Origin of the sequence: Caballeronia novacaledonica (assembly GCF_900258035.1) — a bacterium.
Taxonomy (GTDB): Bacteria; Pseudomonadota; Gammaproteobacteria; order Burkholderiales; family Burkholderiaceae; genus Caballeronia; species Caballeronia novacaledonica.
Window position 1 is genome coordinate 1 of sequence record NZ_OGTP01000026.1, and the last position, 55,484, is coordinate 55,484.

Annotated in this window: 56 protein-coding genes, 1 tRNA gene, 1 other RNA gene, 1 pseudogene and 1 riboswitch (1 of these 60 running past the window's edge); of the genes and pseudogenes, 28 read left to right on the plus strand and 31 right to left on the minus strand. The window is 63.7% G+C overall.

Annotated elements, in window-relative coordinates; genetic code table 11:
• A pseudogene (locus NOV72_RS32845) lies at positions 1-126 on the plus strand (IS30 family transposase); the annotation flags it as partial.
• A gap of 113 nt (positions 127-239) precedes the next feature.
• On the opposite strand, the gene cobC reads toward NOV72_RS32845, so the two are convergent.
• From cobC to NOV72_RS26610, 6 genes are read right to left on the minus strand one after another with little or no spacing between them, the layout of a single operon-like run.
• A complete protein-coding gene (gene cobC, locus NOV72_RS26585) occupies positions 240-809 on the minus strand; it encodes an alpha-ribazole phosphatase family protein (RefSeq protein WP_106857521.1) in 570 nt (189 codons plus the stop codon).
• Entirely contained in the window at positions 794-1,552 is a 759-nt protein-coding gene (locus NOV72_RS26590; protein WP_106857522.1) for an adenosylcobinamide-GDP ribazoletransferase, read from the minus strand. The genes cobC and NOV72_RS26590 overlap by 16 nt, the downstream gene beginning before the upstream one ends.
• Positions 1,552-2,604, minus strand: coding sequence for a nicotinate-nucleotide--dimethylbenzimidazole phosphoribosyltransferase (gene cobT, locus NOV72_RS26595; RefSeq protein ID WP_106857523.1), 1,053 nt, complete (start codon positions 2,602-2,604; stop codon positions 1,552-1,554). Before cobT ends, NOV72_RS26590 begins: the two co-directional genes overlap by 1 nt.
• A 10-nt stretch (positions 2,605-2,614) precedes the next feature.
• Entirely contained in the window at positions 2,615-3,391 is a 777-nt protein-coding gene (locus NOV72_RS26600) for an ABC transporter ATP-binding protein (RefSeq protein WP_106857524.1), read from the minus strand.
• Complete coding sequence (locus NOV72_RS26605; protein ID WP_106857600.1) at positions 3,388-4,386, minus strand: FecCD family ABC transporter permease; 999 nt, start codon at positions 4,384-4,386, stop codon at positions 3,388-3,390. The genes NOV72_RS26600 and NOV72_RS26605 overlap by 4 nt, the downstream gene beginning before the upstream one ends.
• A gap of 26 nt (positions 4,387-4,412) precedes the next feature.
• Positions 4,413-6,257, minus strand: coding sequence for a TonB-dependent receptor domain-containing protein (locus NOV72_RS26610; RefSeq protein ID WP_106857525.1), 1,845 nt, complete (start codon positions 6,255-6,257; stop codon positions 4,413-4,415).
• An 80-nt stretch (positions 6,258-6,337) separates the two neighbouring features.
• A riboswitch (cobalamin riboswitch) is annotated at positions 6,338-6,649 on the minus strand.
• Between the two features lie 256 nt (positions 6,650-6,905).
• Here NOV72_RS26610 and NOV72_RS26615 point away from each other — a divergent pair.
• The 5 genes from NOV72_RS26615 to NOV72_RS26635 all read left to right on the plus strand — a co-directional run bounded on the left by NOV72_RS26615 (position 6,906) and on the right by NOV72_RS26635 (position 9,210).
• Positions 6,906-7,274: an ATPase gene (locus NOV72_RS26615; RefSeq protein WP_106857526.1), complete on the plus strand. Its 369-nt coding sequence runs from the start codon at positions 6,906-6,908 to the stop codon at positions 7,272-7,274.
• Positions 7,271-7,585, plus strand: coding sequence for a cell division protein ZapA (locus NOV72_RS26620; protein ID WP_106857527.1), 315 nt, complete (start codon positions 7,271-7,273; stop codon positions 7,583-7,585). Before NOV72_RS26615 ends, NOV72_RS26620 begins: the two co-directional genes overlap by 4 nt.
• A 105-nt stretch (positions 7,586-7,690) precedes the next feature.
• A non-coding RNA gene (ssrS, locus tag NOV72_RS26625) (6S RNA) lies at positions 7,691-7,872 on the plus strand.
• A 71-nt stretch (positions 7,873-7,943) separates the two neighbouring features.
• On the plus strand, positions 7,944-8,402 hold the full coding sequence (locus NOV72_RS26630; RefSeq protein ID WP_106857528.1) for an EVE domain-containing protein: 459 nt from the start codon (positions 7,944-7,946) through the stop codon (positions 8,400-8,402).
• 76 nt (positions 8,403-8,478) lie between these two features.
• Entirely contained in the window at positions 8,479-9,210 is a 732-nt protein-coding gene (locus tag NOV72_RS26635) for an SIMPL domain-containing protein (protein WP_425428783.1), read from the plus strand.
• Here the strand turns inward: NOV72_RS26635 and lgt are convergent, their stop codons facing one another.
• Both lgt and NOV72_RS26645 read right to left on the minus strand, forming a co-directional pair.
• Positions 9,211-10,113 (minus strand): prolipoprotein diacylglyceryl transferase, encoded by a 903-nt coding sequence (gene lgt, locus NOV72_RS26640; protein WP_106857529.1) that lies wholly within the window; start codon positions 10,111-10,113, stop codon positions 9,211-9,213. It lies immediately after the preceding gene.
• Positions 10,114-10,149: 36 nt separating this feature from the next.
• Positions 10,150-11,076: a LysR family transcriptional regulator gene (locus tag NOV72_RS26645; RefSeq protein ID WP_106857530.1), complete on the minus strand. Its 927-nt coding sequence runs from the start codon at positions 11,074-11,076 to the stop codon at positions 10,150-10,152.
• Between the two features lie 108 nt (positions 11,077-11,184).
• On the opposite strand from NOV72_RS26645, the gene ilvD reads away from it, so the two are divergent.
• Positions 11,185-12,858: a dihydroxy-acid dehydratase gene (gene ilvD, locus NOV72_RS26650; RefSeq protein ID WP_106857531.1), complete on the plus strand. Its 1,674-nt coding sequence runs from the start codon at positions 11,185-11,187 to the stop codon at positions 12,856-12,858.
• 66 nt (positions 12,859-12,924) lie between these two features.
• On the opposite strand, the gene NOV72_RS26655 is transcribed toward ilvD, so the two are convergent.
• From NOV72_RS26655 to NOV72_RS26665, 3 genes are read right to left on the minus strand one after another with little or no spacing between them, the layout of a single operon-like run.
• Positions 12,925-13,266 (minus strand): DUF2486 family protein, encoded by a 342-nt coding sequence (locus NOV72_RS26655; protein WP_106857532.1) that lies wholly within the window; start codon positions 13,264-13,266, stop codon positions 12,925-12,927.
• 59 nt (positions 13,267-13,325) lie between these two features.
• The gene (locus tag NOV72_RS26660; RefSeq protein ID WP_106857533.1) at positions 13,326-13,742 is read right to left on the minus strand and encodes a DNA polymerase III subunit chi; all 417 of its coding nucleotides are present in this window, start codon (positions 13,740-13,742) and stop codon (positions 13,326-13,328) included.
• A gap of 7 nt (positions 13,743-13,749) precedes the next feature.
• Positions 13,750-15,273: a leucyl aminopeptidase gene (locus NOV72_RS26665; RefSeq protein WP_106857534.1), complete on the minus strand. Its 1,524-nt coding sequence runs from the start codon at positions 15,271-15,273 to the stop codon at positions 13,750-13,752.
• 170 nt (positions 15,274-15,443) lie between these two features.
• Between NOV72_RS26665 and lptF the strand changes: the two genes are divergently transcribed.
• From lptF to NOV72_RS26690, 5 genes are all read left to right on the plus strand, one after another.
• Positions 15,444-16,535: an LPS export ABC transporter permease LptF gene (lptF, locus tag NOV72_RS26670; protein WP_106857535.1), complete on the plus strand. Its 1,092-nt coding sequence runs from the start codon at positions 15,444-15,446 to the stop codon at positions 16,533-16,535.
• A 4-nt stretch (positions 16,536-16,539) separates the two neighbouring features.
• Positions 16,540-17,688 carry an LPS export ABC transporter permease LptG gene (gene lptG, locus NOV72_RS26675; RefSeq protein ID WP_106857536.1) on the plus strand — a complete coding sequence of 383 codons (1,149 nt, stop codon included), beginning with the start codon at positions 16,540-16,542 and terminating at the stop codon, positions 17,686-17,688.
• A 22-nt stretch (positions 17,689-17,710) separates the two neighbouring features.
• Positions 17,711-18,082, plus strand: coding sequence for a sirohydrochlorin chelatase (locus NOV72_RS26680; protein ID WP_106857537.1), 372 nt, complete (start codon positions 17,711-17,713; stop codon positions 18,080-18,082).
• A gap of 89 nt (positions 18,083-18,171) precedes the next feature.
• Entirely contained in the window at positions 18,172-18,417 is a 246-nt protein-coding gene (locus NOV72_RS26685; protein WP_106857602.1) for an AbrB/MazE/SpoVT family DNA-binding domain-containing protein, read from the plus strand.
• On the plus strand, positions 18,417-18,845 hold the full coding sequence (locus NOV72_RS26690) for a type II toxin-antitoxin system VapC family toxin (RefSeq protein WP_281261825.1): 429 nt from the start codon (positions 18,417-18,419) through the stop codon (positions 18,843-18,845). Before NOV72_RS26685 ends, NOV72_RS26690 begins: the two co-directional genes overlap by 1 nt.
• Positions 18,846-18,975: 130 nt before the next feature.
• Here the strand turns inward: NOV72_RS26690 and cobA are convergent, their stop codons facing one another.
• From cobA to NOV72_RS26720, 6 genes are all read right to left on the minus strand, one after another.
• Positions 18,976-19,731: a uroporphyrinogen-III C-methyltransferase gene (gene cobA / locus NOV72_RS26695; protein ID WP_106857539.1), complete on the minus strand. Its 756-nt coding sequence runs from the start codon at positions 19,729-19,731 to the stop codon at positions 18,976-18,978.
• Between the two features lie 17 nt (positions 19,732-19,748).
• Positions 19,749-21,062, minus strand: a complete 1,314-nt coding sequence (locus NOV72_RS26700; RefSeq protein WP_106857540.1) for a sulfate adenylyltransferase subunit 1 — start codon at positions 21,060-21,062, stop codon at positions 19,749-19,751.
• 25 nt (positions 21,063-21,087) lie between these two features.
• Positions 21,088-22,050, minus strand: coding sequence for a sulfate adenylyltransferase subunit CysD (cysD, locus tag NOV72_RS26705; protein WP_106857541.1), 963 nt, complete (start codon positions 22,048-22,050; stop codon positions 21,088-21,090).
• A 70-nt stretch (positions 22,051-22,120) separates the two neighbouring features.
• Positions 22,121-22,852 carry a phosphoadenylyl-sulfate reductase gene (locus NOV72_RS26710; protein WP_106857542.1) on the minus strand — a complete coding sequence of 244 codons (732 nt, stop codon included), beginning with the start codon at positions 22,850-22,852 and terminating at the stop codon, positions 22,121-22,123.
• Between the two features lie 3 nt (positions 22,853-22,855).
• Positions 22,856-23,395 carry a DUF934 domain-containing protein gene (locus tag NOV72_RS26715; RefSeq protein ID WP_106857543.1) on the minus strand — a complete coding sequence of 180 codons (540 nt, stop codon included), beginning with the start codon at positions 23,393-23,395 and terminating at the stop codon, positions 22,856-22,858.
• A 10-nt stretch (positions 23,396-23,405) separates the two neighbouring features.
• Positions 23,406-25,082, minus strand: coding sequence for a nitrite/sulfite reductase (locus NOV72_RS26720; protein ID WP_106857544.1), 1,677 nt, complete (start codon positions 25,080-25,082; stop codon positions 23,406-23,408).
• A 224-nt stretch (positions 25,083-25,306) separates the two neighbouring features.
• Here NOV72_RS26720 and NOV72_RS26725 point away from each other — a divergent pair, with 224 nt between their 5' ends.
• The 7 genes from NOV72_RS26725 to NOV72_RS32455 all read left to right on the plus strand — a co-directional run bounded on the left by NOV72_RS26725 (position 25,307) and on the right by NOV72_RS32455 (position 32,191).
• The gene (locus tag NOV72_RS26725; RefSeq protein ID WP_106857545.1) at positions 25,307-26,248 is read left to right on the plus strand and encodes a CysB family HTH-type transcriptional regulator; all 942 of its coding nucleotides are present in this window, start codon (positions 25,307-25,309) and stop codon (positions 26,246-26,248) included.
• A 56-nt stretch (positions 26,249-26,304) separates the two neighbouring features.
• Complete coding sequence (locus NOV72_RS26730; RefSeq protein ID WP_106857546.1) at positions 26,305-27,465, plus strand: ABC transporter substrate-binding protein; 1,161 nt, start codon at positions 26,305-26,307, stop codon at positions 27,463-27,465.
• Between the two features lie 104 nt (positions 27,466-27,569).
• Positions 27,570-27,654: transfer RNA gene (locus NOV72_RS26735), tRNA-Leu, on the plus strand.
• A 412-nt stretch (positions 27,655-28,066) separates the two neighbouring features.
• Entirely contained in the window at positions 28,067-29,758 is a 1,692-nt protein-coding gene (locus tag NOV72_RS26740; protein ID WP_106857547.1) for a hypothetical protein, read from the plus strand.
• Positions 29,759-29,866: 108 nt separating this feature from the next.
• The gene (locus NOV72_RS26745; RefSeq protein ID WP_106857548.1) at positions 29,867-30,961 is read left to right on the plus strand and encodes a TIGR03118 family protein; all 1,095 of its coding nucleotides are present in this window, start codon (positions 29,867-29,869) and stop codon (positions 30,959-30,961) included.
• Positions 30,962-31,138: 177 nt separating this feature from the next.
• A complete protein-coding gene (locus NOV72_RS26750; protein WP_106857549.1) occupies positions 31,139-31,849 on the plus strand; it encodes a pseudouridine synthase in 711 nt (236 codons plus the stop codon).
• Between the two features lie 165 nt (positions 31,850-32,014).
• Positions 32,015-32,191, plus strand: a complete 177-nt coding sequence (locus tag NOV72_RS32455) for a hypothetical protein (protein ID WP_181291161.1) — start codon at positions 32,015-32,017, stop codon at positions 32,189-32,191.
• Here the strand turns inward: NOV72_RS32455 and NOV72_RS26755 are convergent.
• The gene (locus NOV72_RS26755; RefSeq protein ID WP_106857550.1) at positions 32,188-33,201 is read right to left on the minus strand and encodes an NAD-dependent epimerase/dehydratase family protein; all 1,014 of its coding nucleotides are present in this window, start codon (positions 33,199-33,201) and stop codon (positions 32,188-32,190) included. The two genes, NOV72_RS32455 and NOV72_RS26755, sit on opposite strands and share 4 nt — an antisense overlap.
• A gap of 86 nt (positions 33,202-33,287) precedes the next feature.
• Here NOV72_RS26755 and NOV72_RS26760 point away from each other — a divergent pair, with 86 nt between their 5' ends.
• From NOV72_RS26760 to NOV72_RS26770, 3 genes are all read left to right on the plus strand, one after another.
• Positions 33,288-34,319, plus strand: a complete 1,032-nt coding sequence (locus tag NOV72_RS26760) for a CDP-6-deoxy-delta-3,4-glucoseen reductase (RefSeq protein ID WP_106857551.1) — start codon at positions 33,288-33,290, stop codon at positions 34,317-34,319.
• 266 nt (positions 34,320-34,585) lie between these two features.
• Positions 34,586-35,770: an acetylornithine transaminase gene (locus tag NOV72_RS26765; RefSeq protein ID WP_106857552.1), complete on the plus strand. Its 1,185-nt coding sequence runs from the start codon at positions 34,586-34,588 to the stop codon at positions 35,768-35,770.
• The gene (locus NOV72_RS26770; RefSeq protein ID WP_106857553.1) at positions 35,767-36,189 is read left to right on the plus strand and encodes a GNAT family acetyltransferase; all 423 of its coding nucleotides are present in this window, start codon (positions 35,767-35,769) and stop codon (positions 36,187-36,189) included. The genes NOV72_RS26765 and NOV72_RS26770 overlap by 4 nt, the downstream gene beginning before the upstream one ends.
• 781 nt (positions 36,190-36,970) lie before the next feature.
• Here the strand turns inward: NOV72_RS26770 and NOV72_RS26785 are convergent.
• From NOV72_RS26785 to NOV72_RS26815, 7 genes are all read right to left on the minus strand, one after another.
• Entirely contained in the window at positions 36,971-37,675 is a 705-nt protein-coding gene (locus tag NOV72_RS26785; protein WP_106857603.1) for an ABC transporter ATP-binding protein, read from the minus strand.
• 17 nt (positions 37,676-37,692) lie between these two features.
• Positions 37,693-38,469 carry an ABC transporter ATP-binding protein gene (locus NOV72_RS26790; RefSeq protein ID WP_035497906.1) on the minus strand — a complete coding sequence of 259 codons (777 nt, stop codon included), beginning with the start codon at positions 38,467-38,469 and terminating at the stop codon, positions 37,693-37,695.
• 16 nt (positions 38,470-38,485) lie between these two features.
• Positions 38,486-39,655, minus strand: a complete 1,170-nt coding sequence (locus tag NOV72_RS26795) for an ABC transporter permease subunit (RefSeq protein WP_106857556.1) — start codon at positions 39,653-39,655, stop codon at positions 38,486-38,488.
• A 24-nt stretch (positions 39,656-39,679) separates the two neighbouring features.
• Positions 39,680-40,630 (minus strand): branched-chain amino acid ABC transporter permease, encoded by a 951-nt coding sequence (locus NOV72_RS26800; RefSeq protein WP_106857557.1) that lies wholly within the window; start codon positions 40,628-40,630, stop codon positions 39,680-39,682.
• Between the two features lie 212 nt (positions 40,631-40,842).
• Positions 40,843-42,069 (minus strand): branched-chain amino acid ABC transporter substrate-binding protein, encoded by a 1,227-nt coding sequence (locus NOV72_RS26805; RefSeq protein WP_106857558.1) that lies wholly within the window; start codon positions 42,067-42,069, stop codon positions 40,843-40,845.
• A 429-nt stretch (positions 42,070-42,498) separates the two neighbouring features.
• Entirely contained in the window at positions 42,499-43,461 is a 963-nt protein-coding gene (ispH, locus tag NOV72_RS26810; RefSeq protein ID WP_106857559.1) for a 4-hydroxy-3-methylbut-2-enyl diphosphate reductase, read from the minus strand.
• A gap of 2 nt (positions 43,462-43,463) precedes the next feature.
• Positions 43,464-43,919, minus strand: coding sequence for an FKBP-type peptidyl-prolyl cis-trans isomerase (locus NOV72_RS26815; protein ID WP_106857560.1), 456 nt, complete (start codon positions 43,917-43,919; stop codon positions 43,464-43,466).
• Between the two features lie 204 nt (positions 43,920-44,123).
• On the opposite strand from NOV72_RS26815, the gene radC reads away from it, so the two are divergent.
• The 4 genes from radC (at position 44,124) to nadB (ending at position 47,311) form a co-directional block, all read left to right on the plus strand.
• Entirely contained in the window at positions 44,124-44,870 is a 747-nt protein-coding gene (gene radC / locus NOV72_RS26820) for a RadC family protein (protein WP_106857561.1), read from the plus strand.
• 244 nt (positions 44,871-45,114) lie between these two features.
• Positions 45,115-45,348, plus strand: a complete 234-nt coding sequence (rpmB, locus tag NOV72_RS26825) for a 50S ribosomal protein L28 (protein WP_008351171.1) — start codon at positions 45,115-45,117, stop codon at positions 45,346-45,348.
• 11 nt (positions 45,349-45,359) lie between these two features.
• A complete protein-coding gene (gene rpmG / locus NOV72_RS26830) occupies positions 45,360-45,527 on the plus strand; it encodes a 50S ribosomal protein L33 (RefSeq protein ID WP_006478046.1) in 168 nt (55 codons plus the stop codon).
• Positions 45,528-45,712: 185 nt separating this feature from the next.
• Positions 45,713-47,311, plus strand: coding sequence for an L-aspartate oxidase (nadB, locus tag NOV72_RS26835; RefSeq protein WP_106857562.1), 1,599 nt, complete (start codon positions 45,713-45,715; stop codon positions 47,309-47,311).
• On the opposite strand, the gene nadC is transcribed toward nadB, so the two are convergent.
• The 6 genes from nadC to purN form a co-directional block, all read right to left on the minus strand.
• Positions 47,308-48,174 carry a carboxylating nicotinate-nucleotide diphosphorylase gene (gene nadC, locus NOV72_RS26840; protein WP_106857563.1) on the minus strand — a complete coding sequence of 289 codons (867 nt, stop codon included), beginning with the start codon at positions 48,172-48,174 and terminating at the stop codon, positions 47,308-47,310. The two genes, nadB and nadC, sit on opposite strands and share 4 nt — an antisense overlap.
• Complete coding sequence (nadA, locus tag NOV72_RS26845) at positions 48,171-49,298, minus strand: quinolinate synthase NadA (RefSeq protein WP_106857564.1); 1,128 nt, start codon at positions 49,296-49,298, stop codon at positions 48,171-48,173. Before nadA ends, nadC begins: the two co-directional genes overlap by 4 nt.
• A gap of 118 nt (positions 49,299-49,416) precedes the next feature.
• The gene (locus tag NOV72_RS26850) at positions 49,417-50,613 is read right to left on the minus strand and encodes a DesA family fatty acid desaturase (RefSeq protein WP_106857565.1); all 1,197 of its coding nucleotides are present in this window, start codon (positions 50,611-50,613) and stop codon (positions 49,417-49,419) included.
• Between the two features lie 241 nt (positions 50,614-50,854).
• Positions 50,855-52,216, minus strand: a complete 1,362-nt coding sequence (locus NOV72_RS26855) for a mechanosensitive ion channel family protein (RefSeq protein ID WP_106857566.1) — start codon at positions 52,214-52,216, stop codon at positions 50,855-50,857.
• A 3-nt stretch (positions 52,217-52,219) separates the two neighbouring features.
• A complete protein-coding gene (locus NOV72_RS26860; protein ID WP_106857567.1) occupies positions 52,220-53,518 on the minus strand; it encodes an RsmB/NOP family class I SAM-dependent RNA methyltransferase in 1,299 nt (432 codons plus the stop codon).
• Positions 53,515-54,165 carry a phosphoribosylglycinamide formyltransferase gene (gene purN / locus NOV72_RS26865; protein ID WP_106857568.1) on the minus strand — a complete coding sequence of 217 codons (651 nt, stop codon included), beginning with the start codon at positions 54,163-54,165 and terminating at the stop codon, positions 53,515-53,517. Before purN ends, NOV72_RS26860 begins: the two co-directional genes overlap by 4 nt.
• Positions 54,166-54,315: 150 nt before the next feature.
• On the opposite strand from purN, the gene NOV72_RS26870 reads away from it, so the two are divergent.
• Together NOV72_RS26870 and ileS are read left to right on the plus strand one after the other, a co-directional pair.
• The gene (locus NOV72_RS26870) at positions 54,316-55,311 is read left to right on the plus strand and encodes a bifunctional riboflavin kinase/FAD synthetase (RefSeq protein WP_106857604.1); all 996 of its coding nucleotides are present in this window, start codon (positions 54,316-54,318) and stop codon (positions 55,309-55,311) included.
• Positions 55,312-55,403: 92 nt separating this feature from the next.
• Positions 55,404-55,484: the beginning of an isoleucine--tRNA ligase gene (gene ileS, locus NOV72_RS26875; RefSeq protein ID WP_106857569.1), read on the plus strand. Its footprint extends 2,751 nt past the window's final position; only the first 81 of its 2,832 coding nucleotides appear in the window; its start codon is at positions 55,404-55,406; its stop codon lies off the right edge, out of view.

A 55,484-nucleotide genomic window follows, 5' to 3' on the forward strand; every position in this document is an offset into this window, starting at 1 on the left:
CATTACTCACAGGCTGAATTGAACGCAATTGCCAAGCGACTCAATGAAAGGCCGCGGCAGACCTTGGGCTTTATGACCCCAGCGGAGAAATTGGCCGAGACGTTGGGGGTTGCGTTGACCGGTTGAATCCGCCGCTGCTTTCTTTGGTTACTTTCTTTGCAGCAGCAAAGAAAGTGACTGCCGCCCCGCACAGGGGCAACGCTTATAAACCAATAACAAACCGGGATCCGGCGAAAATCCTAAGCATTCCACCGAACAAGAAACCACTTCCCACGCACGCGCCTGAACCAGGCAATGCCACCAAAATCGAGCGCCCATTGCAGCGCGCTCTCCCGCGCGATACCGAGAAGATGCCCAGCAAGAACCCGCACGACGCCCGCATGCGCGATGACATGCACGGCTTCCCGATCGACGCACGTATCTTCGAACCACTTCAGCACGCGCTCCGCAAACTGCGCGAGACTTTCACCGCCGTGCGGACGCGCATGTTCGATATCGCCGGCCCATGCATCGATAAGCGCGCGATCGATCGTGTCCCACGCGCGGCCTTCCCACTCGCCGAAGTGCATTTCCATGAGGCGCGCGTCGATATGCGCATCGGCGGAAAAAACATGCGCCAGCGAAGCGCATCGCTGAAGCGGACTCGTGTGCCATCCATCGACGCATGCGGGCACGTTCAACGCTCGCATGCGCGCCGTCAACGCATCGGCGAGATCATGCACATCGTCGCGCAAGGGCACGTCGGTCTGGCCATAGCACACGCCCGCTTCGATGGCGACCGCCGGATGCCGAATCAGGACGAGATCCATGCGAGCCCGATGAGATAGATCGCGATTTCGAAGACTTGCTGCGCGAAGCCCAGGCAATCGCCCGTATAACCGCCGATGCGGCGCACGAAGTATCGGCCGATGAGAAAGCGCAACACGACCAGCGCGAGGATCGTGACGCACGCAAGTTTCCAGTCGATCACGAAGAGCCAAGGCACGCCGAACGCGAACGCCAGCGCGAACGACGCAACGCTCATGCGCTGCGCGACCGGTTTGGCCTTGCCTTCGGCGCGCACGTAATCGAGCGTGACGAGATAGCTGATCGCGAACGCGCGGCTCGCGGCGTGCGCGGCGATCATCGTCCACGCGACGCGCTGCGGCGGCAATGCAGCAAGCGTCTGCCACTTCAACGCGAGCGCGATCACCAGTGCAATCGCGCCGAATGCGCCGATGCGCGAGTCGTGCATGATGCGCAACGCATCCTCGCGCGTGTACGCGCCGCCGAACGCATCGACGCAATCGACGAGTCCGTCTTCATGGAATGCGCCGGTCATGACGAGCGTCGCGGTCATCGAAAGCAGCACCGCGACGCCCGCCGGAAACACGCGCAGCGCGACGAGATAGACGAGCGCCGCGACGCCGCCGATCATCGCGCCGACGAGAGGAAAGTAACGCGCTGCCGCGTTCAGGTACTCGCGCTCGAAGCCGACCCAGCGCGGCACCGGCACGCGCGTGAAATAGCCGAGCGCCGTGAAAAAGTAGCGCAGTTCGTCGAGCGGACGCATCAATCGGCTTTGTTCGACACGCCGGCCGACTCGAAGCTCGCCATCTCGTCGACGAACGCGACGGCCGCGCGCAGAATCGGCAATGCGAGCGCCGCGCCCGTGCCTTCGCCGAGCCGCAAATCGAGCTGCAACAGCGGCGCGGCACCAAAATGCGCGAGCATGCGCCGATGCCCCGCTTCGTTCGACGCATGCGCGAACACGCAGTAATCGAGCACCTCGGGCGCGAGCTTCGCGGCCACCAGCAACGCCGATGTCGCGATGAAGCCATCGACGAGAATCGTCATGCCTTCGCACGCGGCGGCGAGATACGCGCCCGCGATCATCGCGATTTCGAAGCCGCCGAAGGTCGCGAGCGTGTCGATCGCATCGCCTTCGTCGCGATGCAGCGCGAGCGCTTTCGACAAAACCTCGCGTTTATGCGCGAGGCCGCGATCGTCGAGACCCGTGCCGCGTCCGACACATTCGTCGATCGGCACATCGCACAGACGGCTCATCAGGCACGCCGCCGCCGACGTATTCGCGATGCCCATTTCGCCGAAGCCGATCACGTTCGTGCCGAGCGACGCGTGATGCCGCACGCGCGCCGCGCCGCGCGCGATGCCTTCGAGCGCGGTTTCGCGGGACATCGCCGCTTCCTGCGCGAAGTTGCGCGTGCCAAGGCCGAGCGACAGGCGTTCGTAGCCGTGATCGATGGGAATCGGCGTCGCGACGCCCGCATCGACGACTTCGAGCGACATGCCGACCGAGCGCGACAGCGCGTTGATCGCCGCGCCTCCGCCCAGAAAATTCGCGACCATCTGCGCCGTCACTTCCTGCGGAAACGAACTCACGCCTTCCTTCGCGATGCCGTGATCGCCCGCGAAGACGATCATCGCCGGACGCTCGATGCGCGGCTTCGTCGTGCGCTGGATCAGGCCCATTTGCAGCGCGAGCGATTCGAGCCGCCCGAGACTGCCCGGCGGCTTCGTCTTCATGTCGATGATGCGGCGCAGTTCGGCTTCGAGCGCGCGGTCGAGTGCGCGGGGCAGCGGGATGTCGTTGAGCGAGGACATCGAAATTCCTTCAAGGGCGATGAATGGAAGGCACGAGCGCTTCATGCTCGCCGTCGCGGATCAACGCGAGCGGATAGCCGAATGCCACGCTCGCGCGTTCGGGCGTGAGCACGTCGGCGACGAAGCCCGCGTGCGCACCGCCTTTGCCGTCGAGCAAAAGCGCGTGCGTCGCGAAACGGCGCGCGAGGTTCAGATCGTGGCACGAGAAGATTACGGTGCGCTTGTGTTCGCACGCGGCGTCGCGCAACGCATGCAGGCAATCGATCTGATGATGCAGGTCGAGATGCGACAATGGTTCATCGAGCAACAGGCATCGCACGTTCTGACACAGCACGGCGGCCAGCGCGACGCGCTGGCGTTCGCCGCCCGAAAGCGTCAGCACGTCGCGCGAAGCGAACGACGCGAGGCCGAGCGTGTCCAGCGCGGCGCGCGCGGCGATGCGGTCGTCTTGGTTCTCCCAGCCCCAGCCGGTGAGATACGGAAAACGGTTGAGCAAAACGGTGTCGAGCACGGTCGCGCTGAAGGCGTCGTGCGTGGCTTGCGGCATCAGCGCGCGAACGCGCGCGAGGTCCGCCGCGCGCCATGATGCGAGTGCGCGGCCGTCGAGCGACACGCGGCCCGACGCGGGTTTCGCGAGACCGGCGAGCACGTTGATGAGCGTCGTCTTGCCCGCACCGTTCGGCCCGGCGACGCACCACACTTCGCCCGCGCGAAACGTCTGCGTGAGACCGCCGATGAGCGTGCGCGCGCCCGCGCGAAGCGCGACGGCATCGAGATGCAGGGTCATCGCGGTCTCCGCAAGAGCATCCACAGGAACATCGGCACGCCGATCAATGCGGTGACGACGCCCACCGGCAATTGCGCGGGCGCGATCACGGTGCGCGCGGCGAGATCGGCGGCCATCACGGCGAGGCCGCCCGCGAGCGCGGCGGCGGGCACGAGCATGCGCTGATCGTTGCCGAACGCGAGACGCAGCAGATGCGGCACGACGAGCCCGACGAAGCCGATGGTCCCCGCCGTCGTCACCGCAGCCGCCGCCGCGATCGACGCAACGAGATACACGCGCAAACGCAAACGCTCGACCGGCACGCCGAGCGAACGCGCAGTGGCGTCGCCGCGCAAGAGCACGTTCAATTGCGGCGCGACAGGAACGATCGCTGCGAGCGCGACAGCGAGCGCGACCAGCGCGGGCCACGGCGCCGACGCGCCGTTGAGATCGCCCGTCAGCCAGAAAATCATGCCGCGCAGCCGGTTCTCGGGCGCGACGCTCAGGATCAGCGTAATCAGCGCGCCCCATCCCGATGCGATCACGACGCCCGTCAGCAAGAGTCTCGGCGACGCATCCTGTCCGCTTTGCCAAAGATCCTTGCGCGCGAGTCCGAGCACGAAGACGATCGACGCGAACGCGCCCGCGCACGCCGCGATATCGACGCCCCACCACGGCAGCGATGCGAGCATCGCGGCAAGCGCGAACGTCGCCGCACCGCCGGACACGCCGAGCACGTACGGTTCCGCGAGCGGATTCTTCAGCAGCACTTGCAGCAGCGCGCCGGCCATCGCGAGCAGCGCGCCCGTTGCGAAGCCCGCGAGCGCGCGCGGCAGACGCAATGTGAGCACGATGTCGTCGGCGATATCGGGCGTCGCGGCATGCGCGTGAAAAAGCGCGCCGAGCGCACGCGATACCGGCAGCGCGACGCTGCCCAGCGCGAGCGACGCGACGAGCACGACGAACGTCGCGATGCCGAGCGCGATCCAGATCGCGGCGGCGCGGCTCGCGTTCATCGCGCGCGGACGCTCAACGGCGCGGCTCACGACGGACGCCAGCCCAACGTGATGTACGCGCCGCGCCGTGGCGTGTTGTACGAGTACGCGAGTTCATAGTCCTTGTCGAACAGATTGTCGATGCGCGCCGCGACGTACCACGACTTCGAGATGTCGTAGCGCGCCGACAGATTCACGACGCCGTAGCCCGCGAGCGTCGAATCGTAATCGTGGCGCTCGCCGCTCACGAGCCACTCGCCGCCCACACGCCAGCGCCCGATCGTGCGATGCGCCGTGAGCGTCGCGAAATGCCGTGCGCGCCGCGTCAGATCCTCGTGATTCGTCTCATCGACGGGATTCTGGAACGTGACGCCCGCGCGCACGTCCGTTGCGCCGACATGCCCCGCCCACGATCCCTCGATGCCCTGCACCTTCGCGCGCCCGACGTTCTGCGCGACATAGTAGAAACCGCCGTCGGACACATAGTCGATCAGGTTCGAATAGCGCGTCTGAAACAGTGTGACCCGCGCGACGCCGAGCGCGTTCGATGCGTACTGCAACGCCGCCTCGACCGAATGGCTGCGCTCCGGCTGGATCGACGGATTGCCGCTGAACGGATAGTAGAGATCGTCGAAGCTCGGCGCGCGAAACGACGCCGCATAGCTCGCGCTCGCCTTCCAGTGCGCTTCGAAGTTGTACGCGTAGCCCAGATAGTAGCTGTTCGCGCCGCCGAAATCGGAATACTGATCGTGACGCAGATTCGCCTGCAATTCGCTCGCGCCGATATGCCCGACGTAGCCCGCGAACACCGAATTCACGTGACGATCCGGCGCGGCGAGCTGATCGGAATCGAGCGTCTGATCGAGATGCTCATAACCGAAGAGCAGCTTGTGCGCATCGGCGATCTTCACGTCGTTCTGCCACGTGTATTGACGATTCTCCGAGTTGAAGCGGCTCGTATAGACGCCGTTCTGCTCGATGTTCGCGCGGTCCTGTCCCTGCGCGATCGTGAAGTGCGTTGTCCAGTTGCCGGTGATTCTGCCGTTCGCGAACACGGACGCCGAGCGCACGCGGTCGTGCGATTCGTTGATGTCGGTCGGCAGGCCGTAGGCATCGTCGAAACTGCTGAGGCCGTTCGATTGCAGGAAGCGCACGCCCGCGTCCCATGTGTCGCTGAACCGGTGGCGCAGCGTCGCCGCGACGCTCTCGTTCAGATAGCCGTTCGCGTTCGGATTCGCGCCGGGCGCGATATTCGGATCGATCGACGAGAAGCCGTCGGTCTTCTCGCGCGAAACGTCGAGGCTGAAGGTCGTGCGGCCGTCCTTGTCGAGCGCGCCGTTCACGCCCGCCGATTGCCGCTGCGTGTGATAGCTGCCGTACTCGGCCTCGAAGTAAAAGCGCGGCGGATGCGGTTCGCCTTCCTTCGTGAAAATCTGCACGACGCCGCCGATCGCGTTCGAGCCATATAACGCCGATACATTGCCGTTCACGACTTCGACGCGCCCGATCTGATCGAGCATCAGTTGCGAGAGCTGCGCCGCGCCGAGCGACGCCGATTCGACGCGCACGCCATCGATCAGCACGAGCGATTGCGACGACGCCGCGCCGCGTATGTAGAGACCCGACGTCGCGCCCGGTCCGCCGTTGCGCGTGATCTGCACGCCGGGCGCGAGCGCGACGAGGCCGAGCGCGTCGTCGGCGTTGGCATCGGCGATATCTTGCTCGTCGAACACCGATGTCTGCGGGATCGATGCGGCGAGCGGTTGCGGTGTGCGCGCCGCGGTGACGACGACAGGAGCAAGCGTTTGCGAGGGGTCGTCGGCGGCGTGCGCGGCGCCGGCGAGCGACAAGGCGATGACCGCGGCGACGAGCGCGGCCTGGGGCAAAACCATGAGTGAAGTGTCCGTTTCGCGTGAGCGCGACCCCGCTCCCCGCGAGGACGTTGCGCGACGAACGCACCGCGCAATGAGCGCCGATGCGTCGAACTCTGGCCGGTATCCGGGCTGGCGACGAATCGTCTCGCCTTCCCGCGCATCATGCGCAGTGGCGTCGACACGTTTCTTGCAGTCACGTCCGTGCGATGAAATTCGACACGTTCGCGCCGCGAAACGCGCATGAGACGACTTGCAACTTGCGTTGCGGTCGCTTACCGTTGCGGGGGCAGCACAGGTTGGCTCGTCCCGGTTCGTCCCGAGTCGGACTTCGGAGACTTCGCTCCCTGTTTCCCGTTTGATTGCATCCGCGAGAATCGCGTATGCGAGCACCAAAAGTGCGGCAAGTGTAGGAGCGCGGGTTGGGGCCGTCAAGAAAACGGCTCGGGCAGTTTGGCGCGGCGCATGACGAATCAAACGAGAATCGGCCGGCCTGTCCTCATGGGCGATCACCGTCGCTCGCGTTTTCTGCACACGAATGCATGACGACATGCGCTTGATTCGAAGGATTAAGCGCGAGATCGCATGTTGTTACGTCTCGAAACGAGACATTTATCGGAAGCTCCGTTGAACCGCGCTAAAATGCGAGGTCTTTAGAGGACGCAGCACATGCTCAACGAACTCGAATCACTGTCAGGAAATATCGGCCGGCTGATCCAGATCAGCGAGCGCCACAATCAGGCGCGTCAGGCGCTGCAGGAACAACTCGAACAACTCCGCGCCGATTACGCGAACGTGCAGGCCGAACTCGAGCACGTGCGCGAAGAGCGTGACACGCTGCAATCCGAACGCGATTCACTGTCCGCGAAAATCGACGACGCGCAAGTGCGACTCAACGCGATTCTCGAAAAGCTGCCGCGCGCGAAGTCCGGGCAACATGCCGAGTCCGACAATCAACTCGATCTCCTCGAAGCCGATTCCCAGGAAGCACACGAAACGGAATTGCACGGCGAGCATCATCAAGGAGAGAAGGCATGACGACCACGCAGATCGAAGTTTCCATTCTCGGGCAGCCGTATCGCCTCGCGTGCTCGCCGGAAACGGAAGCCGCACTGCGCGAAGCGGTCGCGCGCGTCGACGCCGAAATGAACAAGGTGCGCAATGCAAGCAGCGTGCGCGGCACGGATCGCATCGCGGTAATGGCGGCGCTTTCGCTGGCGTCGGAATTGCTTAAGCTGCAGGACAGCGTGCGTCACGGCGAGGCCTTCCCCGCCGAGGAAATCCGCCGCACGATGCATTCGATGAACGACCAGCTCGGCGCCGTCATCGCGCAATACGAAGCGCAGTGAGTCGTCAGCGCGCCGAGTCAATCAGCGCGCAATGTCGATCGAAAAAAGAAACCGCCGAATCGTGGCGAAGAGGCTGCACAAGGCAAACGATTGGTGTAGAGTGACGGTTCCCTGCCTGGTACGCCAAGGTCATATATTCCTTGAACCAATGCTACATTGGCACGGTTGCGGAACCTTGCAGCACGGGCGCGCGCGTCGCTAGTCCGATGTACCCGAAGTGTTGCTTACCGCGACCAATCTTGAACCCAGGTTCAGGATGCCGGCCTAGCGGCCGTGGCGGGGACCCCATTCAAGAAACGGCATCGGTTTGACCGATGCCGTTTTCATTTGCATCGTCGAATCTGCATAGCGAACAATCATGCGCTACTGGCTGATGAAGTCCGAACCGGACGAAGCGAGCATCGATCATCTCGCGCACGCGCCAAAGAAAACCCTGCCGTGGACGGGCGTGCGCAACTATCAGGCGCGCAACTTCATGCGCGATCAGATGCAGGTCGGCGACGGCGTGCTCTTCTATCATTCGAGCTGTCCGGAGCCGGGCATCGCGGGCATCGCGAAAGTGTGCTCGACGGCGTATCCCGATCCCACGCAGTTCGATCCGAAGAGCGATTACTACGATCCGAAATCCACGCAGGAGACGCCGCGCTGGATGCTCGTCGACGTCAAGTTCGTGAAGAAGACGCCGCTCGTTCCGCTCGCCGCATTGCGCGAGCATGAAGCGCTCGCGGACATGCAGGTGCTCGCGCGCGGCAACCGGCTGTCGATCACGCCGGTGACCGAAGCGCAGTGGCGATATATTACCGAGCAACTCGTCTAACGAGGAACTTACGACACGAAGGCCGCGCCTAAATCCCGTCGCGAATCACGCGATATCCCGCGTTCGGAGTCCTTCGATGATCAACAAGAAAACCGCTGCCGCGCTCGCGCTTCTCGCGATGTCGGGCGCAGCGTTCACGCTCTCTCAAACGGCCGCCGCGCAAACGGTGATCGCCCAGCCGCAGCCTTCGGGCGTGCTGTCTCTTTCGGCGCAGGCGAGCGCGCAAGTGCCGCAGGATGTCGTCAACATCACGCTCTTCTACGAGCAGGAAGCGGCCGATCCTTCATCGCTCACGAGCACGCTCAATCAGCGCGCCGAGGCTGCGCTGCGCGAAGCCAAGGGCGTCGACGGCGTCACCGCGAAGAGCGGCTCGTTCACCGTGTATCCGTCGACGGATCGCGACGGCAAGATTTCCGCGTGGCGCGGCCGCACGGAAGTCGTGCTCGAATCGCACGACTTCGCGGCGGCGTCGAAGCTCGCGGGCAAGATGAGCTCGTCGATGCAAGTGGGCAGCGTCTCGTTTTCGCTCTCGCCCGAGGCGCAGCGCGCGGCCGAGCAGAAGCTCGTCACGCAGGCCATCGATTCGTTCCGCAAGCAGGCGCAAACCGCCGCGCAAGGCTTCGGCTACAGCAATTTCACGATTCGGGAAGTGAACGTCGGGCACAGCGGCGTGCAGCCGCGTCCGGTCATGATGATGCAATCGCGTGCAATAAGCGGCGATGCGAAGATAGCCGCGCCCATCGCGATGGAAGCCGGCACGACGACGGTGACCGTCGACGTGTCGGGTTCGGTGCAGATGGGGCGTTAATTACGTTCTTGCAGGCTCGGGCGGCAGGCGCAGATTGCGCTTGTACGCCCAGATCATCATGATGACGCCCGCGACGATCATCGGCAGCGAGAGCCATTGGCCCATCGAGAGGCCGAGCGCGAGCAGGCCGAGATAATCGTCCGGCTCACGCGCGAATTCCACGGTGAAGCGCGCGAGTCCATAACCGATGAGGAACAGCGCGGAGATCGCGCCCACAGGCCGCTGCTTGCGCGAGAACGTCCAGATCACGACGAACAGCACGAGCCCTTCGAGCGCGATCTCGTACAACTGCGACGGATGACGCGGCAGCATGTGATAGCGCTGGAAAATTTCCGTGAGATGGTACTGCGCGTCGAGTTGCGGATTCTTCGCGAGCCAGACGGCGTCGTCGTTGGTCGAGCTCTGGAAGAGCATCGCCCACGGCGCGTTCGGATCGGTCACGCGGCCCCACAGTTCGCCGTTGATGAAGTTGCCGAGACGCCCCGCCGCGAGACCGAGCGGCACCATCGGCGCGACGAAATCCGTCACCTGCAGCCACGTGCGCTTGCGGTGATACGCGAACAGCACCATCGCGAGCGTCACGCCGAGAAAGCCGCCGTGAAACGACATCCCGCCTTCCCAGACCTTGAAGATATCGAGCGGATGCGTCGCGTAATAGCTCGCCTTGTAGAAGACCACGTAGCCGATGCGCCCGCCGAGAATCGTGCCGAGCACGCCGTAGAACAGCATGTCGTCGATGTCCTTCACGGTCCAGCCTTGCGCCGACACGTAAGGCAGGCGCAGCCGCAGCCGGCCGATGACGATGGCCGAGACGAACGCCACCAGATACATGAGGCCGTACCAGCGCACGGCGAGCGGTCCGAGATGAATCGCGACGGGATCGAAATTGGGATGTATGAGCATTCTGATGTGGGAGCTTGAGCGAACTACAAGGGCGAATCATACAGAACCGGCGCTTTCGGCCCGCAACAGGACGATCTCGATGAAACCGGCGAGCACCGGACTCACTTCCGCCGCGCGCCATACGAGACCGGTTTCGACAAGCATTTCCGGCGCGTTCAGCGGGCGCAGCGGACGATACACCACGCCCGTGCGCCGCAAATGACGCAGCGATTGCGGCACGAGCGCGACGCCCATTCCGGCGGACACTAGGCTCACGATGGTCTGCATCTGAATGGCCTCCTGCCCGATGCGCGGCGTGAGGCCGGCCGCGCCGTAGCAGCCCATGATGATGTCATACAAACCCGGCGCGAGACGCCTCGGAAAGACGACGAGCGGCGCGGCGGCGAGCGCGTGCAGATCGACGGGCGTGTCCTCGCCCGAATCCAGTTCTTCGGACTGTTTCTCCGACATCGCGATCATCAGCGGCTCGCGCGCGATCGGCACATACTCGAGCGATGTCGCGTAACGCGGCGGAAGCGGCGGGATCACGAGACCGGCATCGATGCGTCCGGCGACGAGTTCCTCGATCTGCACGTCGCTCGTCGCTTCGGTCAGTTGCAGCCGCACGCCCGGATAGCGCGCGCCGAAATCGCGCAACAGCGCCGGCAGGAGACCGTAATCGGCGGTGGAGACGAACGCGAGCGACAGCACGCCCGCCTCGCCGCGCGCGAGCGATTGCGCGAGCGGACGCAGCGCATCGGCGGATGCGAGCAGGCGGCGTACTTCCGGCAGCAGATCCTTGCCGACGGGCGTCAGTTCGACGGTCCGTTTCGTGCGCACGAAGAGCGCGACGCCGAGCGCGTCTTCCAGCGCGCGGATCGCCTGCGAGAGCGGCGGCTGCGTCATCGCGAGACGCGCGGCGGCGCGGCCGAAGTGCATCTCCTCGGCGACCGTCACGAAATAGCGCAACAGGCGTAAGTCCATCGATATGTTTTGCGACCTAATAAGCCTTGAATAATATATTGGACAGAGACATCGACGAAGTTGCATTCTCTCCGGACTAGACCAAAAAGTCCCCATCAGGAGCCCATCATGGCCTTCAATCGCCGCTCGAAGCACATCACCCAGGGCGTCGCGCGCTCGCCCAATCGTTCGATGTATTACGCGCTCGGCTACAAGGAAGCAGACTTCGACAAGCCGATGATCGGCGTCGCGAACGGGCACTCGACCATCACGCCGTGCAACGCGGGCCTGCAGCGCCTCGCGGATGCCGCCGTCGAATCGATCAGGAAATCCGACGCGAACCCGCAGATTTTCGGCACGCCGACGATCTCCGACGGCATGTCGATGGGCACGGAAGGCATGAAGTACTCGCTCGTGTCGCGCGAGGTGATCGCGGACTGCGTCGAGACCGCCGTGCAGGGCCAGTGGATGGACGGCGTCGTCGTGATCGGCGGCTGCGACAAGAACATGCCGGGCGGCATGATCGGCATGGCGCGCATGAACGTGCCGTCGATCTACGTGTACGGCGGCACGATCCGCCCCGGCAACTGGAAGGGCAAGGACTTGACGATCGTGTCGTCGTTCGAGGCGGTCGGCGAATTCACGGCGGGCCGCATGTCGGAAGAGGATTTCAAGGGCGTCGAAAAGAACGCGTGCCCGACGACCGGCTCGTGCGGCGGCATGTACACGGCGAACACGATGAGTTCGTCGTTCGAGGCGCTCGGCATGTCGCTGATGTATTCGTCGACGATGGCGAATCCGGATCAGGAAAAGGTCGACTCCGCCGCGGAATCGGCGCGCGTGCTCGTCGAGGCGGTGAAGAAGGATTTGAAGCCGCGCGACATCATCACCAAGAAGTCGATCGAAAACGCGGTCGCGCTCATCATGGCGACGGGCGGCTCGACCAACGCCGTGCTGCACTATCTGGCGATCGCGCACGCAGCGGAAGTCGAATGGAGCATCGACGACTTCGAGCGCATGCGCAAGAAAGTGCCCGTCATCTGCGATCTGAAGCCGTCGGGACAGTACGTTGCCACCGATTTGCACAAGGCCGGCGGCATCCCGCAAGTGCTGAAGATTCTGCTCGACGCGGGCCTTCTTCATGGCGACTGCATGACGATCACCGGGCGCACCATCGCGGAAGAACTGAAGGACGTGCCGGGCAAGCCGCGCGCGGATCAGAAGGTGATCTTTCCGATCGAGCAGGCGCTCTACAAGGAAGGGCATCTGGCGATCCTGCGCGGCAATCTCGCGGAGGACGGCGCGGTCGCGAAGATCACCGGCCTGAAGAATCCGGTCATCACCGGCCCCGCGCGCGTGTTCGACGACGAGCAAAGCGCGATGGACGCCATTCTCGCCGACAAGATCAAGGCCGGCGACATTCTCGTGCTGCGCTATCTCGGCCCGGTCGGCGGGCCGGGCATGCCGGAGATGCTCGCGCCGACATCGGCGATCATCGGCAAGGGGCTGGGAGAATCGGTCGGCTTCATCACCGACGGGCGCTTCTCGGGCGGCACGTGGGGCATGGTGGTCGGCCATGTCGCGCCGGAAGCGTACGCGGGCGGCACGATCGCGCTCGTGCAGGAAGGCGATTCGATCACCATCGACGCTCACAAGCTGCTCCTGCAACTGAACGTGGACGATGCGGAACTCGCGCGCCGCCGCGCCGCGTGGAAACAGCCCGCGCCGAAGTACACGCGCGGCGTGCTGGCGAAGTTCGCGGCGCTTGCGCAGCCGGCGAACAAGGGCGCGGTGACGGGGTGACTTCGCGGTGAAAAAAGGGGCGCACATGCGCCCCTTTTGCGTGCCTGTCCCTGCGCTACTACGCGCTCATTCGCCCCGCTGGCGACGCAACTCGTCCTCCACCGCGTCGCGCACCCACTCGCTCATCCGGCCTTCGAGCGCCATCGCGACTTCGCGCGTGATCGCGGAAACAAGTTGCGTCGATTGCTCGCGCAGCACTTCGCGGCAGCGGTCTTCGATCAGCGCGCGGGCATCGCCCGTCAGGAAGCTCGTGAAGCGGCCGCGCAGCCGCTCGGCGATGCGCTCCGCGTCGTATTCGATCGCGGCTTCATCGTCGGACGGCGCGCGCGCGTATTCCGGCCTGCCGGGCACGACGACATCGGTCAGAACGGGGATGGACGAATCGAACGATTCGGGCTTGTCGGTCATATGGGTGGTCTCCTCTATTACTGCGAGCGTAGCGCGCGAAACCCGCGCCCTCTGTGCGCTCAACCGCCCTGATTGTGCGTCTCGATGACATACCCGCGATCGCGATAGAAGCGATATCGCTCGCGCCCCGCGGCGAGTTCATCGCCCTCGCTGCCGACGATCTCCACGAGCCGCTCGAAGCGCGCGAACTGCGCGGGCATCGGCGCGCCGAGATTCACGAGCACCCGATGATGCGGCGCGTCGTCCAGATCCGACGTGAGCACGACGGGCGTGTCGTTCGCGAGCGGACTCTTCGCCATGCAATGCGGCACGAATTCGAGCGGCTGGAAGGTCCACAACTGCTCGTCGAAGGCGGCGAGGCGCTGCGGTTCGGCGAGCACGACGAGCGGCGTGCCGCTCAGATACGCCTTGCGCGCGAGGCGGCAGGCGTACGCGAGCGGATCGCCGACGTTCGTATGAAAATCGATGCGCGTCATGCCTGCTTCAGGCGCCCGCGCGATCGATCAGGAACTGCGAGAGCAGCGGCACGGGACGGCCCGTCGCGCCCTTCGCGGCGCCGCTCTTCCACGCAGTTCCGGCGATGTCGAGGTGCGCCCACGGATAAGCCGTCGCGAAGCGCGACAGGAAGCACGCCGCCGTCACGCTGCCCGCCGGACGTCCGCCGATGTTCGCGACATCCGCGAAATTCGACTTGAGCTGATCCTGATATTCGTCGTCGAGAGGCAGGCGCCACGCCGGATCGACCGCCTCGCGCGATGCGTCGAGCAGTTCGCCCGCGAGCGCATCGTCCTTCGAGAAAAGACCCGTGTTGTGATGGCCCAGCGCGATGATGCACGCGCCCGTCAACGTCGCGATATCGACCACGGCGGCGGGCTTGAAGCGCTCCGCATAGGTCAGCGCGTCGCACAGGATCAGGCGGCCTTCGGCGTCGGTGTTGAGGACTTCGATCGTCGTGCCGTTCATCGCGGTGATGATGTCGCCCGGCTTCACCGCGTTGCCCGCGGGCATGTTCTCGCAGGTCGGGATCACGCCGATCACGTTGAGCTTCAGGCCCATTTCGGCGACGGCGCGCATCGTGCCGAACACGGAGCCCGCGCCGCACATGTCGTATTTCATCTCGTCCATTGCCTCGCCCGGCTTGATCGAGATGCCGCCCGAATCGAACGTGATGCCCTTGCCGACCAAAACGATGGGCGCGTTCTTGCCCTTCGCGGACGCGCCCGCGCCCTGGTAATGCATGACGATGAACTGCGGCGGCTCGACCGAACCCTTCGCGACCGACAGGAACGAGCCCATGTTGAGCGCTTCGATCTGCTTCTGGCCGAGCACTTCGACCTTCAGCTTGAAATCGCGGCCGAGCTTCTTCGCGGTCTGTCCGAGATAGCTCGGCGTGCAGACGTTGGGCGGCAGATTGCCGAGATCGCGCGTGAGGTCCATGCCGTTCGCGATCGCGACGCCCTGCTTCACCGCGGCCTTGGCGGCTTTCTCGTCGGCGGAATCGATGCTGAACACGATCTTCTTGAGCGAGCGCGCGCCGTCGTCGGGCTTGCTCTTCATCTGCGTGAACTTGTAGGTCAGTTCGCGCAGCGCGAGGATCGCGGCGCGCACGGCCCAGTCGCCGGTGCGTTCCTGGATCGGCAATTGCGCGAGCGTGAAGGTCGCCTGGCCGATCTTCGAGCCGAGCACGACGCGCCATGCCGCGCGCGCGGCTTCGCCATAGGCTTTCTGGTTGAAGGCGTCCTGCTTGCCGAGACCGACCAGCAACACACGCGATGCGCCGATGCCGGTGACTTCGGGCACCATCAGGGTCGTGCCCGCGCGGCCGCTCATGTCGCCGGCTTTCACGACGCGCGAGATGAGGCCTTTGGTCGCAACGTCCATGTCGCGTGCGGCGCCCGTGAGCGTCTGTGCTTCGAAGATGCCGAGCACGATGACATCCGACTTCCCGGTAAGGAAACCATTTGCCTCGCCTTTGCTCCAATCACAGGCTTTTATGCTAAAGTCCATCGCGCTTATCCTCGGATAAAATCTAGGCTGAAGGATGAAAGCCGCAATTATCCGCTATTTTTTCCGCGGCGGTCACAGGCGGGCGGCGTGAGGGTAAGCGAATACCCTTCCCGTAAGCCACGAGATGCGTGCATGATTCCGCATCGCCGCCGGCTCCAAGCAAAAATTCAATGATCTTCGAACGCTCCCTGCAGCGCGAACTCGCGTATACGGCCGGCGCCGTGTTCATGGTGCTGCTCACGATCATGCTCACGACGATGATGATCCGCATCGTCGGCTTCGCGGCGCAAGGTCAGATCGACCCGAAAGACGTCGTCGTGCTGATCGGGCTCACTGTCATCGGCTATCTCGCGGTCATGCTGATCGTGACGCTGTTCGTCTCGATTCTCTTCGTGCTCACGCGCTGGTATCGCGACTCGGAAATGGTCGTGTGGCTCGCGTCGGGCGTCAGTCAGACGCAGCTCATCAAGCCGATCGCCGTGTTCTCCACGCCGATCATCATCCTCATCATGTTCTTCGCGTTCGTCGGCTGGCCGTGGTCGAACCAGCAGAGCAAGCTCATCAAGCAGCGCTTTCAGCAGCGCGATGAAGTGTCGCTGCTCGCGCCGGGACAGTTCCGCGAATCGCCGTCGAGCCACCGCGTGTTCTTCATCGAGAAGATGTCGCCGGATCAGGGGCACGTCGAGAACGTGTTCGTCACGAGCACCGAAGGCGGCAAGGTCAACGTGATCGTCTCGAAGAACGGTCATACCGAAACGCGTCCCGACGGCGACCGCTTCATCGTGCTCGACAACGGCCGCCGCTACGACGGCGAGCCCGGCCAGCCGAGCTTCCGCATCATGGAGTTCGAGCGCTACGGTGTGAAGATCATGAGTCACCAGTTCGTGAATACGCCGACCACGACGGGCATTTCCACGCCCGATCTGCTCGCCAGTCCGACCAACGAAAATCTCGCCGAATTCGCGTGGCGCGCGGGTCTGCCGCTCATCGCCATCAATCTGATGTTGCTCGCCATTCCACTTTCGTATCAGAACCCGCGCCGCAGCCGCACGATCAATCTCGTGATGGCCGTGCTGATCTACCTCACGTATTCGAACCTGCTGAACGTCGTGCAGTCGTGGATCGAACAGGGCAAGCTGTCGTTCGGCGTGGGCATCGTCGGGCTGCACATCGCCGTCGGGGCGCTCGTCGCGTTCATCTTCTGGCTGCGGATTCGCAACCGGCCGCTCTTCAAGTTCCCCTCGTTGTCGAAGGGGGCCTGACGCGATGCGCATCTACGAACGATACTTCGCGCGCCAGATCTATCTCGCGTTCATCTTCATCCTGTTCGCGTTCTCGGGCCTGTTCTTCTTCTTCGACCTGATCAACGAGCTGAACACGGTCGGGCACGGCAACTACAGGTTCACGCTCGCGGTGCTGCGCGTCGGGCTGCAAACGCCTTCGCGCTTCTACGAGATCATTCCCGTCGCCGCGCTCATTTCGGCCATCTACGTGTTCGCGCAGATGGCGGCGGCTTCGGAGTTCACGATCTTCCGCGTGTCGGGGCTCTCGACCGGCGCCGCGCTGCGCTCGCTCCTGAAGATCGGCGTTCCGCTCGTGCTCATCACGTATCTCATCGGCGAAGTGATCGGGCCGTACACGGACCAGTTGTCCGAGCGCGTGCGGCTGGAGGCGCTCGGGTCGTCGGTGTCGTCGAACTTTCAGTCGGGCGTGTGGGTGAAGGACACGTTGACGGCGAAGGAGAACGGCGAGCAGGTCACGCGCTTCGTCAACGTCGGCACGCTGAATCCCGACACGACGATCGCCAACGTGCGCATCTACGAATTCGACTCGAAGTTTCGCCTGACGAACGTGCGCATCGCGAAGAGCGGCGTGTTCCAGCCGCCGGGTCACTGGAAACTCACGGGCGTGACGGACACGCAACTGAACGACGCGCCGCCGCAAGCGGCCAATCCCGGCGACACGCTGAACCCCGTCTATCGCGCGACGCAGACCACGCTGCCGGAATATTCGCTGCGCTCGGAACTGACGCCGCAGATTCTCTCGGTGCTGCTGGTGTCGCCGGATCGCATGTCGATGTTCAATCTGTTCCGCTATATCCAGCATCTGACGGAAAATCATCAGGACACGCAGCGGTATCAGATCGCGTTCTGGCGCAAGATTCTTTATCCGTTCGCAGTGTTCGTGATGCTGATCCTTTCGCTGCCGTTCGCGTATCTGCATACGCGCGCGGGCGTGGTCGGCATGAAGGTGTTCGGCGGCATCATGATCGGGATGAGCTTTCAGCTCTTCAATACGCTGTTCTCGCATATCGGCAATCTGAACACGTGGCCCGCGCCGATCACCGCGGCGGCGCCCGCCCTCGCCTATCTCGCGATCGGGCTGGTGGGCCTGAAGTGGGTCGAGCGGCACTGACGTTTCTTCCGGGGAGCGCGCGATGAAGACGCACGGCATCATCCTGTTCGGTCACGGCGCGCGCGATCCGCGCTGGGCCGAGCCGTTCGAGCGGCTTGCCGCGAAGCTGCGCGGCGCGCGCGGCGGACCGGTTTCGCTGGCGTTTCTGGAGTTGATGTCGCCGGATTTGCCCACGGCGGTTGCCCAGCTCGCCGCCGACGGCTGCGATGCGATTACCGTCGTGCCCGTATTCTTCGGGCAAGGCGGGCATGTGCGGCGCGATCTGCCCGAGGTCGTCGAGAAGTGCCGGGCGGCAAATCCGGATGTCGTCATTTCCTGCGCGACGGCCGTCGGAGAGGACGATGCGGTGCTGGATGCGGTGGCCGAGTATTGTTTGCGGCAGGTGAGCCGATAGCTCATCGCTGGCCGTTCGGCCGAATGGCACCACGCGACTCGAACGCATATACTTGGATATACATTCCCGTATATCCGGTCGAGTACCGCATGAACCTGCTCATCTCCAAATGGGGCAATAGCCTCGCAGTACGCATCCCCGCCGACTATCTGCGGCACACGGGCCTTTCCGAGGGCGACCAGGTGCAGGCCAGCCTCACGGCAGACGGCGGAATCTGCCTCCGTGCCGCCAAATGGGACCGTCGAGCGTTTGCGGAAGAATTGGCCGAAACGCGCGACGCCATGCCGATGACCGATTCCGTTATCGATGAACTCCGCAGGGGCGCGCGCTACTGATGATTTACGTCGATACGAGCGTACTGGTCGCGTTGTGCGTTCGCGAACGCATGACCGCCGCCGTTTCGCTCTGGTACGCATCCGTCAAGGACGAACTAATTTCCGGAGTGTGGTGCGTCACCGAGTTTGCCAGTGCGCTCGGCATCAAGCGGCGAAGCGGACAGATGACCGAAGCGCAATCTGATTTCGCGTGGCGCAGCTTCGAACGAATGTGCGGAAACGATCTGCAACTCGCGCCGATCGAACCGCCGGTGTTCCATCAAGCGGCCATGCTCACACTCGACGCATCAACCGGACTGCGTGCGGGAGACGCGCTTCATCTCGCGACGGCACTGGACCGCAAGGCCAGGACGATCGCGACGCTCGATGTCGTCCTGGCGGCCAATTCAAGAAAGAGGAAGATCAGGCTCGTCGACTTTAAAGTCTGAGATATTTCAGCAAGCACCCACACCGCCCAAAGGCTTTGCGGAATGCAAAAAACTGAATCACCGTTGCCTTAAAAACGATAAAGCGCACCGTCTCCGATGCGCTCTTCGCTTTTCCCCGGTCGAACCGGCGTCACGCCGCCGCCTGCATCCCCTTGAGATGCACCTTCGGTTTCACGGCCGCCCGTTCGCGAAACGCCTCGCCGATCATCAGCAAACTCGGCTGCGACGCGTCCAGCCATTCCTGCGCCTCGCCCAGCGCCATGCGCGCGAGCGTCAACGTCAACGTGCGCTCACGCGGCGTGCTGCACGCTTCGACGATCGCCACCGGCGTCGAGCCCGGACGGCCCGCATCGATAAGCTGTTGCGCGATATCCGGCGCGCTGTCGCGGCCCATGTAGAACACGAGCGAATCCGCCTGTGCCTGCTCGCGGATTTCGTCGCTGTCTGCGGCGCGCGAATGAGTCGCCAGTGCAACGCTGCGCGCCACGCCGCGCAAGGTCAGCGAGCGCTTGAGCGTCGCGGCGCTCGCGAGCGCCGCCGTGATGCCCGGCACCACTTCGAACTCGATGCCCGCCGCTTCGAGCGCGCGCATTTCCTCGTCGGCGCGGCCGAAGAGCATCGGATCGCCGCCCTTCAGACGCACGACGACGCCATGCTCCAGCGCCGCATCGACAATCTGCTTGTTGATGAAGTGCTGAGCCGTCGAACGCTGTCCGCAGCGCTTGCCGACGGCGATCTTCTTCGCGTTCGGCGCGTAGTCGAGCATCGCCGGCTCGACGAGCGCGTCGTGCAGAACGACATCCGCCTGTTCGAGCAAACGCATGCCGCGCACGGTGATGAGATCCGCCGCGCCCGGCCCCGCTCCGATCAGATAGACCTTACCCATACGCTTGTCCGTCGATATTAGCCAGCAACCGCACGAATCATACCGGCCGCGACCGTGTGATGCGTCGCCTCGTCGATCAACACGAACGCGCCGGTGCCCTGATGCGTATCGTACTCGTCCGCGACGATCGGCTTTTGCAACGTGAGCGCCACGCGGCCGATATCGTTCATCGCGAGCGTGGTGCGATCGACCGAATGCGACAGCGTATGCACATCCAGCACCTGCTTCACCGCGCCGATGCGCGCGAACACCGTGTTGGTCGTCTGCTTCAGCAGATACTTGCGCTGCGGCGAGAGCGGCTCTTCGTCGAACCAGCAGAGGTCCGCTTCGAGCTTCTTCGCCGGCTCGACCTTCTGGGACGCCGGCACGAAGGTATCGCCGCGCGACACGTCTACATCTTCCGTCAGGCGAATCGTCACCGTCTGGCCCGCGAACGCGCGATCCACCGGCGCCACGCCGCCCGGCACCGGCGCGATGATCTCGGCGACGGTCGCTTCGCGATGAGCCGGCAGCACGACGATCGCATCGCCGACGCGCACTTCGCCCGCCTCGACGCGGCCCATGTAGCCGCGGAAGTCGTCGGCCTGCGAACCGTCCTGACGCGCGACCCACTGCACCGGGAAGCGCAGCGCCTGATCGTTCGGCTGCGCGACCGGCAGCGATTCGAGCAGATCGAGCAGCGGCTCGCCCGCGTACCACGGCATGCGCTCGCTCGCCGTCACGATGTTGTCGCCCTTCAGCGCCGACACCGGCACGAAGCGCACGTTCGACAGACCGAGTTGCTGCGCGAGCGTGACATACGCATCGCGGATCTCGTTGAAACGCGCTTCGCTGTAATCGACCAGATCCATCTTGTTGATCGCGACGATCGCGTGCTGCAAACCGAGCAGCTTGACGATCGCGCTGTGGCGCTTCGTCTGCGGCAGCAGTTGCGCGACGCCGTTCTCGAAGGTGACGCGCGTCGCGTCGACGAGAATGATCGCGGCATGCGCCGTCGATGCGCCCGTCACCATGTTGCGCGTGTACTGCTCGTGGCCCGGCGTGTCGGCGATGATGAACTTGCGCTTGGCGGTCGCGAAATAGCGATACGCGACGTCGATCGTGATGCCTTGTTCGCGCTCGGCTTCGAGGCCGTCGGTCAGCAGCGACAGATCGATTTCATCGCCGACGGTGCGCTTGTTCTTGGCGCGCGAAATCGCGGACAACTGATCCGACAGCACCGCCTTGCTGTCGTACAGCAGACGGCCGATCAGCGTGCTCTTGCCGTCGTCGACGCTGCCCGCCGTGATGAAGCGCAACACGCCCAGGTCTTCAGCTTGATAGATGCTCATGATTCGTGGATTCCGTAGGCGTTGCTTAGAAATAACCTTGCTTCTTGCGCTGTTCCATCGCGGCTTCGGATGCCTGATCGTCCATGCGCGTCGCGCCGCGTTCCGTGATTTCCGTCACGGCCGTTTCCGCGATGATCTTCTCGACGTCGTCGGCGTCGCTCGCGACCGGGCACGTGCAGCTAATGTCGCCGACCGTGCGGAAGCGCACCTGCGCGAGCTCGGCGGTCTCGCCCTCGCGCACCGGCGTCAGCGGCGTCACCGGCACGAGCAGGCCGTTGCGGCGCACGATCTCGCGCTCGTGCGCGTAGTAGATCGGCGGCAGTTCGAGCTTCTCGCGAGCGATGTATTGCCACACGTCGAGCTCGGTCCAGTTCGAGATCGGGAACACGCGCAGATGCTCGCCGTTGTGCAGACGCGCGTTGTAGATGCTCCACAGTTCCGGGCGCTGCGCCTTCGGATCCCACTGGCCGAATTCGTCGCGGAACGAGAAGATGCGCTCCTTCGCGCGCGCCTTCTCTTCGTCGCGGCGCGCACCGCCGATCATCGCCGTGTAGCCGTATTCCTCGATGGTTTCGAGCAGCGTCACCGCTTGCGCGGCGTTGCGCGAATCCGTTTCGCGGCGCAGGCGCACGGTGCCTTTTCTGATCGAATCTTCCACATGACCGACGACGAGTTCCGCGCCGATTTCCGCGGCGCGGGCGTCACGGAAGTCGATCACTTCCTGAAAGTTGTGGCCCGTGTCGATGTGAACCAGCGGAAACGGCAGCGTCGTCTTGCGATTGCCGCCGAGGCCGAACGCCTTCAACGCGAGCGCCAGCACGACGACCGAATCCTTGCCGCCCGAAAACAGCAGCGCGGGCTTGCTGCATTCCGCGACGAGTTCGCGAATGATGTGAATCGACTCGGCTTCGAGCCAGTCCAGGTGATCCATGCGGGTCGCCTTGTTGGCGATCGGTGCGGTGACGGTTGAGTCGAGCGTCGTGCTCATGTTCGTCGATCCTTTTCTTGGCGATCTTTCGTCGAAGACCGCGTTCAGTGACTGGGTTTGCAGCGGCGTCTTACGCACCTTGAATCGCCGAGCTCGGAGCTTCTTCGACGATCTTGATGTTCGTGATGTGCAGGCCGCATTCCTTCGTATCGCGCGATTCCCACCACCAGCGGCCCGCCCGGCTGTCTTCGCCGGGGCGCACGGCGCGCGTGCACGGCTCGCAGCCGATGCTCGGATAGCCGCGCGCATGCAGCGGATTCACCGGGACATCGAAGGCTTTCAGGTAATCCCACACATCGGTTTCGGTCCAGTCCGCGAGCGGATTGAACTTCGCGATGCCGCGCGGCGCGTCGTGCTCTTCCTCGTGCAGCTCGGCGCGCGTCACCGACTGCTCGCGACGCTGGCCCGTCACCCACGCGGACACGTCCGACAGCGCGCGATCGAGCGGCTCGACCTTGCGGATATGGCAGCAGCGCTTGCGCAAATCGATGCTTTCGTAGAACGCGTTCAGGCCGTGATCGCGCACGTATTCATCGACGGCGTCCTGCTGCGGATGAAACTGCTCGATGTCATAGCCGTAGCGTGCCTTCACGGTGTCGAGCATGCCGAGCGTTTCCGCGTGCAGACGGCCCGTGTTCAGCGAAAAGATGCCGATCGCAACGGCGCGCGAAAGAATCGCGTGCGTGAGCACCATGTCTTCGGCGGCGAGGCTGCTGGCTAGCTTGACGCGCGAGTGGCGCGCCGCGATCGAATCGAGCAGCGCATCCAGGCGTTCAATCTTGGCTTGCAATTCCGGGTTCATGCCTCAGGCTCCGAGCGCTGCGACGAGCGCCGCGCGGCGGCGGAACAGCGGTTCGAGGTTGTCGGTCGCGCCCTGATACAGCTCGGTGAACTCGTTGAACGCGTTCAGCGCGTCGTTGATGTCCTTGTCCGCGCGCACGGCGAACGCATCGAAGCCGCAACGCGAATGGAACAGCACCTGATCGCGCAGCACGTCGCCGATGGCGCGCAGTTCGCCCGTCCATTGATAGCGCTCGCGCAGCAGGCGGCCGATGGAGAAGCCGCGGCCATCGCGAAACACCGGGAAGTCGACCGCGATCACGCAAAGCTGGCCGAAGTCCGGCGCGAGGTCGGCGGGTTCGTCGTCCGGCGCGAGCCACACGCCGATGTCTTCCTTCGCGCGCGTGGCGACGATCGCGGACTTGTGGTCCTTCCACAACGCGAACGGCACGATGATTTTGCCGGCGGGCAACGCATCGACGGCGGGCAGCGCGCCGTCTTCGGCGGCACGCACGACGATGAAATCGTCTTCGACGACAGCGCGGTTCTTGATGATCAACGTCATGTGCAAATCCTTAAGCGTGAGCCTGGCGCGATGCGTACACGCGCTCCTTGAACGGCGTCATGCCGATACGGCCGAACGTGTCGATGAAGCGCTCGCCTTCGATGCGGTTGCCGACGAAGGTGTCGATCACTTGCGCGATCACGTCGGGCATCTCTTCGGCCGAGAACGACGGGCCGATCACCTTGCCGAGATGCGCGCCGGTCGCGCCCGAGCTTTGTTCGCCGCCGAGCGTCACCTGATACCACTCCGAGCCGTCCTTATCGACGCCCAGAATGCCGATGTTGCCGACGTGGTGATGACCGCACGCGTTGATGCAGCCCGAAATGTTCAGCGACAGGTCGCCGAGATCGTGAACGTAGTCGAGATCGTTGAAACGGTCTTGAATGGCGAGCGCGATCGGGATCGACTTCGCGTTCGCGAGCGAGCAGAAGTCGCCGCCCGGGCACGCGATGATGTCCGTCAGAAGGCCGATGTTCGCGGTCGCGAAACCGAGCGCCTTCGCGCGTTCCCACACGGTGAACAGATCGCGCTTCTTCACGTTCGCGAGAATCAGGTTCTGCTCGTGCGACACGCGGATTTCGCCGAACGAGAACGCTTCGGCGAGTGCGGCGACGTCGTCCATCTGCTTGTCGGTGGCGTCGCCCGGCGCGATATGCCGCTGCTTGAGCGACAAAGTCACCGACGCGTAGCCCGGCACCTTGTGCGGACGCACGTTACGCTCGACCCAGCGCGAGAACGGCTTGTTCTCGATCAGATGCGTTTCATACGACGCGTCCGTGTCCGCGAGCTTTTCGTAGACCGGCGGCGCGAAGAACTTCGAGACGCGATCGACTTCTTCCTGCGTGATCGTCGACGGGCCGTCCTTCAGATGCTGCCACTCTTCCTCGACCTGCTTGCTGAACTTCTCCGGCGACAGCGCCTTCACGAGAATCTTGATGCGCGCCTTGTACATGTTGTCGCGGCGGCCGTAGCGGTTGTACACGCGCAGCACGGCTTCGCAGTACGTGATCAGGTGTTGCCACGGCAGATCGCGCTTGATGATCGCGCCGACGATCGGCGTGCGGCCGAGACCGCCGCCCGCGAGGATGTCCATCACGACTTCGCCCTGCGCGTTCTTCTTCAGATACACGCCGAGATCGTGGACCTGCACGGCCGCGCGGTCTTCCGCCGAGCCGTTCACGGCGATCTTGAACTTGCGCGGCAGCCACGCGAATTCCGGATGGAACGTCGACCACTGACGCATGATCTCCGCCCACGGACGCGGATCGACCTGCTCGTCGGGCGCGACGCCCGCGAATTGATCGGCGGTGATGTTGCGGATGCAGTTCCCCGAAGTCTGGATCGCGTGCATCTGCACGGAAGCCAGCTTGCGCAGGATTTCCGGCGTCTCTTCGAGTTCGACCCAGTTGAACTGGATGTTCGTGCGCGTCGAAAAGTGCCCGTAGCCGCGGTCGTGCTCGCGCGCGATGGTGGCGAGCATGCGGAGCTGGTCGCTGCGCAGGTTGCCGTACGGAATCGCGATGCGGTGCATGTACGCGTGACGCTGCATGTACAGGCCGTTTTGCAGACGCAGCGGACGAAACTCTTCTTCGCTCAACTCGCCCGACAGACGGCGGCGGACCTGGTCGGCGTACTGCGCGACACGTTCGTCGACGATGCGTTGGTCGATCTGATCGTATTGGTACATTCGGGGCCCCAAGTTCTTTTAAAGGCGCGGCGTCTCAGGTTACGTCGCGCGTCTCATCCATCGAATATCCATTGAGTCCGTGTCGCGAGCGTCGTTCAGACGGAACGCTCATTTGCTTATGACGGATAGAGATATGGATATTGGAAAAATTGGACTGATAGTAAAGAACCTGCTATATATTGCAAACGACTGAAAAATTACTTTGATATGCGGCTGGGTTATAAATGAATCTGCATCAGTTCCGCTTCGTGCGCGAGGCCGTCCGGCAGAACTTCAACCTGACGGAAGCCGCGAAGGCGCTGTATACATCGCAGCCGGGCGTCTCGAAGGCGATCATCGAGCTGGAAGACGAACTCGGCGTCGAAATCTTCACGCGGCACGGCAAGCGCGTGAGATCGCTGACGGAGCCGGGGCGCATCATTCTGGCGTCGGTCGAGAAAATATTGCAGGAAGTGGAAAGCCTGAAGCGCGTCGGCAAGGATTACGCGGCGCAGGATCAGGGCAATCTCGTCATCGCCGCCACGCACACGCAGGCGCGCTATTCGTTGCCGGCGGCGATCGCCGAGTTCAAGAAGCGCTTCCCGAAGGTTCACCTTTCGATTCTGCAAGGCAGCCCGACGCAGGTTGCCGAGATGGTGATTCACGATCAGGCGGATATCGCCATCGCGACCGAAGCGATCGGCAACTATAAGGAACTGGTGTCGCTGCCCTGCTTCCAGTGGCAGCACCTCGCCGTCGTGCTGCCGGATCATCCGCTGCTCGAACGCAAGACGCTCACGCTCGACGATCTCGCGCAATATCCGATCATCACCTACGAGGCTTCGTTCGCCGGGCGCACGAAGATCAATCAGGCGTTCGCCCGGCGCAACCTGACGCCGGATGTCGTGCTCGAGGCCATCGACGCGGACGTGATCAAGACTTACGTCGAACTGGGGCTCGGCGTCGGGATTCTCGCGGATATCGCGTTCAATCCGGAGCGCGACAAACATCTGCGCGCCATGCCGGTCGGCCATCTGTTCGGCACGAACGTCACGCGACTCGCGCTGAAACAGGGCGCGTATTTGCGCAGCTATGTGTATACGCTCGTCGAGTTGCTGTCGCCCTCGCTGAACCGCAAGCTGATCGAACAGGCGCTTTCCGGCGAACACGAGAGTTACGAGCTCTGAACAAAATGGCGGCGCTCGCTGCCTGAAAAAAATTCCCTCTCTTGGAGACCTTTCCGATGACGCTGTCGAAGTTCACGCGCCGGCTCGCCGCCGGCGTCGCCTTGTCCGTAATCGCGGCGGCCGCGCACGCGCAACTGAAGGTCGGCATCGACCTGTCGAGCACCGGCCCCGCCGCCGCGATCGGCATCACGAGCAAGAACGCGATGCTCATGTGGCCGAAGACCATCGCCGGGCAGAGCGCGGAGTACATCATTCTCGACGACGGCTCGGACCCCGGCGCGGCCGTGCGCAACATCCGCAAGCTCATCAGCGAGGACCATGTCGACGTGATCGTCGGGCCGAACATCACGCCGGCCGCGCTTGCCGCGCTCGATCCCGTCGCCGAATCCGAAACGCCGATGATCACGCTGATCGGCTCGGCTTCGGTCGTGGAGCCGCAGGAAGGCAAGAAGGTGTGGGCGTTCAAGATGGCGCAGACCGATCGCGCGATGGCCGACGTGATGACGCGCTACATGGCCAATCACGGCGTGAAGACGGTCGGTTTCATCGGTTTCGCCGACAGCTACGGCGATAGCTGGCTCAACGAGTTCACCAAGTTCGCCGATCTGCGTCATATCAGGATTGTCGCGAGCGAGCGCTTCAACCGGACCGATGCGAGCGTCACCGGCCAGATTCTCAAGCTGATGGCCGCGAAGCCGGACGCGGTGCTGATCGCGGGCGCGGGCACGCCGACGGTGCTGCCGCAACGCACGCTCGTCGAGCGCGGCTACAAGGGCGCGATCTATCAGACGCACGGCATCGCGACGCCCGAGTTCATCAAGCTCGGCGGCAAGGACGTCGAAGGCACGCTGTTCCCGACGCAGCCGGTGGTCGTCGCCCGGACGCTGCCGGCGGATCATCCGTCGAAAAAGGCGGCGCTCGCGTTCGTGAACGCCTACGAGGACAAGTACGGCAAGGGCTCGGTCACGCAATTCGCCGGCGATGCGGCGGGCGTCTATCCACGTCTGCAGGATGCGGTGACGCGTGCGCTCAAGGCGGGCAAGCCGGGCACGAAAGAGTTTCGCGTGGCGCTGCGCTCGGAACTGGAGCACGCGCATGAGCTCGTCGTGCCGAACGGCGTCGTGAATACGAGCGCGACGGATCACGTCGGACTGGATCAGCGCGCGAGCGTGATGGGCGTGATCAGGAACGGCGCGTTCACGTATCTTTCCCAGTAATTGTCGAGGCTGCCGTTGCTGCTTGCCGGCGGCGGCGTTTTCGGTCATAATCGCCGACTCGATTAGTTCGTTGCCGCGGTTTATTCCGGTGCGAGCCGATTCAGGCCCAGGTGGTGAAATTGGTAGACGCAGGGGACTCAAAATCCCCCGCCGCAAGGCGTGCCGGTTCGATTCCGGCCCTGGGCACCAGAATTTTGCAAAAGCCGCTCCATCGTGAGCGGCTTTTTTGCGTTTGGGGCGAGCGGATTCGGCGCTTTTTTGTACGCCCGGTCACGCAGCTCTACATTTCGCTCGCCCGGCGAAAACATGTAGTAGACCAAAACGCCGCGGCAACCTGCGCCTCTGTCGCCCGCGCAAACATTTGCGCGAAATATCGTCGGCATTTCTTCCCGCGTCCCGATTCGCGAATGTGCGCAATCGCGTAGACGCGTTTCACCGCGCGCCGCAAAAATGGCTGCATCGGCATTCGGAAACCCGGTGCGTGGGGCATCACGGGGATGCTCGCTCGCGCAGCACCCGCATTTCGGGTTGCTTAGGACTATCTCGATGTCGTGACCCGCTCGCGCGATGCGTCGAGCCATAACTCGAAGAAGGGTACGACATGAATCGACCTGAATACTCGCTGTCGCTCGACTCCGTCATCTGCAAGCGCTGCAACGCCGTCTCGCCAGCCGAGGAAGACACCTGCCCGTCCTGCGGCGCCGATCGTCAGGGCGCGATTTTCACGAGCCGCGCGGAACCGAGCGCGCCCGTGCCGGTGCCCGCGCAACTCGACATCCTCGATTGGGACGACAGCCACTGGCTGCAACGCTTCGTGCGCCGGAAGATGCTGACGTCGTATCCGAATTTCATCGAACCCGGCGAGGCGCAGGAGCAGCGGCGCAAGTCGGCACAGACGACCATCGCCGTGCTGATCGGCGGCGTAGTGGCGAGTATCGCGGTCGGCGCGTATTTCTATGCGCGTCTGGACGACAACGCGCCGCCGGTGAGCGACGACCCGGGCATCAGCGTCGCCGGATCTGTTCGCGACCGCGCATCCGCTGCGCCGGGCGCCGATGCTGCGCGGCATGCGTCGTTGATGCGGCCCAAAGTGGAATCGGCGAATGCGCAGGCCGTTGCGCCCGCATCGGCGACGGCGATCGCGAAGGCGAATCACGCGCGCGAAGAACACGTTGCCGCGCCGGTCGCACCGCGCGTCGAACCTCGCGTAGAGCCTCGCGTCGCCGCACCAGCGGCACACGTCGCGGCGAACTCGCCGTTGTCCAACGCCGCGTCATCGGTCAAACCGGCGACGCCGGCAACACCAACGGCACACGTCGCGGCGAATCCGCCGTCGTCCAACACCGCGTCATCGACCGCTATCGCCACGATGAGCGCTTCGGTCGCGGCCGCCGCGCCGTCGGTCAAACCCGCGACACCAACGGCACACGTCGCGGCGAACCCGCCGTCGTCCGACACCGCGTCATCGACCGCTATCGCCACGGCAAAGCCGACTGCCGCGCCGTCGATCAAACCGGCAACACCAACGGCACACGTCATGGCGAATCCGCCGTCGTCCAACACCGCGTCATCGACCGCCGTCACCACGGCAAAGCCGGCTGCCGCGCCGTCGATCAGACCGGCGACACTGCCAACCGCATCGGCACAGCAACCGGAACCCCGTGTGAGCACGACGCTGGCCGCGGCCGCTCCGGTCGCGGCAAAGCCGTCGACACAGACGCCCGCGCCCGTCGCGACGATCGCCTCCGTGGAAAAACCCGCCGCACATCCAGCGCCGCCGGCTCCGGAACCGCTTCCCCCGGCCGTGGCGCGAAGCATCGCGTCGATGCAACAAGCGCTCGCTGCCCGCGATCTGACGAGCGCGCGCCGTCACATGCGCGGCCTCTATGCGAGCGAGCCGCGCAGTCCGGAAATCCAGCAGCTCGCGGGCGAATTGTCGCGTCAGGAGCGTGCGCGCGACGGCGCAATGGCCACCGCCCGCGCCTGCGCCGCGAACATGGATCCGGCGTGCGCGCTGCGCAATGCGCGCCGCGCGGTGGCGCTCGACCCGCGCAACGGACAGACGCAGGCGACCCTGCGTCGTGCGCTCGCCGTGCAGAACGAGAGCAACACCGAATACTTCCGGCAAGCCAGCGGCATACCAAAGCCGATCGTCCCGACGATGACCTTCGACGGCCGCTGGACCGCCGGCTCGCGGCACCCCGCGATGTCGGGCGACGACGACGATTCGCGCTACACGCTCTTCGGCCTCGGCGTGCCGGCGGTATCGAAAGGACGGGGCGACGCGCACTGACACACATCGAAACAAACACCGGTTTGCGAACGGAATAAGCCACGAGGCGCATCCGTTTAGAGGTGACGAACGAACTGACGGCGCACCGCTGCCGAAGGAGTCACCATCATGCAAACCGGATTGTGGAGCCGCTTCGTCGTCTGCGCCGCGGCGCTCGTGACATTGACGGGCCTTGTATCGTGCGGCGGCTCGGACGACAACATGCCCGCGCCGACGCGCTTCAAGATGTCGATCGTCGTATCCGACGGCGCCGTGCCCGCGCCGCACACGGACCCGAACCTGAAGAACGGCTGGGGCGTCGCGTTCAATCCGAACGGCTTCGTGTGGGTCGCCAACAACGGCACGCAGACGGCCACGCTCTACGACGGCAACGGCGTCGTTCAATCGCTCGTCGTCTCGATTCCCGCGACCGCGGCCGGTCCGGCCAATCCCACCGGAATCGTCTTCAACAAAGGACCGGATCTCACGCTCGCGCGCAACGGCAAGTCGGGCGTCGCCGCGTTCATCTTCGCGGGCGAAGGCGGCTCGATCACCGCGTGGGCGCCCGCCGTCGACATGACGCACGCGTTCACCGCCGTCGATTCGAGCGCGTCCGGCGCCATCTACAAGGGACTCGCGATCGCCACCACGGCGGCGGGCGGGCATCGCCTGTACGCGACCGACTTCCACAACAACAGAATCGACGTCTTCGACGGCACGTTCACGAAGATCGTCACGCCCGGCAGCTTCACGGACACGCAGATTCCGGCAGGCTTCGCGCCCTTCGGCATTCAGGCGATCGGCTCGAAGATCTTCGTCACCTACGCGAAGCAGGACAGCGACGCCGAGGACGACGTGCCGGGCGCGGGCCAGGGCTTCGTCGACGTGTTCGACATCGACGGCAACCTGATGCAGCGCTTCGCGGCGAACGGCGCGCTGAATGCGCCGTGGGGCATTGCGCAGGCGCCCGGCAACTTCGGCACGTTCAGCAACGACATTCTCGTCGGCAATTTCGGCGACGGCACGATCAACGCGTTCGATCCGAATACCGGCGCGTTCGTCGGCCAATTGGCCAATACGGACGGCACGCCGCTCGTGCAGCGCGGCTTGTGGGGCATCGCGTTCGGCAACAACTTGAACGCGCAGCCCTCCAACACGCTCTTCTTCGCCGCCGGCCCGAACTTCGAAGCCGACGGCGCGTACGGCCGCATCGACATGCAATGAAGCGCGCAACGCGTTTCCCTGGGCGATGACGCCGGCCCCGGACGCCCCTTCGTCCGGATGCGCATCGCCACGCTCGGCGCCGCCCGCGGTTCGGGCGGCGCTCTTTTTGTCTGCGCGCCGCGCGCACGGACCGAAAGCGCCGCTTGCTAGAATGCGCGCTTCAACTCCGCTCATCCGATGGACCTCGAAACCCTCCTCTTCTCCCAAGGCTTCGGGTCGCGCCGCCAGTGCCGCGGTATCGTCGCCGAAGGCCGCGTGCGCATCGCGGGCGTCGTGCATGACGATCCGCGCGCCGATGTATCCGTCGCGGCCGGTCTCGAATTCGAAGTCGACGATCATCTCTGGCCGTATCGCGAAAAGGCGTACATCGCGCTGAACAAACCGGCGGGCTACGAATGCTCGCGCGATCCGCAGCATCATCTGAGCGTGTTTCATCTGCTGCCGCCGCAGTTCGTCGAACGCGGCGTGCAGTCGGTCGGGCGGCTCGATCAGGACACCACCGGCCTGCTTCTTCTCTCCGACGACGGCGCGTTCGTTCACGCGTTCACGTCGCCCAAACGGAAGGTGCCGAAGGTCTATCTCGCGACCGTGCGTCATCCGCTGGACGATCAACAGCTCGCGAAGCTGCGCGAAGGCGTGCTGCTGCACGGCGAGTCGAAGCCGAGCGCCGCGCTCGCGGCCGTTCGGCGCGACGACCATCTGCTCGAACTCACCGTGCTCGAAGGCAAATATCATCAGGTGAAACGCATGGTCGCGGCCGCCGGGAACCGCGTGGAGAAGCTGCATCGCGAGCGGGTCGGCGGTTTTGCCTTGCCCGGCACGCTTGCCGAAGGCGCATGGCGCTGGCTCGAAGAAACCGATCTCGCCGCGTTGCGCCGGGAGTCGTAGGCGCGGGCGCGCGGGCCGTCGCCGCCACCATCGACACATTCAGCATGCAAATCGGTAGAAGCCCTCAGTGACGCCCGCTGCGGCGCAGCATGCCTTCCGCCCTCCGCACTCTTATACTGGTCTTACGGATACCAAAAATGACTATCAAAAAAGCAGGAGGGCATCATGGTCTCCCATTCGGCCGTCGCGCTGATCGCGTTCGTCGCGCTGGGCGCTGTCCTCATCGGGGTGCTGGGCATCGTCATGCACGTGCGGCACAAGTATTCGCCGAATCTCATCGGCGCATTGATCGGCGCGCTGATGTGCTTCGTCCTGCTCGAAACGATTCCGGCGCTGATCTAGCGCCGCGTGGCTGTGCGCAGAAAATCGTCGACGGTCGGATGGCGCAGCACGTAACGCAATTCGCGCTTCAGGCGCGCGTTGGCGATGCGCCGCGATTCGCGCATGAACGAAAGCGTGACCGGTTCGAGGCGCGCTTCGGCTTCGCGCCGCGAAATGCGCGGTGCGCGCGGCAAACCGTACGCATCGGCCACGCGGTCGAAGTAATCCGCCATGCGCAAGTCCGTGTCGTCTGACGCGTTGATGACGCGCTGCGCCCGTCCGCGCGCGAGGGCGCGCAGAAGAATCGCGGCGAGGTCGTCGGCGTGGATGTGATTCGTAAAGACGTCGTCGGATTCGATCAGCGCGGGCATGCCCTTTTCGATACGCGCAACCGGCAGGCGATTCGCCGCGTAAATGCCCGGAATCCGCGCGATCGACACGCGCCAGCCGCTTCGCGCCCCCGCCGCCCGCAATTGCCGCTCCGCCGACACGCGCCGCCGCGCGCGCTCGTTCTCCGGCCGCGCGGGACGCGTTTCGTCGATCCACGCGCCGGCGCAGTCGCCATAGACGCCGGTCGTGCTCGCGTAGACGAAGCGCGTGCCCGGTCCGGTCTGCCGCTTCGTGGCCGCGCGAAGGCCGTCGGGTACAATGAAAGATGTTTTTCCGGCGCGATCCGCATGCAGCCAGTGCGTCTTCGGGCCGCGTGCCACCGCGCGGCGCGGGCGGCGCAACGCGGCGATCAGCGCGCGCGTTCGGCGATCCGAATCGCCGTCACGCTGCGGCGGCGCGAGATGCAGCACGTCGCGCGCGAGGCCCGCGAGCCTGCCGAGACTGCGGCGCAGATCGAGGTCGCCGGAAATCGGCGTCGCGCCGGCTGCGCGCAACTCGCCCGCGCGCTCCGGATGATGCGTGAGCGCGATGACGCGAGGCGCGGCGGCCCGCGCACGCAGCAGCGGCAGCGCGCGCATGCCGACATCGCCGCACCCGACGATGAGCACACGCGCGCGGCGAAGGTTTCGAGTGGCGATCATCCGGGCATTCTATCCGTCGCCCGAAACCGGCGTGCGGCGTCGAAAAAGACGAACGAGACAACTCTACACATCGCAGAAATCGATCTATGGCTTTCAACGTAACGCTCCGGCAAAGCGGCCGGCAGTTTCAGGTAGAACCCGACGAACCCATTCTCACCGCCGCGCTGCGCCAGGGCATCGGCCTGCCGTACGGTTGCAAGAACGGCGCGTGCGGCTCCTGCAAGGGCGCCGTCGTGAGCGGTGAAGTCGAGCAGGCGCCGCATTCGTCGTCGGCATTGTCGAACGACGAAAAAACCCGCGGCCTGGCCCTCTTCTGCTGCGCGACCGCGCAGACCGACCTCGAAATCGACGTGCGCGAAGTCGCGGGCGTCGGCGACGTGCAGGTGAAAAAGCTGCCCTGCCGCGTGAATGCGCTCGACCGCAAGGCCGACGACGTCATCGAACTGAAGTTGCAACTGCCCGCCAACGAGCGTCTGCAGTATTACGCCGGCCAGTACATCGAATTCATCCTGAAGGACGGCAAGCGCCGCAGCTATTCGATGGCGAGCCCGCCGCATCACGAAGGCCCGCTCGAACTGCATATCCGTCATATGCCGGGCGGCACGTTCACGGATCACGTGTTCGGCGCGATGAAGGAGCGCGACATCCTGCGCTTCGAAGGCCCGCTCGGCACGTTCTTCCTGCGCGACGAATCCGAGAAACCGATCGTGCTGCTCGCGTCGGGCACGGGTTTCGCGCCGATCAAGGCGATCATCGAGCATGCGGTGTTCAAGAACCTGAACCGGCCGATGACGCTCTACTGGGGCGGCCGCCGCAAGAAAGATCTCTACATGATGGATCTCGCCGCGCAATGGGCGAAGGACATCCCGAACTTCACGTTCGTGCCGGTGCTCTCCGAGCCCGACGCGAACGACAACTGGACGGGCCGCACGGGCTTCGTTCATCGCGCTGTCATCGAAGATCTGCCAGACTTGAGCGGCTATCAGGTGTATGCGTGCGGCGCGCCCGTGATGGTGGAATCGGCGCAGCGCGATTTCACGCAGCATCATCGCCTGCCGGAGGACGAGTTCTATGCGGATTCGTTCACGAGCGCGGCGGATCTGGCGCACCCCGTGTGATGTTGCACGTAACCGGCGCGCGGACAAAAAATCCGCGTGCACGGTTTACAGGCAGCAACCGCTTAACGTATCCTTCGCGAATGATCAGAATCCTGAACGCACTTCGACGTCGCCGCTCGCCGCTTCCCTAGGGATGCCGCTGGCTCGTCATGCATTTGCGCTCACGGTTCGGTCTTGCCGAAACGTACGAAATGAAGCCACGGACATTCCGTGGCTTTTGTTTTTTTCGCACCACTTCCTCTTTTGCCTTCGTGGAGCCCGCTGTCATGAATTTCAATGAGTACCCCGTTGATTCGCTGATGTACATCACGAACCGCCCCGAGATCGTGTTCACGCATGGCAAGGGTTCATGGCTCTACGACAACACGGGCAAGCGCTATCTCGACTTCATCCAGGGCTGGGCCGTCAACTCGCTCGGCCATTGCAACGAAGGCATGATCGAGGCGATGGAAAAGCAGGCGCGCACGCTGATCAATCCGTCACCGGCGTTCTACAACGCGCCGATGGCGCAACTCGCCGATCTCCTCACCGCGAATAGCTGTTTCGACAAGGTGTTTTTCGCCAACAGCGGCGCCGAAGCGAACGAAGGCGCGATCAAGCTCGCGCGCAAGTGGGGCAGGAAGTTCAAGAACGGCGCGTTCGAGATCATCACGTTCGATCACAGCTTCCACGGCCGCACGATCGCGACGATGTCCGCGAGCGGCAAGGCCGGCTGGGACACGATCTACGCGCCGCAGGTGCCGGGCTTTCCGAAGGCCGATCTGAACGATATCGCGTCGGTCGAGAAGCTCATCAACGAGAAGACCGTCGGCGTGATGCTGGAGCCGATCCAGGGCGAAGGCGGCGTGATTCCCGCGACGCGCGAGTTCATGCAGCAACTGCGCGAACTGACGAAGAAGCACAACATTTTGCTGATCGTCGATGAAGTGCAAAGCGGTTGCGGCCGCGCGGGGACGTTGTTCGCGTATGAACTGTCGGGCGTCGAGCCGGACATCATGACGCTCGGCAAGGGCATCGGCGGCGGCGTGCCGCTGGCGGCGCTGCTGTCGAAGGCCGATGTCGCGTGCTTCGATGCGGGCGACCAGGGCGGCACCTACAACGGCAATCCGCTGATGACGGCGGTCGGTTACTCGGTGATTTCGCAACTCGTGGCGCCGGGCTTCCTCGAAGGCGTGCGCGAGACGGGCGAGTATCTGAAGCAGGAATTGCTGAAGCTGTCGGACGAACGCGGCTTCAAGGGCGAACGCGGCGAAGGCCTCTTGCGCGCGCTGCTGCTCGACAGCGACAAGGGTCCGCAGATCGTCGAAAAGGCGCGGCTGATGCAACCCGACGGCTTGCTGCTCAACGCCGCGCGTCCGAACCTGCTGCGCTTCATGCCCGCGCTCAACGTGACGAAGGACGAGATCGACCAGATGATGACGATGCTGCGTTCGGTGCTCGATTCGCTGTGATCATCCGCACGTTCGATGCAGGCGATCGCGATGCCGTGATCGCCCTGTGGCGCGATGTCTTTCCGGAGTACGCGGATGTATCGCGGCCGCAGCGCGATCCTTCGTTGTCGATCGAGAACAAGACGAAGACGCAGCCGGAGTTGTTCTTCGTCGGCGCGCTCGACGGCAACGTGATCGGCACGGTGATGGCCGGTTATGACGGTCATCGCGGCTGGGTGTATTCGCTGGCCGTGACGCCGTCGCTTCGTGGACGCGGTTATGGCAGCGCGTTGATGATCCACGCGGAAACCGTGCTGACGAAGCTCGGCTGCCCGAAGGTGAATCTGCAGATTCTGTCGGTGAAGACGGAGTTGCGCGGGTTTTATGAAAGGCTCGGGTATCGGATGGATGAAGTCGTGAGCCTCGGCAAGCGGCTTTGAACAGCGTTTCGATTGAGTCGCCTCGTGGTTCTTCGTTTCTTGATCGATTCAACTTAGGGAGCGCCGGGTTCTTTTGGGTGGTTCGGAGTTCGCCGGATCCCGTTTTCTTTTTGGTTTATTGGCGTTGCCCCTGTGCGGGGCGGCAGTCACTTTCTTTGCTGCTGCAAAGAAAGTAACCAAAGAAAGCAGCTTTTCACCGCCCGCGGTCACACGCACGTTGGCCATGCTTGCCAGCCGCAAGTGGCCCTCGCCTAAGTGTCGCCCTCAAAGGCCCAATCGGGCTTGGCTCGTACACGGTCCGACGAGCTAGACGTTTTAGCGCGCTGGTTCAGCACGAAAGAGCATCGGCACAGCGCTTCGCGCTGCCGCTGGGTATGCGAGGGAAACCATCGAAGAAGAAGCGCACGCGAACCCGATTGACCCATCGGCCGCGTAGCGGGTCGGAGCTATATGGTGCTGAACCAGTTTCTTGTGTGGTGCGACGTGTCAGACCGTGCGCGAGCCAAGCCCTTATCTGCTTGCGACGGCACTCGCTATCGCCGGGCCATTAGGCCAATCGCCTGTGCCGCGGCCGGTGTGAAGTGTTTAGGCTGGGGATAGCTGTTTCTTTGGTTACTTTCTTTGCAGCAGCAAAGAAAGTGACCCCCGCCCCGGGGAGGGGCAACGCTAATAGACCACCACGAAACCGGGATCCGGCGAAAATCCAGCGCGTGTCAGGCAATTCCGCAACAAAAATTCCTGACACGCTCCGGCGAGAACGCGCCTGTTCAAACAACCGCCCCTACTCGCCCAGATAAGCCGCCCGCACCTTCGGATCATCAAGCATGACCTTGGCGTCGCCGGACATCGTCACCGTGCCCGAATCCATCACATAGCCGCGATTCGCCGCCTGCAGCGCGAGCCGCGCGTTCTGCTCGACGAGCAGCACGGTCAGGCCTTCCTTAGAAATTTCCCGCACCACTTCGAAGATCTTCTCGACCATGATCGGCGAGAGACCCATCGACGGTTCGTCGAGCAACAGCAGCTTCGGACGCGACAGGAGCGCGCGCGCCATCGCGAGCATCTGCTGCTCGCCGCCCGACAGCGTGCCCGCATATTGCGACGCGCGTTCCTTCAGACGCGGAAAGAAGCCGAACATGCGCTCGGTGTCCTTCTGAATCTCGGCGGTATCGTTGCGCAGATACGCGCCCATCTGCATGTTCTCCAGAATCGACATGCGCGCGAAGATGCCGCGGCCTTCCGGCACCATCGCGAGGCCGCGCTTGAGCAGTTCGTGCGTCGGCACGCCCTTGATCGACTGGCCCATGTACTCGATATCGCCGCCCGAGTACGGCTTGAGACCGGTGATGGCCTTCATCGTCGTGGTCTTGCCCGCGCCGTTCGCGCCGATCAGCGTAACCAGTTCGCCCTGCCCGACTTCCAGATCGACACCCTTCACCGCCTGGATGCCGCCGTAGTTCACCTGCAGACCCTTGACCTTCAACATTGCGCTTGGCGTCGCCATTAGTGCACCCCCGCACCCAGATATGCCTCGATCACCTTCGGGTCCTTCTGCACGTCCTGCGGCAGACCTTCGGCGATCACCTTGCCGTAATCGAGCACCGTCATGCGGTTGCACAATCCCATCACGAGTTTCACGTCGTGTTCGATCAACAGAATCGTCTTGCCGTCCGAGCGGATCTTGTCGAGCAGACGCGTCAATTCGACCTTTTCCGTCGCGTTCATGCCGGCGGCGGGTTCGTCGAGCGCGAGCAGTTTCGGATCGGTCGCGAGCGCGCGCGCGATTTCCAGGCGCCGCTGGTGACCGTACGACAGATTGCGCGACGTGTAATCCGCGTATTGCAGCACGCCGACGTATTCGAGCAGTTCCAGCGCGCGCTCCTTGATTTCGCGCTCTTCACGGCGCTCGGCGGGCGTCTGGAACACCGCGCCGATCAGCCCGTGCTTCGTGCGCACGTGACGGCCGACCATCACGTTTTCCAGCGCGGTCATGCCGCCGAACAGACGAATGTTCTGGAACGTGCGCGCAATGCCCGCCTTCGCCACCTGATACACCGCCGTCGGCGTATAGGCCTGACCGTCGAGCTTGAATTCGCCCGAATCCGGCGTGTAAAGACCGGTGATCACGTTGAAGAACGTCGTCTTGCCCGCGCCGTTCGGGCCGATCAGGCCGTAAATCGTGCCCTCTTCGATCTGGAGTCCCACATCCGACAAAGCCTGCAAGCCGCCGAAGCGCTTGTTGACGCCCTTGACGGAAAGTCGTGTTTGCTTTTCGCTCATGTTCTGAATCTCCGCCTTATGCGCGCACCGGCTTCTTGCCGCTGCGCTTCGCGATCTTCGCGATCTTGTCTTCGTGTTTCGCGGCCGGCCACAGACCTTCCGAGCGATACAGCATGATCAGCACCATCGCCAGGCCGTACAGCAACTGACGGATGACTTCGGTATCGACGATCTGATGGCCGAAGATGGCGTTTTGCAGCGGACCCATCGTCGAGCGCAGGAATTCGGGGAACACGGCGAGCAGCACCGCGCCGAGAATCACGCCCGGAATATGGCCCATGCCGCCGAGCACCACGCACGCCAGCACGACGATCGACTCCCAGAACGTGAACGATTCCGGCGACACGAAGCCCTGGAACGCGCCGAACATCGCGCCCGACAGACCGCCGAACGACGCGCCCATCGCGAACGCGAGCAGCTTCACGTTACGGGTGTTGATGCCCATCGCCTTCGCGGCGATTTCGTCTTCGCGGATCGCGGCCCATGCGCGGCCGATGCGCGAATGCTGCAGACGCGTACACACCCAGATCACGAACAGCGCGCACAGCACGAACAGGTAGTAGTACATGTACACGGACGGGAACTTCATGCCGAAGAACTCGTGCGTCTGCGACAGGTTGAAGCCCGCCACCGTCACCGGATCGATGCCCGTGATGCCCTTCGGACCGTTGGTGATGTTCACCGGACGATCGAGGTTGTTCATGAAGATCCGGACGATTTCCCCGAAGCCCAAGGTCACGATCGCGAGATAGTCGCCGCGCAGACGCAGCGTCGGTGCGCCGAGCAGCACGCCGAAGGTCGCCGCGAGCGCCATCGCGATCGGCACGATGATGAGGAACGGCACATGCAGTCCGCCGGGCGCGAGCTGCGCGATCCATTCGAACTGCGTGGTCAGTTGCGGCGACGACAGCAGCGCGGCGACGTAAGCGCCCACTGCATAGAACGCGATGTAGCCCAAATCGAGCAGGCCGGCGAAGCCGACCACGACGTTGAGGCCGAGCGCGAGCATCACGTAGAGCATCGCGAAGTCGAGCACCCGGACCCAGTAGTTGCCGCCTGCCGCACCGATGACCATCGGCGCGGCAATCACGAAGATCGCGGTGATGACGCCGACGACCAGCGTCTTCGTCATGTTCTTCTCGGGGATGAGCGTCGTGGACGGCTCGATAGGTTGAATCGAAGTCATTTTTATGAGCTCCTCACACGGTCTTTAAGCGCGGTCCGCGACACGTTCGCCGAGCAGACCCGACGGACGGAACACGAGCACGATGATCAGCACGATGAAAGCGAACACGTCCTGGTAGTTGGAACCGAAGACGCCGCCCGTCAGGTTGCCGATATAACCGGCGCCCAACTGTTCGATGAGGCCGAGGAGCACGCCGCCGACCATCGCGCCGCCGAGGTTGCCGATACCGCCGAGCACCGCCGCCGTGAACGCTTTCAGGCCCGGAATGAAGCCCATGTAGAAGTGCGCGTTGCCGTATTCCGACGCGATCATCACGCCCGCCAAGGCAGCCAACGCCGAGCCGATCATGAAGGTCGCAGAAATCACGAAGTTCGGGTTCACGCCCATGAGCGACGCGACGCCGGGGTTCTCGGCGATGGCGCGCATCGCGCGGCCGAGCTTGGTCTTGTGCACGAGAAGGAGCAGTCCGGCCATCACGAGGAACGCGACGACGATGATCACGATTTCCGTCATCGAGATCACGGCGCCCGGACGGGTTTCGTCGGCGGCGATCACGTTGATCGGATCGGTCGGCAGGAGCTGCGGGAACGCCAGCGGATTGCGGCCCCAGATCATCATCGCGATGGTCTGCAAGAGGATCGACACGCCGATCGCGGTGATCAGCGGCGCGAGACGCGGCGCTTTGCGCAGCGGCCGGTACGCGACTTTTTCGATCGTGTAGCCGACGAGCGCGCAGACGACCGCGGCGATCACGAGCGCGATCGTCAGCATGATCGGCCCGGGCAAGCCCGGCGCGTGATTCTGCATGACGCCGATGGCCGAGAGCGCAACCATCGCGCCCACCATCAGCACGTCGCCGTGCGCGAAGTTGATGATGCCGAGAATGCCGTACACCATCGTATAGCCCAGTGCGATGATGGCGTAGACGCTGCCAAGCACCAGACCGTTGAGGATCTGCTGGATGAAAATATCCATTTAAAGCTCCTTAGCCCCGTGCGATTCGATATCGCCTTTATCACCGGCCGATAAACCGGTGTGAAGCGAAATCTGAAGCGGCACTGCGCGTACTTTTAAAAAACCGGTAAGGGTTGAGCGCCGATCGTCCGCCCGCCGCCGGATGAGGCTGCAAGCGTTTCACGGACGGATACGAAAACGGCGCCGCCGGATAGCTGGCACCGCCAGACTGCCTACTGCTTGACGACGTCGAGTACGTCCTTCTTCTTGTCCTTGAAGTCGTACAGCGTGATGGTCCCCGCCTTCAGGTCGCCCTTGTCGTCGAATGCGATATGCCCCGTCAGACCGTTGTAGTCGGTCGTGGCAAGCGCAGCGAGGACTTTGGGCGCTTCGATGGAGTTCGCACGCTTCATTGCATCGACGATCACGTACATCGCGTCATACGTGAACGGCGCGTAAATCTGCACCGGCGCGTGGAAGCGCGCTTCGTACTTCTTCTCGAAGTCCGCTCCCTTGTCCATCTTCGAAAGCGCGAGTCCCGCCTCCGAGCAGATGATGTTTTGCACGGCGTCGCCTGCGAGTTCGGCCACCTTGTCGGTGCAGACGCCGTCGCCCGCGAGGATCTTCGCCTTGATGCCGAGCGCCGCCGCTTCCTTCGCGAACGGGCCGCCCGTCACGTCCATGCCGCCGTACATCACGACGTCCGGCTGGATGCGCCTGATCTTCGTGAGAATCGCCTTGTAGTTGCGGGCCTTCTCGGTGGTCGCTTCGCGCGCGGCGATCTTCACGCCGCCGGCCTGCACGGATTTAACGAACTCGTCGGCCAGTCCCCGGCCGTAGGCGGTTGCATCGTCCACCACGACGACCTTCTTCGCATGCAGCGTCTTCATCGCGTAGCCGGCCAGCACGGGGCCTTGCAGCGCGTCGGTCGCCACGACGCGAAACGTCGTCTTGTAACCTTGCTTCGTGTACTCGGGGTTCGTTGTCGACGGCGAAATCTGGGCGATGCCCGCGTCGCTGTAGATCTTCGACGCCGGGATCGACACGCCCGAATTCATGTGACCGATCACCGCGACCACGTGGTCGTCGACCAGCTTCTGCGCGGCTTCGGTGCCGACGCGCGGATCGGCCGCATCGTCCTGACCGTCGAGCACGAGACGGATGGCATGTCCGTCGATCGTCAAACCCTGCGCGCTGATCTCCTCCAGTGCGAGGCGCGCGCCATTTTCATTGTCCTTGCCGAGGTGGGCCTGCAGGCCCGTCAGAGGCGCGACATGACCGATCTTCACGACAGTCGCTTCGGCCGCCGGCACGGAGGCGGGCGTAAACGCAGCCGCCACTGCGGCGGAACTCGTCGCCGACGCTGCCGTGCTCGCTCCGCCCTCGTCCTTCTTGCCGCATGCGGTTGCCATTGCAACCGCAGCCGCGATGGACACGGCGTGAGCAAACTTGAATCGCATCAAATAGGTCTCCTGCGCCTCTAAAAACAGTCGTCGTGAACCCTTCTGGCCTCAAGACGCGCGCATTGTAACGCTAAATATGAGACGAGCAATATTCTTGCGTGGCGGGGTTTTCCAGCATTGCAACCACCATTTTCCGGCGATTTTCCCGCAAAAGCGCAACCGGGTTGCGATTCGATTTTGTGCAGTAGTTGCACCATAACGAAAACAGGTTTAATCGGCCGGATTGCGAGGGTTACGTTTGCTTATCGGATTTACGGGGAAACCCTTAAGGAATTTAGAAGAAAATGCCCAACTCGACGCGCGCCCCAGAACGGTGCTCACGCTTGGTTCCGTCACTCGCGCCAAGGTTCCTTTCTTACTTCAGAGCCGCCTTTTCGCGGCGAAAAAAAAGCGCCCGGAGGCGCTTTTTTGTACGGGCTTGCCGATTTACTGCGGCAGCGACAGCCCGCGCGGCAACGGAAACGAAATCGTCTCCTCGATGCCTTCGAGCGAACGCACGTTGCGCACGCCGAGTTCGCGCAGACGCGCGATCACGGCCTGAGCCAGCACTTCCGGCGCCGACGCGCCCGCCGTCACGCCGATGCGCTTCTTGCCCTCGACCCAGCGCGGATCGATCTGCGTCGGCGAATCCACCATATATGAGGGAATGCCGCGCTTCTCGGCGACTTCGCGCAGGCGGCTCGAGTTCGAGCTGTTCGGGCTGCCGACGACGATCACGACATCGCATTGCGGCGCGAGAAACTTCACCGCGTCCTGGCGGTTCTGCGTCGCATAGCAGATGTCCTGCTTCTTCGGTTCCTTGATCTCGGGAAACTTGCTCTTGAGCGCGTCGATGATCGCGGAGGCATCGTCGACGGAGAGCGTCGTCTGCGTGACATAAGCAATGCGCCGCGGGTCGGGCAGATCGAGCTTCAAGACGTCCTCGATATCCTCGACGAGATGCATGCCCTCGCCCGACTGGCCCATCGTGCCCTCGACTTCCGGATGACCCTTGTGGCCGATCATCACGATGTCGAAGCCTTCCTGACGCATCTTCGCGACTTCGATGTGCACCTTCGTCACGAGCGGGCAGGTTGCGTCGAACACGCGCAGGCCGCGCGCCTCGGCTTCGCCGCGCACCGCTTTCGAGACGCCGTGCGCGCTGAAGATCAACGTCGCGCCTTCGGGCACGTCGGACAGTTCTTCGATGAAGATCGCGCCTTTCTTGCGCAAATCCGCGACGACATAGGCGTTGTGGACGATCTCGTGACGCACGTAAATAGGGGCGCCGAAGAGCTTGATCGCGCGCTCGACGATTTCGATGGCGCGATCGACGCCCGCGCAAAACCCGCGCGGCTGCGCGAGCAGGATTTCGACGTCGGTCTGAACTTCGTTGAGGCTTTCAATCATGGTTACAGAATTCCGATGATTTTCACTTCGAAGACGAGCGCCTGGCCCGCGAGCGGGTGGTTGAAGTCGAACAGCGCCGCGGTCTCGCCGACTTCCTTCAGCACGCCCGCATAGCGCCCGCCGCCCGGTGCGTTGAATTCGACGAGATCGCCGGGAGAAAAATCCTCGCCGATCATGCTGTTTTCGCGCAGCGTCGCGAGCGACACCCACTGGATGAGCTCCGGATTGCGCGGCCCGAAGGCCTGATCGGGCGTTAGCTGAAAGGTCGAATGGTGGCCGACCTTCAAGCCCAGCAAAATCTCTTCCAACGGTTCCGCGAGCTGGCCTGCGCCGAGCAGGAGCGTCGCGGGCTTGTCCGCGAACGTGTTGACGATGTCGGCACCCTCGGAGAGCGCGAGCCGGTAGTGAAGCGTGACGTGCGAACCGGGTTTCACCTCGGAGATATCGATGATGCTCATGAGTATTGGATGTGGCCGTTCGTTTGAAGGCAGGGCGCGGGCCCGGCATGGGGCGGCTTTTCGGCGCGAGGCGGCGAAGCGCGCGGCGCCGGTGCGAACCGGACGCCAAAACCGCTATTGTAAGACAGAGTTGCGCCGCGACGCGTCACGCGGCCGTGTCCTGCGTGCGCTGGCCCGCGCGACAAGACGTCCCGGAGGTCCGCGATGAGCGCCGATCTGCGGCTCGTTACGCCGCCCGCCTCGCCCGACGAAAACATCGCTGCGATCGCGCCCTTCATGTCGATCCGCAAATGGGCGCGTGCCGACCGTCCGCGCGAGCGCCTGCTCGATACCGGCCCCGCGTCGTTGTCGGACGCGGAACTGTTCGCATTGTTCCTGCGCACCGGTGTCTCTGGCGTGACAGCCGTCGATGTTGCGCGACAACTCCTGCGGCGCTTCGGATCGCTGCGCGGCGTGCTCGACGCGTCGGCTCCGGAGTTGCGCGAGCAACGTGGCATCGGGCCGGCGCGCGCGGCGACGCTGCTCGCCGTGTCCGAACTGTGCCGGCGCGCGCTGGCGGAGAAGGCGCGCGATCGCGAACTGCTGAACACGCCGGGCACCGTCGAGGATTATCTGCGGCTCTTGATCGGAACGCGGCCGTACGAGGTATTCATCTGCCTGTATCTCGACGCGCGCCATCAGTTGCTGCACGCCGAGGAGTCCGCGCGCGGCTCGCTCACGCGCGTCGCGGTGTATCCGCGTGAAATCGTTCGCCGTGCGCTCACGCTCAATGCGGCGGGGCTCATCGTCGCGCATAATCATCCGTCGGGCGGCGTCGATCCGAGCGCGAACGACCGGCGCCTGACCAAGACGCTGCAGGACGCCCTGACGCTCATCGACGTGCGGCTGCTCGATCACATCGTCGTGGCGGCGAACGAGGTGTTCTCGTTCGCGCGGCAAGGCTGGCTGTGATCGAAAGGGCCATAAATGGTTTGATATTGCAGCGTTTTTCCTGTTACAATCCGCGTTTGCTTTTCTCAACCCACCTGTTCTGAGTACGGTGTACCGCAGGGTAAACTGGGCGCAGTCCTCATTGGCATAACCGTGCTGCCAAGTCCCCGATCGGCAAATTGGGCGATAAGAGGCATCGAACTGAAAGCGGGTGCTTTCGTTTCGAGCGTTCGACTCAGACGTAACGTGTATTAGGAGTGTCCTCATGGCACGCGTATGCCAAGTAACTGGGAAAGGCCCGATGTCGGGCAACAACGTTTCCCACGCAAACAACAAGACCAAGCGTCGTTTCCTGCCGAACCTGCAGAACCGCCGTTTCTTCGTTGAAAGTGAAAATCGCTGGGTCCGTCTGCGCGTTTCGAACGCCGGCCTGCGCCTGATCGACAAGAACGGTATTGACGCCGTGCTCGCAGATTTGCGCGCACGCGGTGAAATCTAAGGAGCACGCAAATGGCCAAGGGCGCACGCGACAAGATCAAGCTGGAATCGACCGCAGGCACGGGTCACTTCTACACGACGACCAAGAACAAGCGCAACATGCCGGAAAAGATGGCGATCAAGAAGTTCGATCCCGTCGTCCGCAAGCACGTTGAGTACAAGGAAACCAAGATCAAGTAACCCCTTGATTTCGAGATTCCTGAACGAAGACAGCAAAAAGCCCCGCAACTGCGGGGCTTTTTGTTTTTCGGCGCGATGTTCACACGCTTTACACACGATCGTGCGGGGGTTTTCGCTGTCACCGAATGTTCACGCGGGTTATGCTTGCCGGCTATCGACAAGAACATGGACGGAGAGCGGGCAGCATGAATTTCGATGTAGCGATCGTAGGAAGCGGACTCGCGGGCCTGAGCGTCGCGCTGAATCTGGCTGAAACGCGACGTGTCGCGATCCTCGCGAAGCGCGCGGCGAGCGTCGGCGCGAGCGACTGGGCGCAGGGCGGCATCGCGGCTGTGCTGGATTCGGCCGACAGCGTCGACAATCACGTCGACGATACGCTCGTGGCCGGCGGCGGCCTGTGCGACGAAGCCGCGACGCGCTTCATTGTCGAAAACGGGCGCGCGGCGATCGAATGGCTCATCGACGAAGGCGTGCCGTTCACCCGCGATGTCTCGGCCGAGCTCGGCTTCCATCTGACGCGGGAAGGCGGACATAGCCATCGCCGGATCATCCACGCGGCAGACGCGACCGGCCACGCCGTCGTCACGACGCTCGCCGAACGCGTGCGCAACCATCCGAACATCACCGTTCTCGAAGATCACTACGCGATCGATCTGATCACGTCGGATCGGCTCGGGCTGCCCGGCCACCGCTGCCACGGACTCTACGCGCTCGATCTGAACACAGGCCGCACCGTGACCATTCAGGCGCCGCACACCGTCCTCGCGACGGGCGGCGCCGGCAAGGTTTATCTGTACACGACGAACCCCGACACCGCGACCGGCGACGGCATCGCGATGGCGTGGCGCGCGGGCTGCCGCGTCGCGAACATGGAGTTCATCCAGTTCCATCCGACGTGCCTTTTTCATCCCTACGCGAAGTCGTTCCTGATCTCCGAGGCGGTGCGCGGCGAAGGCGGCGTTCTGCGGCTGCCCGACGGCACGCGTTTCATGCCCGCGCACGACGAGCGCGCCGAACTCGCGCCGCGCGATATCGTCGCGCGGGCGATCGACTTCGAGATCAAGAAGCGCGGCATCGACTGCGTGTATCTCGACATCAGCCACCAGCCGCGCGCGTTTCTCGAAGAACACTTTCCGACGATCCTCGCGCGCTGCCGCGAATTCGGCATCGATATCTCGAAAGAGCCGATTCCGGTCGTTCCCGCCGCGCATTACACGTGCGGCGGCGTCGTCACCGATCTCGCGGGGCGCACGGATCGTCCGGGGCTATACGCGGTCGGCGAGACGTCGTACACGGGTCTGCACGGCGCGAACCGGCTCGCGAGCAATTCGCTGCTCGAATGCCTCGTGATCGGCCGCGCGGCGGCGCAGGCGATCGAAGCGGACGGATTCTCGAACGGCTGTCACGCCGAATTGCCCGACTGGGACGAAAGCCGCGTGTCCGATCCGGACGAGGAAGTCGTCGTCGCGCACAACTGGGATGAACTGCGGCGTCTGATGTGGAATTACGTGGGCATCGTGCGCACGGACAAGCGCCTCGCGCGCGCGCAGCATCGGCTCGCCCTGCTGCGCGACGAGATCCACGAGTACTACGCGAACTTCAAGGTGAGCCGCGATCTGCTGGAGTTGCGCAATCTCGTGGATGTGGCGTCGTTGATCGTGGAAAGCGCGTGTTCGCGGCGCGAGAGCCGCGGCCTGCACTACAGCCGCGACTGGCCCGAAACTTTGCCGAAAGCGCTGCCGACGGTGCTGACGCCGCCCGCCGCGCGCCGTACGAGTATTTAAAGCAGACGCATCGAGAAATCGGTCGCGCGCACATCTTTCGTGAGCGCGCCGATCGAGATGCGATCGACGCCGGTTTCCGCGATCGCGCGAACCGTGTCGAAGTTCACGCCGCCCGACACTTCGAGCAACGCGCGGCCCGCCGTCATGCGCACGGCGTCGCGCATCATGTCGAGCGTGAAGTTGTCGAGCAGGATCGATTCGGCCCGATGCGCCAGCGCCGTTTCGAGTTGCTCCAGCGTTTCCACTTCGATCTGAATCGGCACGCCCGCATGCAGTGCGAGCGCGGCATCCATCGCCGCGCCGACGCCGCCGGCCGCCGCGATGTGGTTTTCCTTGATCAGCACGCCGTCGTAGAGCGCGAGGCGCTGGTTCGCGCCGCCGCCTACGCGCACCGCGTACTTCTGCGCGAGCCGCAGGCCCGGCAGCGTCTTGCGCGTATCGAGGATGCGCGCGCGCGTGCCTTCGATCGCCTCGACGTAGCGGCGCGTCGCAGTCGCGACGCCCGAGAGCAATTGCAGGAAATTGAGGCCGTTGCGCTCTGCCGTCAGCAGCGAGCGCGCGGGGCCGGTGAGCAGCACGACAGGCGCGTTCGCCGCCATGCGATCGCCTTCGCGATACTGCCATTCGACTTCGATCGACGAATCGACGCGGCGCATCACTTCGTCGAACCACGGCACGCCGCACAAGACCGCTTCCTCCCGCACGATGATGCGCGCGGTGCGGCGTGCCTCGGCGGGCACGAGACGCCCGGTGACATCGCCGCTGCCGACATCTTCGTCGAGCGCGTCTTCGACATTGCGGGCGAGCGCGGCATCGAACGCCTGGCCGTATTGGGCGCGGACTTCTTCGAGCAATGACATCATGCCGCCCCTACGTTCGTGAACAACGACGCGTCTTTCGCCAGATCGCCGCTCGCCTGCACGCGCTTCTTGTGACGCGCGGCGAAGTCGAGCATGCGGTCGATCGGCACGCGCGCGCGCCGCCCGATGGCCGGATCGACGTGGATCTCGTTGTGACCGCGTTCCAGCACGTCGGCGAGATTTGCGAGGCCGTTCATCGCCATCCACGGACAATGCGCGCAGCTCTTGCAGGTTGCGCTGTTGCCGGCCGTCGGCGCTTCGATGAACGTCTTGCCCGGCGCGGCGAGCCGCATCTTGTGCAGGATGCCGAGATCCGTCGCGACGATGAAGCGCTGCGCGTCGAGCTTCACGGCGGCGTCGATCAGTTGCGTGGTCGAGCCGACGACATCCGCGAGCGCAACGACGCCTTCCGGCGATTCCGGATGCACGAGAATCTTCGCGTCGGGATATTGGTTGCGCAGCAGGTCGAGTTCGATGCCCTTGAACTCGTCGTGAACGAGACACGAGCCCTGCCACAACAGCATGTCCGCGCCGGTCTTCTTTTGGATGTAACCGCCGAGGTGACGGTCCGGCGCCCACAGGATTTTTTCGCCGCGCGCATGGAGATCGGCGACGATTTCGAGCCCGATCGACGACGTCACCATCCAGTCCGCGCGCGCCTTCACGGCCGCGCTCGTGTTCGCATACACGACGACGGTGCGGTCCGGATGCGCGTCGCAGAAAGCGGAGAATTCGTCGGCGGGGCAGCCGAGATCGAGCGAACAGGTTGCGTCGAGATCGGGCATGAGCACGCGCTTGTCGGGGCTCAGAATCTTCGCGGTCTCGCCCATGAAGCGCACGCCCGCGACGACCAGCGTTTTCGCCGCATGATCGCGGCCGAAACGCGCCATTTCCAGCGAATCGGCGACGCAGCCGCCGGTTTCGTCGGCGAGTTCCTGCAGTTCGGCGTCGACATAATAATGTGCGACCAGAACCGCCTCTTCCCGCCGCAGCAGCGCGCGGATGCGCTCTTTCAACTCGCGCCTCCGTTCGGCCGAAGGTGCGTCCGGCACCCGCGCCCACGCTGCACCCACTCCACACGTCAGGCCTTGCGGCCGGTCGTACTCGACGCTCCTGATCGCTTCCATGTCTCCTGTCCCCGCTTGCAACTCAAGCAAAACGAAATGCGAAATCGGCCGCCAAAAAACAAAGACCCCGCCAGAGCGGGGTCTTGTGACGTTCTTAAATTTTAACGGATATCGCGCGTCAGGCGTAGCGGCGCAGACGCAGCGCGAAATCCTGCAGCGCCTTGATGCCGCTTTCTTCCGCGCGATGGCACCAGTCCTGCAATTGCGTGACCAGTTGCTCGCGCGATGCGTTGGAGCGGTCCCACATCGCCGACAGATCCTTGCGCAATTCGATGAACGTGCGCAATTTCTGGTTATCCGACGTCAGTTCCGGCAGTTGCTTGAGCTGCGGCTCGTTCAGGCCGTCCTCTTCCTTATGGAACCACGTGCGCGCGCCGCGCATCAGTTGATACTTCTCGCGTGCGCCGGCTTCCTTCAGCTTCGCCATTTCCTGCGCGTAGGCGCGCTTGAGCGCCTTGCCGTAACGCGCCATCACTTCGTAGCGGTTCGACAGCACGGCCTGCAACGTGTCCTGATCGACAACTGCCTTGCTCGCCGCGAGCTTCGGCGTCGGCGCGATTTTCTTCACCTTCGCGAGGCCGACCATGGACATCAGGCGGATATACAGCCAGCCGATGTCGAACTCGTACCACTTGCTCGACAACTTCGCGGAGGTCGCGAACGTGTGGTGATTGTTATGCAGTTCTTCGCCGCCGATCAGAATGCCGAGCGGGAAGATGTTCGTCGACGCATCCGCCGAGTTGAAGTTGCGATAACCCCAGAAGTGCGCGAGACCGTTGACGACGCCAGCCGCCCAGAACGGAATCCAGATCATCTGCACGGCCCACACCGACAGACCGACGATGCCGAACAGCGCCACGTCGATGACCATCATGACGCTGATGCCGAGAATCGGGTAGCGCGTGTAGACGTTGCGTTCCATCCAGTCGTTCGGCGTGCCGTGACTGAACTTGCGCATCGTTTCTTCGTTTTTCGCTTCCGAGCGATAAAGTTCCGCGCCTTCGAGCAGCACCTTCCAGATGCCGCGCGTCTGCGGGCTGTGCGGATCTTCTTCGGTTTCGCATTTCGCGTGGTGCTTGCGGTGAATCGCAGCCCACTGGCCGGTCAGCATGCCCGTGGTCATCCACAGCCAGAACCGGAAGAAGTGGCTCGCCACGGGATGCAGGTCCAGCGCGCGGTGCGCCTGGCAACGGTGCAGATAAATCGTGACGCCGGCGATCGTGACGTGAGTCATCGCGAGCGTGAACAGCAGAATCTGCCACCAGGAAAAGTCGAGCAATCCGTTGGCGAGAAATTCGAGGGAAGAATTCAGCAAGGCGGTTTACCTGTGTAGCTGTGAAATTCGGGAAAAATGGCCAGTCGAAACTGACTTCGAGCAACTTGTTGTGCACATGAAAGGATCATGCGCAGGTTCGATCGCATTCTACTGCATGCGTTCCAAGTCTTTGTCCTAAAGGTAAAATTTTTTGAATCGTACCAAAACAAGGGAAAACTCACGCCCCGAATTGATGTTGATTCTCTAGCCAAATCGAAGGATCGAGTCCTTCGATCAGCAATCAGGCAACCGATGCGGCGCCCGCTTCGCCGTGATCGGCATTTAATACCGATTTGCCGTTCATCAGGCCGGCGTCGACAATCCTTATCTCGCGCTGGGCGTAGGGGATTTCAATACCATGCTCGCAGAATAACCGCCAAACCGCGCGGTTGACATGCGACTTTACGCCGCCCGTCCCTTTCGCGGCCTCCTCGATCCAGAAACTCAGTTCCAGATTGATGCCGTCCGCGCCGAAACTCGCGAGCAGCGCGGCGGGCGCCGGGTCCTGCAGCACGCGTTCCACGCCTTGCGTCGCTTCGACGAGCAATTGCATCGCGCGCTCGACGTCGCTGCGGTAACTCACCTGCACCGCGATCCTCGCGTTGCCGCGCGTTAGAAACGACGAGTGGTTCTGCACGACATCGGTGATGAGTTTCTCGTTCGGAATCAGCGTTTCGATGCCGTCGAGCCCGCGCACGACCGTGTAACGCGTGCGAATCTGCGTGACCGTGCCCTGATTTCCGCTGACGTTGATCATGTCGCCGAGCCGCAACGAGCGGTCCAGCAGAATGATGAAGCCCGACACGTAGTTGCTCGCGATCTTTTGCAGGCCGAAGCCGAGCCCGACGCCGAGCGCGCCGCCGAACACGCCGAGCACCGTGATATCGATGCCGACGATCGACAGGCTCACCAGAATCGCGGCGAGGATCATCAGCGCCCGGCCGACGCGCGCGAGCACCACTTTGAGATTCGCGTCGAGCGTGCGGGCGCGCATCAGGCGGTCGTCGAGCAGCGCGCCTGCCCACATCGCGACGATCAGCGTCACGCACACCCACAGCATGCCCGAGGCGAGCGAGAGCAGCGTCATGTGCGCATTCGCGAAATTGAAGCGCACGCTCGCCATCCAGTGCACGACGTCGTCCTGAATGCCCATGACGGTGAGCACCATCGCGATCCAGACGATCACCGTCACGAGTTTCTCGAACAGATAAAGCAGCGCGTTCGCCTCGTGCTCCGCTTCCCCGTGGCTGAACACGCGCCGCGCGACATAAAACATCGTGTAGATGACGGTGATGCCGCACAGCGGCACCAGCGACAGGCGCAGAAACGCCGTGTGGATGAACGGCGCCAGCATGACCTGCGCGATCGACACGAACACCGTGCCGAGCAACGGAAACAGCGCCTTATTGAGACTTTCCGCGCCGAAGCGCACGGCTTCGAAGCGCGACTGGCGGCGCGCGTCGAGCTTCTTGCGAAGCAGACGCGCGCACCACCAGGCCACCAGGAGCAGGCCGAGCAGAACCGCCACCTGCCAGATCACTTCCGGCTCGCCGAAATCGCGGGAAAGCCGCGCGGTGAGTTCGCTCAGGAAGTGGTTCTGCATTGCTTACGCGGTTTCTTCAGCCGATTCCGGCGCTTTCGCTGCGTCGGGCACGCGCTCCAGCACGGCGGCGAAGAAGCCGTCCGTGCCGTGCTTGTGCGGCCAGAGCGACAGAAACTCGCCGGTGTCCAGATCGATGCGCTGCTCCGCGAGCACGTCGCGCGCGGGCACGACGCGGAAGTTCGGGTGCGCTTCGAGGAACTGCTTCACGACGCTTTCGTTTTCGGCTTCGAGCATCGAGCACGTCGCATAGACGAGACGGCCGCCGGTTTTCACGAGGCGCGCGGCGCTCGTCAGGATGGACAGTTGTTTCGGCGTGAGTTCCGCGACGGTCGCGGGCGACTGGCGCCACTTCAGATCGGGATTGCGACGCAAGGTGCCGAGGCCGGAGCACGGCGCATCGACCAGCACGCGATCGATCTTGCCCGCGAGCCGCTTGATCTTCGCGTCGTGTTCGCTGTCGATCAGCACCGGATTCACGTTCGACAGGCCGCTGCGCGCAAGACGCGGCTTCAGCTTGGCGAGCCGGCGGTCGGACACGTCGAACGCGTAGAGACGGCCGGTCGAGCGCATCATCGCGCCGAGCGCGAGCGTCTTGCCGCCCGCGCCCGCGCAAAAGTCCACGATCATTTCGCCACGGCGCGGGGCCATCAGCGAGCAGAGCAACTGGCTGCCTTCGTCCTGCACCTCGATCCAGCCTTCCTGGAACGGAGCGAGACGCGTCAGCGCAGGCTTCCCGTCCACGCGGACGCCGAACGGCGCGAACGGCATTTCGCCCGCGTCGATGCCGGCCTCGGTCAGCGCCTTCAACGCGACCTCACGCGTCGCCTTGATCGGGTTCACGCGCAAATCGAGCGGCGCGGGATAGTTCAGCGCGGCGGCGAGCTGCGCGAGCTCTTCGGGCGCGAAGCGCTTGCCCATCGCGTCGTAGATCCACTGCGGCAGGTTCGTGCGCACGCGCACCGGCAGGCTCGCCGGATCGATCTTCGAGACCTGCGCGAGCCATTTATACTCGTCCGCCGATACAAACGGCTTCAGCGCATTCAGCCCGGCGGTCTGCATCAGCCCGAGCAGCGCGAGACGGCGCGCCTGGTTGCCGCTGCCGCTCTCGGCGAGGTGAGAAAACTCCATCTTCCGGCGCAGCACGGCGAAGACGGCTTCGGCGATCACGCCACGCTCGCCGTGTCCGAGCTTCGGATGTGCGCGGAAGAAGCGGCTCGTCGCGGCGTCGGCGGGGCCGGCGAAGCGGAGTACGTCCGCGAGCAGCGTTTCGGTTTGTCCGATCAGAAATCCATGCAGCCTCATGCGCCCTCCCCGGCAATGTCGGCAAAGAGCCATTGCGGCTCAGACGGCGTGAGCGCGACGCGCTCCCCTTCGATTGAAAGACGCCCTTCGATAAACCAGCGCACCGCGCGCGGATAGATGTCGTGCTCGACCTTCAGCACGCGCGTGGCGAGCGCCGCGGCATCGTCGCCAGCGACGACCGGCACCGCGGCCTGCGCGACGATCGGCCCGTGATCGAGCGTCGGCGTCACGAAATGCACGCTCGCGCCGTGCACGCGCACGCCGGCGTCGAGCGCCTGCTGATGCGTGCGCAGGCCCGGAAAACACGGCAGCAGCGACGGATGAACGTTGAGCATGCGCCCCGCGTATTTCGCGACGAAGGCGTCCGTCAGCACGCGCATGAAGCCCGCCAGCACGACGAGATCCGGCTCGAAGCGATCGATTTCCTGCGCGAGCGCGGCATCGAACGAGTCGCGCTGATCGAACTGGCGATGATCCACCACTTTGGTTTCGATGCCGTTCGCGGCCGCGAAGCCTAACCCGGCGGCGTCGGGCCGGTTGGAAATGACCGCGCGGATGCGGGCCGGCCAGCCTTCGCGCGCACACGCACGCACGATGGCCTCCATGTTGCTCCCGCGTCCGGAGATCAGAATAACGATTTTTTTCATCCGCGGATTTTATCATTCGAAGGGGGCGAAAATCGTGCCAAACTGGGGCGCTCGGGTGCCGGGCCGGGCCGCGCACGCCCCTCCTCCCGTGCGAGCGTTTATAATCTAACGCTTTGCGGCATCAGCCCCTCCCACCGACCATCGCCTATCGTGAGAGTCTTTCGCGGCCTCCCCAATGCCGAAAGCCGGGCGCCCTGCGCACTGACCATCGGCAATTTCGACGGTGTCCATCGCGGTCACCAGGCGCTGCTCGCGCACGTGCGGGCCGCCGCCGACGCGCGTGGCCTGCCGGTCTGCGTGATGACCTTCGAGCCGCATCCGCGCGAGTTCTTCAATCCGGCGGGCGCGCCGCCGCGCATCGCAATGCTGCGCGACAAGCTCGAAGCGCTGCGCACCAACGGCGTCGATCGCGTGGTGGTCGAGCATTTCAACAAGACGTTCGCGGGACAGTCGCCCGATACCTTCGTGAAGAATGTCATCGTCGATGGCCTGCACGCGCGCTGGGTGATGGTCGGCGACGACTTCTGCTACGGCGCAAAACGCGCGGGCAATTTCGAATCCCTGAAAGCCGCCGGCGAAAAATACGGCTTCGAAGTCGAGCAAATGGCCACCGTCGCGCATCCGAACGGCGCGCGCATTTCGTCTTCGTCGGTGCGGGCGTCGCTCGTCGCGGGCGATCTCGACGCGGCGCAAGTCGCGCTCGGGCGGCCGTACATCATCAGCGGGCACGTCGTGCACGGCGCGAAGCTCGGCCGCGATCTCGGCTTTCCCACGCTGAATCTGCCGATCGCGCACAAACGGCCGGCGCTCGCGGGCATTTTCGTCGTGCGCGTTCACGGTCTCGCCAATGAGCCTTTGCCCGCGGTCGCGAGCCTCGGCCTGCGTCCGACCGTCGACGATTCCGGCCGCGTGCTGCTGGAAGTCTTCGTGCTCGACTGGCACGGCGACGCGTACGGCAAGCTCGTGCGCGTCGAATTCCTGAAGAAGCTGCGCGACGAGGAGAAGTACGTCGACCTCGAAACGCTGTCCGCGGCGATCGCGAAAGATGTCGACAACGCCCGCGCGTATTTCGGCCTTCCGCCCGCGAGCAACGCCGGCAGCCGCGCCACGGGCTTCGCCATTTCGGCGACCGACCGAATTAGGTGAGCGCGCGGTGCGTTCTGCGCCGCCCGCTGCCCCGCCATCGACGTATCGCGCGCTGAATCAAGCGCCGTCTCACCGAATTCACCGAGTCATTCATGAGCGACAAGAAAGAGAAAGCCTCTTCGAAATATCCCGTCAACCTGCTCGACACGCCCTTCCCGATGCGCGGCGACTTG

Coding starts and splice junctions, on each gene's coding strand:
- NOV72_RS26740 (WP_106857547.1), top strand. CDS start 28,067: ATGAATCGACCTGAATACTCGCTGTCGCTCGACTCCGTCATCTGCAAG.
- ispH (WP_106857559.1), bottom strand. CDS start 43,461: ATGATTGAAAGCCTCAACGAAGTTCAGACCGACGTCGAAATCCTGCTC.
- NOV72_RS26800 (WP_106857557.1), bottom strand. CDS start 40,630: ATGGATATTTTCATCCAGCAGATCCTCAACGGTCTGGTGCTTGGCAGC.
- ilvD (WP_106857531.1), top strand. CDS start 11,185: ATGGCCTTCAATCGCCGCTCGAAGCACATCACCCAGGGCGTCGCGCGC.
- NOV72_RS26635 (WP_425428783.1), top strand. CDS start 8,479: ATGATCAACAAGAAAACCGCTGCCGCGCTCGCGCTTCTCGCGATGTCG.
- rpmB (WP_008351171.1), top strand. CDS start 45,115: ATGGCACGCGTATGCCAAGTAACTGGGAAAGGCCCGATGTCGGGCAAC.
- NOV72_RS26600 (WP_106857524.1), bottom strand. CDS start 3,391: ATGACCCTGCATCTCGATGCCGTCGCGCTTCGCGCGGGCGCGCGCACG.
- NOV72_RS26750 (WP_106857549.1), top strand. CDS start 31,139: ATGGACCTCGAAACCCTCCTCTTCTCCCAAGGCTTCGGGTCGCGCCGC.
- rpmG (WP_006478046.1), top strand. CDS start 45,360: ATGGCCAAGGGCGCACGCGACAAGATCAAGCTGGAATCGACCGCAGGC.
- NOV72_RS26785 (WP_106857603.1), bottom strand. CDS start 37,675: ATGTTGAAGGTCAAGGGTCTGCAGGTGAACTACGGCGGCATCCAGGCG.
- NOV72_RS26615 (WP_106857526.1), top strand. CDS start 6,906: ATGCTCAACGAACTCGAATCACTGTCAGGAAATATCGGCCGGCTGATC.
- nadB (WP_106857562.1), top strand. CDS start 45,713: ATGAATTTCGATGTAGCGATCGTAGGAAGCGGACTCGCGGGCCTGAGC.
- cobC (WP_106857521.1), bottom strand. CDS start 809: ATGGATCTCGTCCTGATTCGGCATCCGGCGGTCGCCATCGAAGCGGGC.
- NOV72_RS26620 (WP_106857527.1), top strand. CDS start 7,271: ATGACGACCACGCAGATCGAAGTTTCCATTCTCGGGCAGCCGTATCGC.
- NOV72_RS26715 (WP_106857543.1), bottom strand. CDS start 23,395: ATGACGTTGATCATCAAGAACCGCGCTGTCGTCGAAGACGATTTCATC.
- NOV72_RS26730 (WP_106857546.1), top strand. CDS start 26,305: ATGACGCTGTCGAAGTTCACGCGCCGGCTCGCCGCCGGCGTCGCCTTG.
- NOV72_RS26655 (WP_106857532.1), bottom strand. CDS start 13,266: ATGACCGACAAGCCCGAATCGTTCGATTCGTCCATCCCCGTTCTGACC.
- purN (WP_106857568.1), bottom strand. CDS start 54,165: ATGAAAAAAATCGTTATTCTGATCTCCGGACGCGGGAGCAACATGGAG.
- NOV72_RS26665 (WP_106857534.1), bottom strand. CDS start 15,273: ATGGACTTTAGCATAAAAGCCTGTGATTGGAGCAAAGGCGAGGCAAAT.
- lgt (WP_106857529.1), bottom strand. CDS start 10,113: ATGCTCATACATCCCAATTTCGATCCCGTCGCGATTCATCTCGGACCG.
- NOV72_RS26860 (WP_106857567.1), bottom strand. CDS start 53,518: ATGAGGCTGCATGGATTTCTGATCGGACAAACCGAAACGCTGCTCGCG.
- NOV72_RS26805 (WP_106857558.1), bottom strand. CDS start 42,069: ATGCGATTCAAGTTTGCTCACGCCGTGTCCATCGCGGCTGCGGTTGCA.
- NOV72_RS26690 (WP_281261825.1), top strand. CDS start 18,417: ATGATTTACGTCGATACGAGCGTACTGGTCGCGTTGTGCGTTCGCGAA.
- NOV72_RS26680 (WP_106857537.1), top strand. CDS start 17,711: ATGAAGACGCACGGCATCATCCTGTTCGGTCACGGCGCGCGCGATCCG.
- cobT (WP_106857523.1), bottom strand. CDS start 2,604: ATGTCCTCGCTCAACGACATCCCGCTGCCCCGCGCACTCGACCGCGCG.
- NOV72_RS26700 (WP_106857540.1), bottom strand. CDS start 21,062: ATGAGCATCTATCAAGCTGAAGACCTGGGCGTGTTGCGCTTCATCACG.
- NOV72_RS26685 (WP_106857602.1), top strand. CDS start 18,172: ATGAACCTGCTCATCTCCAAATGGGGCAATAGCCTCGCAGTACGCATC.
- NOV72_RS26765 (WP_106857552.1), top strand. CDS start 34,586: ATGAATTTCAATGAGTACCCCGTTGATTCGCTGATGTACATCACGAAC.
- NOV72_RS26855 (WP_106857566.1), bottom strand. CDS start 52,216: ATGCAGAACCACTTCCTGAGCGAACTCACCGCGCGGCTTTCCCGCGAT.
- NOV72_RS26720 (WP_106857544.1), bottom strand. CDS start 25,082: ATGTACCAATACGATCAGATCGACCAACGCATCGTCGACGAACGTGTC.
- NOV72_RS26795 (WP_106857556.1), bottom strand. CDS start 39,655: ATGACTTCGATTCAACCTATCGAGCCGTCCACGACGCTCATCCCCGAG.
- nadA (WP_106857564.1), bottom strand. CDS start 49,298: ATGGAAGCGATCAGGAGCGTCGAGTACGACCGGCCGCAAGGCCTGACG.
- NOV72_RS26760 (WP_106857551.1), top strand. CDS start 33,288: ATGGCTTTCAACGTAACGCTCCGGCAAAGCGGCCGGCAGTTTCAGGTA.
- nadC (WP_106857563.1), bottom strand. CDS start 48,174: ATGATGTCATTGCTCGAAGAAGTCCGCGCCCAATACGGCCAGGCGTTC.
- NOV72_RS26605 (WP_106857600.1), bottom strand. CDS start 4,386: ATGAACGCGAGCCGCGCCGCCGCGATCTGGATCGCGCTCGGCATCGCG.
- NOV72_RS26710 (WP_106857542.1), bottom strand. CDS start 22,852: ATGAACCCGGAATTGCAAGCCAAGATTGAACGCCTGGATGCGCTGCTC.
- NOV72_RS32455 (WP_181291161.1), top strand. CDS start 32,015: ATGGTCTCCCATTCGGCCGTCGCGCTGATCGCGTTCGTCGCGCTGGGC.
- radC (WP_106857561.1), top strand. CDS start 44,124: ATGAGCGCCGATCTGCGGCTCGTTACGCCGCCCGCCTCGCCCGACGAA.
- lptF (WP_106857535.1), top strand. CDS start 15,444: ATGATCTTCGAACGCTCCCTGCAGCGCGAACTCGCGTATACGGCCGGC.
- cobA (WP_106857539.1), bottom strand. CDS start 19,731: ATGGGTAAGGTCTATCTGATCGGAGCGGGGCCGGGCGCGGCGGATCTC.
- lptG (WP_106857536.1), top strand. CDS start 16,540: ATGCGCATCTACGAACGATACTTCGCGCGCCAGATCTATCTCGCGTTC.
- NOV72_RS26790 (WP_035497906.1), bottom strand. CDS start 38,469: ATGAGCGAAAAGCAAACACGACTTTCCGTCAAGGGCGTCAACAAGCGC.
- cysD (WP_106857541.1), bottom strand. CDS start 22,050: ATGAGCACGACGCTCGACTCAACCGTCACCGCACCGATCGCCAACAAG.
- NOV72_RS26630 (WP_106857528.1), top strand. CDS start 7,944: ATGCGCTACTGGCTGATGAAGTCCGAACCGGACGAAGCGAGCATCGAT.
- NOV72_RS26645 (WP_106857530.1), bottom strand. CDS start 11,076: ATGGACTTACGCCTGTTGCGCTATTTCGTGACGGTCGCCGAGGAGATG.
- NOV72_RS26610 (WP_106857525.1), bottom strand. CDS start 6,257: ATGGTTTTGCCCCAGGCCGCGCTCGTCGCCGCGGTCATCGCCTTGTCG.
- NOV72_RS26745 (WP_106857548.1), top strand. CDS start 29,867: ATGCAAACCGGATTGTGGAGCCGCTTCGTCGTCTGCGCCGCGGCGCTC.
- NOV72_RS26815 (WP_106857560.1), bottom strand. CDS start 43,919: ATGAGCATCATCGATATCTCCGAGGTGAAACCCGGTTCGCACGTCACG.
- NOV72_RS26660 (WP_106857533.1), bottom strand. CDS start 13,742: ATGACGCGCATCGATTTTCATACGAACGTCGGCGATCCGCTCGCGTAC.
- NOV72_RS26755 (WP_106857550.1), bottom strand. CDS start 33,201: ATGATCGCCACTCGAAACCTTCGCCGCGCGCGTGTGCTCATCGTCGGG.
- NOV72_RS26725 (WP_106857545.1), top strand. CDS start 25,307: ATGAATCTGCATCAGTTCCGCTTCGTGCGCGAGGCCGTCCGGCAGAAC.
- NOV72_RS26590 (WP_106857522.1), bottom strand. CDS start 1,552: ATGCGTCCGCTCGACGAACTGCGCTACTTTTTCACGGCGCTCGGCTAT.